The following is a 57,671-nucleotide window of genomic DNA, read 5'->3' as shown; positions in this document are numbered from 1 at the left end:
TATCGACATGCCTGCAACACCGCTGCGGATCTGGGAAGCGATCCAGGCCGCAAAGAGCTGAGCACGTCTTTCATCGTTTGCAGCATTCCATTCTCACCCGGTGTACTCCACCGGGTGAGACCATGACGGGACGACTTGTGGCCGTGGTATTTGCCGTGTGAAAGCCGGTGTCCGGATCCGGTCGTGATCGGTGGGGCGCGTCCCTTGTGTTTTAACGATTCCGGCCTATTGTTGCCCATGTAACTATTTTGTGCCGCTTCCCGCCTGCCTGATTTTGTCTTGCCGCTCCTGTGATGAGACCGCTGAACGGCACATCCCGTGGGCAGGTTTTCGGCCTTTCCAAATGCGAGAGCGGCCTGTCCGGGCCCGACGTTCCGCTCTGCCTTTCCATTCAACGCCGGCCCTGTAGGACGTGATTCATGGCGCTCCCCGGCGCTTCCGCCAAATCGCCGGTACAGACGGCTCCTTCCGGACTGACCCGCGCCGCTCCGGTGCTCGGAATATCCCTGAAACTCGCCTCGACACTGGTGTTCACCATCATGATGGCGATGCTGAAGATCGCCGCGGAAACCGTGCCGGTCGGCGAGATCGTCTTTGCCCGCAATTTCTTCGGCATGTTTCCGGTGCTGATCATGGTCGCCTTTCGCGGCGAGCTCGCCATCGCGCTCAAGACGTCCCGTCCGCTCAGCCACCTCGGGCGTTCCTCGGTTGGTATCTCCGCCATGATCCTGTCGTTCACCGGCTTCTCCCTGCTACCGCTGCCCGATGCCACGGCGATCGGCTTCGCCACGCCGCTGTTCGTGGTGGTGCTCGCCTGGCTGGTGCTGCACGAGACGGTCAGGCTTTACCGCTGGAGCGCAGTTGTCATCGGATTTTTCGGAATTCTGATCATCCTGTCCCCGCACATGGGGCAAGGCGACGTCGGCAGCGGCCAGATGATCGGGGCGGTCTGCGCTGCCCTGGCCGCGGTCTTTGCGGCTCTTGCGATGATCTTCGTGCGCCGGCTATGCGAAACCGAGCGAACGACGACCATCGTGACCTGGTTTTCAGGTTCGGCGACGCTGCTTGCGCTGCTGACCATCCCGCTGGGGTTCATCTTTCCGGACCAGGCCTGGGTCATGCCGGACGGGGACACGGCCTTTATCCTGATGATGGTCGGGCTTGCCGGTGGTGTCGGCCAGATCCTGCTCACCCAGAGCTATCGCTTTGCCGATGCCTCCACGATCGCACCGTTCGACTACGCCAACATGATCTGGGCGGTGATCCTGGGATATTTCCTGTTTGCGGAAGTGCCGGTGTGGCAGGTTCTAGTCGGCGCGGCGATCGTCATCGCCGCGGGGATCTTCGTGATCTACCGGGAACACCGGCTGGGCATCGACCGGACGAAGGCCCGCCGGGCATCGACGCCGTCGAAGTCGTGATCGGCCTTCAGAAAGCCTTGAACGTAATAATCGTCTTCGTGTCCTGGATGCCGTCGACCGGGTGGACCTTTTCATTGACGAAATGGCCGATGTCCGTCTCATCTTCGACATAGAACTTGACGAGGAGATCGTAGTCGCCGCTGGTGGAGTAGATTTCGCTGGCGATTTCCGCATCCGCAATGGCATTGGCGACCTTGTAGGTCTCGCCGAGCTTGCATTTGATCATCACGAAAAACGGAATCATGGAACCCTCCAGGAGTTGGCCCGAAATCTCTCTGGCCTTGGACATGGCCCATCTGACCGGCGCAGTCAATCGTGCGGCTCATTTCCGGCGCTTGCAATTCATGTTCTGAGTTGTTAGCTCTCGAGACATCTCATGGGGGTGCCCGGCGTGTCGGACCGGGCTGAGAGGCGAACGGCCAACTCCTTGAACCTGATCCGGTTTGGACCGGCGGAGGGATTTGAGATGACTGTCCTGCAGGCTTCGGCCACCCTGTCATCACCGCACGATCTTTTGATATCCGGTCCGTTTTTTACGGAGGATGCCTCATGACTGTTTTGCATCCGGACTTCGATGCGGGCATTGCAGCGGATCTGCTTGGGCGGATGCGTCGGAAAGCCCCCAGGGTCCACTGCATCACCAACGCGGTCGCCCAGCATTTCACCGCCAATGTTCTTCTGGCCCTTGGCGCCATTCCCTCCATGACGATCGCACCGGAGGAAGTCGCGACCTTTGCCGCCGGCGCCGATGCGCTGCTGGTCAATCTGGGAACGCTTGACGATACCCGCCGGGCGGCGATCCCGAAGGCCATCGAGGCGGCAAAGGGGGCCGGTAAGCCGTTCGTTCTGGATCCGGTCTTCGTCAACCGCTCTCCCGTGCGCTGTTCCTACGCGCAGGAGCTTCTGGCTTCGTCTCCGACCGTGCTTCGGGCGAACCGGGACGAACTGGCTGCTCTCTTTCCCGGACAGGATCCTTTGGAAGCGCTCGCCGGACCGTCCGCGACGCTGGCCGTGACCGGCGCGGAGGATCTGATTTCCGGACCGGGTGGAACCATCCGTCTTGCCAACGGTCACCCGTTGCTTGCCAGGGTGACGGCGACCGGCTGTGCGGGAGGGGCGGTCATCGCAGCCTTTCTTGCCGTATCCGACGATCCGGTTCAGGCTGCGGCCAGTGCGCTCACCGTTTTCAATATCGCCGGAGAGGCGGCGGCGGCGCGGGCAAGGGGGCCGGGAACCCTGGTGCCGGAGCTGCTGGACGCGCTCTATCTGATCGACGAAACCCGGATCGCCGAGAGGCTGAAACGGGTCTGACAGACTGACAAAACACGGGAGAAAACCATGACCGCGATCGCGGTGACCATTGCAGGCTCCGACTCCGGGGGCGGGGCCGGTATCCAGGCCGATCTGAAAAGCTTTTCCGCAAACGGCGTCTATGGAGCGAGCGTGTTGACCGCTCTGACGGCGCAGAACACGCTTGGCGTGACGGCGATCCACGATGTGCCGCCGGATTTCATTCGCGCCCAGATGGATGCGGTCTATTCGGACCTGAAGGTCAATGCGACCAAGATCGGCATGCTGTCGCAGCAGGCGGTCATCCATGCCGTCGCCGAAGGGCTTGAGGCCCATGACACGGGACCGGTGGTGTTCGATCCGGTGATGGTCGCGGCTTCAGGCGATCCGCTTGTCGCCGACGAGGCTGTCGCCGTTTTGATCGATGTGCTTGTTCCCAAAGCGGACCTGATCACGCCCAACCTTCATGAGGCCGCCCGGATGCTGGATGGTACCGTTGCCGACGGCGAGGCGGAGATGAGCCGGCAGGCGGAACGGCTGAAGGCGCTCGGTGCGAAAGCCGTGCTGTTGAAAGGCGGCCATGGCAGCGGCGCGGAAAGCGTTGACCTGTTGCTGACCGATGACGGCGAAACCTGGCTGCGGGCGCCGCGCCACGAGACCCGCAACACCCACGGCACCGGCTGCACCCTGTCGTCGGCAATTGCCGCGGGGTTGGCGAAGGGCGCCCCCCTGGTGGAGGCGGTCAGGCTGGCAAAAATCTATATCACCGATGCGATTGCCGCCGCCGACAGCCTTCAAATCGGCGCCGGTCATGGTCCGGTCCACCACTTCTTCGAGTTCTGGGAGACGTAAGATGACGACACAGGCAAACACCAAGGCCCTGTCGCGCCGGTCCGCGCTGGGTTTGGCAGGCGCCGCTGCAGGCACCGTTCTGGCCGCTCCGGCCCTTGCCGCAGAAGACAAGGCGACCATCGAATGGAAGATGGTCACCTCCTGGCCGAAGAACCTGCCGGGGCCGGGTGTCACGGCCCAGAGGATCTGCGACCGGATCACGCTGATGTCGGGCGGGCGCTTGCACGTCCGGCTTTATGCGGCCGGAGAACTGGTGCCCGCCCTCGAGGTGTTCGACGCGGTATCGTCCAATACGGCCCACATGGGCCATACGGCCTCGTTCTTCTGGCAGGGTAAGCTGCCCGCCGCAGTGTTCTTCACCGCCATTCCCTTCGGGCTTCTGCCCCTGGAGCATATCACCTGGATCGAGCAGGGCGGCGGCCAGGCGCTTTGGGACGAGCTTTATGCGCCGTTCAACATCAAGCCGGTCATGGCCGGCAACACGGGCGTCCAGATGGGCGGCTGGTTCAAGCGCGACATCAATTCATTGGAAGACCTGAAGGGCCTGAAGATCCGCATGCCCGGGCTCGGCGGCGAGGTCATGCGCCGGCTCGGCGCCACGCCGGTCAGCCTGCCGCCGGGCGAACTGTTCCAGGCGTTGCAGAGCGGCGTCATCGATGCGACCGAATTCCTGGGTCCCTGGAGCGACCGGGCCATGGGCTTTCAAAAGGTGACGAAGAACTATTACGCGCCCGGTTTCCACGAGCCGAACGGCACCGGCGAGGCGCTTTTGAGCAAGACCGCGTTCGACGGCCTGCCGGAGGACCTGCAGGCGATCGTGCTGGAAGCCTGCAAGGCGGAAAACGGCCGCGCGCTGGCCGAGAGCGAATGGAAAAATGCCGCCAACCTGATCGCGCTGCAGGAAGTGGACGGCGTGACGGTCAAGTTCTATCCGGACGACGTCCTCGATGCACTGCGGACCACATCGGCGGAGGTGTTGGACGAATTTGCCGCGAAGGATGCGCTTAGCGGGAAGATCTACGAAAGCTTCAAGGCGGCAAGGGCGCAGCTTGCGCCCTGGTCAAATGTGGCAACCCGCCGTTTCCTGAGTGCCCGGGACGGCAAGGAAGCCTGACGAAGGGCCTGACGAAGGGCATGACGCCGGGCAGTCTGGCGTGCCCGGCGTCATCTTGTTCATCTGCCTATTCGGCGACGACCTTCTGGGTCTGCTCGCCGATGCCGGCGATGCCGAGGCGGACCTCGTCACCCGGATGCAGGAACTGTTGCGGCTTCATGCCCATGCCGACGCCGGGAGGCGTGCCTGTGGTGATCACATCGCCGGGCTCCAGCATCATGATCGTCGAGAGATAGGAAACCAGTGTCTTTACGGGGAAGATCATTGTCGAGGTGTTGCCGGTCTGGCGGCGTTCGCCGTTGACATCCAGGAACATGTCCAGGTTCTGCGGGTCGGCAATCTCGTCGCTGGTGACCAGCACAGGACCGAGCGGGCCGAAGGTCGGCGCGCTCTTGCCCTTGATCCACTGGCCGGTGCCGTCGATCTGCCAGGCGCGTTCGGACACGTCATTGCAGACCGTGTAGCCGGCGACATAGTCAAGCGCGTCATCTTCCGACACTTGCCAGGCCTTCTTCGAGATGATGAAGGCAAGCTCGACTTCCCAGTCGAGTTTTGATGCGCCACGCGGATAGATGATGTCGTCGTTCGGACCGCTCTGGCTGCTCGGCGCCTTGGAGAAGACGACCGGTTCCGCCGGGATCGGCAGCCCGGATTCCTTGGCATGATCCGCGTAGTTCAGGCCGATGGCGATGAAGTGGCCGGTTCTGGAAATCGGCGCGCCAAGGCGCGGCGATCCTTCGACGGCGGGAAGGCTTGCCGGGTCGATCTGCTTCAGCCGCTCCAGGTTCCCGCTTTCATAGGCGGCGGCATCCAGGTCGGCAATATGGGCGGACAAGTCGCGCAACTGGCCGGAACCGTCGATCAGGCCAGGCTTTTCCGAGCCGGCTTCTCCGTAGCGAACGAGTTTCATGTCTGTCTCTCAATCAGGCGTTGGAATTCGGGAGATGCTGCTAATTTTTCGATTCGAGAGCAAGGGAAGTTTCGGCTCTGGCGGTACGATTGCAGCCTGGAGCAGCCGGATTTTTCATTTGGGGCCGTTGTCAGCGGTCCGGCTTCCGTTATGGAAACTGTGACCTTTGGGCAACTTTCCACCTGTAAATGAGGGTTCGTATTTTCCCGGAGTTGATTGCCTAAAAAATGTGCAAATCGCTTGTTGTGTGACGGCGGGGTGACATTTTGATGCCGGATTCCCATCGAAGAGCACCCGTTCCTTAGCGTCATGACCTCCCGATGTTTCCGAAATCGATGTTGAAAGCAAAATGGGAACGGCGAAAGCTCTGTCATTGGGTGTCGGAATTCTGTTGAACTTCCAAAAATTTTCCCTGATCCTGTTTTTATAAAAAATTGACTATCCACATCGGGAGGAGTGGGAGAGAAAAATGGGGCGCTCTCTTTGTAAGAGCAGTCTAATATTGTCATCTGCAATATTAATGCTGCCGATTCTATCAAAAACTGTGTCTGCGGGCGGTTTTGCTCTTCACGAGCAGAGTTCCTATTATCAGGGATTGTCATTTGCGGGTAATGCAACGAGTGGTACGTCGATCTCGTCCGTTTTCTGGAATCCGGCGACGATCACAAGCGCCAAGGACGGGCTGACGGCCGAACTCCACAACACGTTTATCATTCCCCGGTCGTACATCGATGTGAGCCCGTCATCGACGCTTGCCGCCTATGGCGACAGTGGCGATATCGCATCCGATGCCTGGGTCGGATCCACGTATCTTTCCTACAAGGTCAATGACCGGATTTACGTCGGGCTGGGCGTCAATTCACCGTTCGGTCTGTCGACGAAGCCGAATTTCACCTGGGCCGGCCAGGTCTACAACCGGTCTTCAAAGGTGTTTTCGATCAATGCCAATCCGATGATCGGCTACAAGATCAACGATGTGCTTTCCATCGCGCTCGGAGCGCAGATCGAGTACATGTCGGTCAGGCTGAAGAGCGCCTCGGGCGTTGCGGTCGGCGCTGCGTCCTCGGTGCTGGAAGGCGATGATGTCGGCTTCGGCGTGACCGCGGGCGTGACGATCAAACCGATGAAAGGCACGGAGATTGGTCTCGGCTATCGCTCGGGCGTCAGCCACACCCTTTCTGGCTCCCTGTACACGCCGGTTGCGGTCGGGGTCCTGCCGCCGGGAACCTATAACATCACCTCGAACCTGATCACGCCGGATATGGTGACCCTGTCGGCGAAACAGTCGATCAACGACAAGCTTCGCCTTCTCGGGTCGGTCGAATGGGCGAACTGGAGCCGCCTCAAGCAGCCGGCCGTCAAGCTGGACCCGAGTGGCACGCAGGTGACCAGCCTGAGGTTCAATTACAACGACGGCTACTTCGCCTCGCTGGGCGGTGAATATGATTACAACGATCATCTGACCTTCCGTGCCGGTGCGGCTTATGAATGGTCCCCGATCGACACGGCGATCCGCTCGGCGCGCCTGCCCGACAACAACCGTATCTGGCTGAGCGGCGGTGCCACCTACAACGTCAACGACAAGCTGTCGCTCGACTTCGGCTATTCCCATATCTTCGGAACGGACACGAAGCTGCGCGTTGTTCCGGGGCATCAGGACTTCAACGGCGTATCGCTGATTGCGGATGTGGATTCGTCCGTCGATATTCTCAGCGCGTCTCTTCGCTACACGTTCTGAGAGAGCCGCAGATAAACAAAAGAAAAGGCCGGCGCCTTCCCGGGCGCCGGCCTTTTCGTGTCTTTCGGACGATGGCAGTCTCAGAAGGCTGCCGGGTAGAGGCCGCCGTCCAGAAGGATGTTCTGACCGGTGATATAGCCGGCGTGGACCGAACACAGGAAGGCGCAGGTCTGGCCGAATTCCTCAGGATTGCCGAAGCGGCCCATGGGGATTTCGGCGGCTTGGGCCTTGCGGACATCCTCGATGCTCTTGCCGCTCATCTGTGCCGCTCTTTCGAAGCCGCCGCGCAGGCGGTCGGTGTCCATCTTGCCGGGCAGGATGTTGTTGATCGTCACGCCCGATCCGGCGATCTGGCGGCAGACGCCTGCCAGGAAGGCCGTCAGGCCGGCGCGGGCGCCGCTCGACAGGTCCAGCCCCTCGATCGGCATGCGCACCGACATGGAGGTGATGTTGACCACCCGGCCGAAACCGCGGGCCTGCATGCCCGGTACCAGCGCCTGGATCAGCTCGATCGGCGTGACCATGTTCTGCACCACGCCGTCCAGCATCGCCTCGCGGGTCAGCTCGGTATAGTCCTTGCGCGGCGGGCCGCCGTTGTTGTTGACCAGGATATCGGCGTCGGGGCAGGCGTCCAGAAGCGCCTTCTGGCCGTCGCTGGTGGAAACGTCCGCCGCAATGCTGATCACGCCGACGTTGAAACGCGCCTTCAGGTCTGCAGCGGTTTTTGCCAGGGTTTCCTCGTTCCGTCCGTTCAGGACGACATCGCAGCCGGCTTCTGCCAGCGCGAAGGCGCATCCGCGTCCCAGTCCGCGGCTGGATGCGCACACAATTGCCTTGCGGCCGGCAATTCCAAGATCCATCTCTGATCCCCTTAGCGTCTTTCAAATTCATTCCGGAAATTCCGGATCGGCACAGTGTCTTTTGGCGAGGCGGATTGCAAGGGGCAGTCGGCCCGCATCGGTTCCGTTGCCGGATGACTTAGGGTTAGAAGGGAGGGGCGAAGTCTGCGAACTGCGCGCGGCAGATTAAATGCGAGCTCTCAGGGTGTGGCTTAACGCTAATTCGCTCAAACCGCGAAGTGTCATAATAGTGATACCTGAATCAAGTCTAAGGCGCTCCAAAGAATGAATTGGAGTGGAAGTTATGTCAGCGCCAGACAAGTCGCGACATTACCGGGCACTGTTTATTTCGGACGTCCATCTGGGAACCCGGGGGTGCCAGGCGGATCTGCTTCTCGACTTCCTGAAGCTGAATGATGCCGAAACGGTCTATCTCGTCGGCGACATCGTGGACGGATGGCGACTGAAACGGTCGTGGTACTGGCCCCAGCCCCATAATGACGTTGTCCAGAAGATCCTGCGCAAGGGCCGCAAGGGGGCCCGCATCGTCTATATTCCGGGCAATCACGACGAGTTCCTGCGCGATTTCCTCGGAACCCATTTCGGCGGCGTGGAGGTGACCGACAGCATCATTCACGAAACCGCGGACGGGCGCAGCTATCTGGTGATCCATGGCGACCAGTTCGACGTGGTGATCCGGCATGCCAAATGGCTCGCCTTCTTCGGCGACAAGGCCTATGTGACCGCGCTTGGCCTGAATACCTGGGTCAATTTCGTGCGCCGGCGCATCGGCCTGACCTACTGGTCGCTGTCCGCCTGGGCGAAGCTCAAGGTCAAGAACGCGGTGAATTTCATCGGCCGGTTCGAAGAGGCCTTGTCCGACGAGGCCCGCCGTCAGGGTGTCCACGGCGTGATCTGCGGGCATATCCACCATGCCGCAGACCGCGACTTTAACGGCATCCACTATATCAATACCGGTGACTGGGTCGAAAGCTGCACCGCTGTGGCCGAGCACCATGATGGAACCTTTGAGGTGATCCGATGGGTCAAGCCGGCGCAGGCCGACGCGGTTCCGGCACCGGCCAAGGAGCGCCCGGTCGCCGCATGACATCCATACTGATTGTTACGGATGCCTGGCACCCGCAAATCAACGGCGTGGTGCGCTCGCTGGAGCGTACCGCCGCAGAACTGGTCGACATGGGGATCCGGGTCGAGTTTCTGACCCCGCAGGCCTTCCGCACCCTGCCATGTCCGACCTATCCCGAAATCCGTTTGTCGCTGACCCATACCGGCACCGTGCGGCGGATGATCGCCGGCTATGACTGCGACCATCTGCACATCGCAACGGAGGGGCCTCTCGGGCTCATGGCGGCATCGGCAGCCCGCAAGGACAATCGCCCGTTCACGACCAGTTATCACACCCGGTTCCCCGAATACGTCTCGGCGCGGCTGCCGATCCCGCTGTCCTGGTCCTATAGCTGGCTCAGGCGGTTTCACAATGCCGGCGTCGGCTGCATGGTCGCAACCCGGTCGCTCGAGGACGATCTGCGCGCCCGCGGTTTCAACAACCTGATGCGCTGGTCGCGCGGGGTGGACGAGACAATCTTCAAACCCTGCAGCCAATCCGTTCTTCCCGCGGACCTGCCGAGGCCGATCTTCATGAATGTCGGACGGGTTTCGGTGGAAAAGAACATCAAGGCTTTCCTGGATCTGGAGCTGCCGGGCACCAAGGTCGTGGTGGGCGGCGGACCGCAGCTGGAAAGCCTGAAGCGCGATTATCCGGATGTTCATTTCACCGGCCCGAAGGTCGGCGAGGACCTTGCCCGCCACTACGCTTCCGCCGATGTGTTCGTGTTTCCGTCCCTGACGGATACGTTCGGCAACGTGCTTCTGGAGGCGCTTGCCTGCGGTGTGCCCGTCGCGGCCTATCCGGTCATGGGGCCGCTGGACGTGATCGGGGATACCGGGGCAGGGGTGCTGTCCGACAACCTTCAGGAAGCAGCCCTTGCCGCGCTCGACGTCCCCAGGGACCATTGCCGGAAAATGGCTTTGAACTATACCTGGGCTGCGAGCGCCCAGCAGTTTCTCGACAATGCCCGGCAGGCCCGCGATCGGGAGGCCGTCGCCGTTGCAGCCTGAGCAGGTCTGTTTTCCATTCGGCCGAATGATGCTAGGTCTTGGTGCAACCGGTTGTTCTGGCCGGTAACTCCATTAGCTTGTTCAGGAAAAACGACCATGACCGATTGCGTGTCGCGCGCCGATATCGAGGCCGCCCGGAAGCGCCTGGAATCCTATGCCGTCAAGACGCCGCTGCTCAGGTTCCCGGTCCTGGACGAAGCCGTCGGCGGGACCGTCCTGGTCAAGCCGGAAAGCCTGCAGAGAACGGGATCCTTCAAGTTTCGCGGAGCCTTCAACCGGCTCAGCCAGATTCCGGAAGCGGACCGGTCCAAAGGCGTCGTGGCGTGTTCGTCGGGCAATCATGCGCAAGGGGTGGCTGCGAGCGCCAGGATCCTCGGCATTCCGGCGACCATTGTCATGCCGGAGGATGCACCGGCGATCAAGCTGCAGCGGACCCGGGATTACGGGGCGACCATTGTTACCTATGATCGCTCGACCGAAGACCGGGATGCCATCGCGGGCGAGATCTGTGCGCGGACGGGCGCTATTCTCGTGCACCCTTATAATGATCCGCAGATCATTGCCGGGCAGGGAACGGTCGGTGCCGAAATCGCCGAACAGGCCAAGGCCCTGAACCTTCTGCCCGACGCGGTGCTGGCCTGTACCGGCGGCGGGGGCCTGTCGAGCGGAATTGCACTGGCGCTTGAAAGCGATCTGCCGGATGCGGTGTTTCATACCGTGGAGCCGGAAGGGTTTGACGACTACGCGCGTTCCCTTGCCTGCGGAAAGCGGGTTGCCAATGACCGCTTGTCCGGTTCCGTCTGCGATGCGCTGATGTCGCCCGAGCCGGGCGAGAACGGCTTTGCGATATTGAGTCGCCTTGGCGTTCGGGGGCTGGCGGTTTCCGATGCCGAGGTACTCGCGGCTGTGGCTTTTGCCTTCACGGAGCTGAAGCTGGTCGTCGAACCGGGGGGAGCCGCCGCATTGGCCGCTGTGCTATCGGGGAAGATATCCGCTGCCGGAAAGGTTCTCGGCGTGGTTTTGACGGGCGGAAATATAGACCCCGCGATGATGCAGAAGGCCCTTGATAGTAAGGGATACCTATAAACTACATTATGAAGTATTTTTGTTGTGCGCAGCTGATGGTATGGTGTTCATATATATATTTTCATCACGTTGCGTAATTTTCAATTGTGACTATGTATTATACTAAGAAAAAGATCGTATTATTTTGATATTAGTTTGCATGTTTCTGTTTTTTAATTCGGATTATACACAACTAACGCACTGAAATTAACCAAAATATAAATTATGACGCGCTAAATCGCTATGACAACGTTCGGTGAGGCTGTCGGGTTCTTTGTAATTATTTGCCCGATCGATGCCTGGCCGGCGCCCCCGGATATCCGTAACCGGCCAGGAAAGCCCACCGTCCCGGCCTCGTTGCACGAGTTTTATGAGGAAATAATGTCGGACCAAGGCATTCATGATCGTGTGAAATTTTTTTTAAACTTTCCAGTGAGGACTATGAAATCGCCCGTTCGGTCTGGCCGTTCGTGAAGAGCAATCTGCGGTCGGTCCTGGAGGGCTTTTATGCTCATATCGAGACGGTTCCTCATCTGGCGGGTCTCGTCGGCGAACAGAAATCGCGCCTGATGTCGGCCCAGGAGCGGCACTGGGAAAACCTGTTCACCTCCGGCGTCAGCGCCGACTATGTGGAAAGCGCTCAGCGGATCGGACTTGCCCATGTGCGGATCGGACTGGATCCCACCTGGTATATCGGCGGCTATTCCTACTTCCTGAGCAGTCTGATCGGCCTGTTTCAGCGCAAGTACCGGTTTTCGTCAGGCAAGTCGTCCAGGGTCCTGCAGTCGATGTCCAAACTGATCATGCTGGATATGGATGTCGCCATTTCGACCTACCACGACAAGATGATCGCGGACGCAGAAGCCCGCGAGGAGGGGATCCGGCAGGCGATCCAGGAGTTCGACGGCGTCATGGGGGCTGCGATGACCTCCTTCGGATCCGCCTCAAGCGATATGGCGCAGACCTCCGAACATCTTCTGTCGGCAGCGACCGACATCAACCAGCGCATGTCCAGGATGGAGCATTCCTCCGGGGAGACGGCAAACGGTGTTCAGTCGGGTGCTGCCGCTACGGAGGAAATGACCAGCTCGATCGAGGAAATCGGACGCCAGGCGGCCATGTCCAGCAGCGTCGCCCGGAAAGCGGTCGACGGTGCCCAGAAAACCAATCAGTCGGTCCAGGAACTGGCAGAGGTTGCCGAAAAGGTCGGCTCCGTGATCGGGTTGATCTCGGAAATCGCGGAACAGACCAACCTGCTCGCCCTGAACGCCACCATCGAAGCGGCCCGGGCCGGCGAGATGGGCAAAGGCTTTGCCGTCGTCGCTTCCGAAGTGAAGGAGCTGGCCGGGCAGACAACCAAGGCGACCGAAGAGATTACCGATCAGATCGCCGCCATCCAGCGCGCGACGAGGCAATCGGTGCAAGACATCGAGGAAATCACGGAAACCATCAACCAGGTATCGGAGATTGCGACCAATATCGCTTCCGCCGTGGAAGAGCAGACGGTTGCCGCCTCCGAAATCTCGCAGAGTGTCCAGATCGCGGCGTCCGGCGCCCGCGATTTTTCCCAGGAGATCATGGTCGTCCGGACCTCTTTGGGCGATTCGGAACGCTCCGCCGGCAAGGTGTCTGAAATGTCCTGCCAGCTGAAAAACCATGCGGACCGGCTGGAGCAGGAAGCCAGAACCTTCTTCAGCAAGGTCCAGGCACGATAACCCGTCCGGGCGGGACCGGCCCGGCCCCGTGAAGCAACAAAAAAGGCGCCGCGGATACGGCGCCTTTTTTAGTGTCCGGATGATATCAGGTCAGTTGAACAGCGCCTGGCGTTCAGCCTCCGACAGATCTTCCAGCGGATCCTTGGCTTCGGCCGCGTTGCTTTCGTCCTCGGCCTGTTCCCATTCTTCATCGGCGGCGGCTTCCGTCGCCTCCGCGTCGAACAGCCTGTCGATTGCGGCCTCGTCGAGAACCTCGGCATCGAAATCGGAGGCGTCGAGTTCCGCATCCGCTGCGCCTGCCTCGACGGGGGGGATGTCGTCGTCGGCTGCCGCGTCCGCCAGTGAAACGTCTTCGTCGTCATCACTTGCGTTCGGACCGAACATGTCGTCGATCGCGGCTGCATCCATGATGTCGCCGGCGCCGTCGTCCGCAGCCATGAGGGCTTCAATGTCGGCTTCGCTGGCGACCTGATCTCCCGCACTTTCGGCAGCCGGCTGGATGTCGGCTTCGGCCGGTGCTGCATGGGCCTTGCGCGTTTCCTCAAGGGCGGCGTCAAACACATCCCCGGAAACGGCCATCAGTTCATCGACGTTGTTCTGGCTGACGCCCTTGCCTTCCCTCTGCGGTCCGTTCAGCAGATGGGCATCGGGCCGTGTGTCTTCTGGGCCAGCGCTTTCATCCGCCTCGTGGTCCTCGATGCCCCAGATGCTGATCATCAGGTTGATGCGGCTTTCCAGGTAACGCAGAACCTGCACCACCTTCGTGGTCCGCTGACCGGTCAGGTCCTGGAACGAGCAGGCCATGAAGATCTCGGTCGCCTTGGCATCGATATCGTCGCAGATGCTGTCTTCGGCGCCCTGTTCGCGCAGGGTCCAGGCTTTTTCCTGAATCTGCTCGGCGGCTTCCAGGATCGACTGGGTCGCGCCTTCGGTTTGCGTCACGATCGCGTCGAGCTCGTGCGAGGCGTCGGTAAAGCGGTTGGTGTGCTCGCCTTCCTGCTTGATGTTCGCGATCTCGAGCTTGGTGCGCTCGATCGCATCATGCATTTCGGCAATATCCAGCCGGATCCGGTCCAGGTCCGGGACCTTGCGCTGCCGCGTCATGGTCTTCTCGAGGCGATGAATGGCCGCGAGAATTTCCTGTGTTTCCGGCGTCTGGTTACGCTTTACAAACTCGGCGAGGAACCGTCGTCCCCTGTCGGATTCCATCAATGTCTGTTCGAGAGTCCGGTATTCGAGCTCTCCGATTGAATCCGGCTCCGTCTGTGCTTCCATTGTCTGCATCTGAACCGTTTCTCAGCTTGCCTTTGGGTCGCAAATAGCCGTAACTCGGACGACTTCCCGACCAGCCTAGCGGCGCAATCGTTAATATTGCTTTAGGCGCTTTTTCGGATTGAAGAATTATGTCAGATTCCAGAACTGGCCTTCAGGGGCGGGTCGGCGCTTTATTTGCCAGTCATTTTCTCGGATTCGGCCTTTTTCTGCCGTTTTTTCCTCTCGTCTTGGAAGCGCGAGGTTTAACTGTCGACGAAATAGGTTTTGTCCTTGGTATCAGTACTGTTGTTCGCATTGCGGCCAATCCGGTCCTGACCAACCTGTCGGACCGAAGCGGCCGGCGCAGGATTTCCATTTTCGCTTATTCGCTCCTGAGCGGTTTGTTCCTCGGCGGATTTGCCGCGACCAGCGGCATTACCAGCGCCTGGGTAACCGTTGCAGGCCTGATGGCCTTCTGGTCGCCCATCGTGCCGCTGTGTGACGCCTATGCACTGGATGTCGTCCGCAACACCGGCGCGGATTATGCGCGCATGCGGCTTTGGGGATCCGTCGGCTTCGTCGTCGCCAACCTGTTCGGCGGCTGGCTGGTTTCGGTGGGAAGCCCGCTGCTGCTCGTTGCCGGCCTTGCGTTAAGCGTCCTGTCGACCGGTCTCGTCGCCATCTGCCTGCCGGGACAGACCAAGCAGGAGGAAACGGCTGCGACCGGATCGGACCAACCGGCCTCCGTTTTCAGATCGCCCTGGTTCATTGCCGTGCTATGGATCGGCGGATTGCTGCAGGCGACCCATGCGGCCTATTACGGCTTCGGCACGCTTTACTGGGTGAATGCCGGCATCGACAAGCTTTTCATCGGCACCTTGTGGGCGATCGGGGTTGTTGCCGAAATCGCCCTGTTTTACGGGGCCAAGCGCCTGAATGCGCGCTTCGGGCCGCTCCATTTCATGATGATCGCGGCCGGCGGCTCCATCGTCCGCTGGACCCTGTTTCCCTTCGCCGAAGATCTCGCGGCAATCGCGGCACTCCAGGTCCTGCACGGCATATCCTTCGGGGCCGCGCATCTCGGCTCGGTCAGTCTTCTGTCGAAAGTGGTTCCCCAGAAATGGGCCGCGACCGGGCAGGGGCTCCTGTCCACGTCTAGCGGGCTGCAGCTTGCGCTCGGCCTGGCCGTCTGCGGGCCGCTCTACAAGCTCAATCCGGGATATCCGTTCTGGGCGATGGCTGGTGCGGCCGGGGTGGCTCTCATCTCCCTCCTGCTCCTGCGGCCGCTCCTGACGGCAAAGCTGCAGGCTGAAGGGGAAAGGCTGGCCGGCTGACGCCGGGCCGGCCCGACAGGCTCAGCCCCAAAGAGCCGGCTCGGGCGGGTAAAGCAGGCTGCCCTCGAACCTCAATCCCGGTTCGCGGTCCTTCGACAACAGCAAGGGGCCGTCCAGGTCCACGTAGTCGGCAGTCTGGGCCAGCAGCATGGCGGGGGCCATGGCAAGGGACGTGCCGAGCATGCAGCCGATCATGGTCTTGAACCCATGCGACCGGGCGTCCTCCAGAAGCAGGAGCGCCTCGGTCAGGCCTCCGGCCTTGTCGAGCTTGATATTGACCGCATCATAGCGTTTGCGCAGGGCGCCAAGGTCCTTGCGGGTATGCAGGCTTTCATCCGCACACACGGTGACCGGGCGGGCCAGGCTCTCCAGGGCGCCGTCATCGGCGGCAGGCAGGGGCTGTTCGATGAGTTCGACGCCTGTCTCAAGGCAGGCGGCCATGTTTTCCGCAAAACAGCTTTCGTCCCAGGCCTCGTTGGCGTCGATGATCAGGCGCGCATCGGGCGCATTGGCGCGCACCGCGCGGAGGCGCTCCGGATCACCCGGGCCGGCGAGCTTGACCTTCAAAAGCGGCCGTGAGGCCGCCTTGCGGGCCGCCTCTGCCATGGTCTCAGGCGTGCCGACGCTGATGGTATAGGCGGTCGTGACCGCCTTCAGCGGGCTCAGGCCGGCAAGCTCGGCCGCCGTTTTCCCGGATCGCTTTGCTTCCAGATCCCAGAAGGCGCAATCGACCGCATTGCGGGCGGCACCTGCCGGCATGGCGTCCTGCAGCTCCGCCCGGCTCATCCCGGCTTCGATGGCCGGGGTGACGGCCCTGATCTGTTCGGCAACGCTGTCGAGGCTTTCGCCATAGCGGGCGTAAGGCACGCATTCGCCGTGACCACGGGCGGAGCCGTCGGTCAGGGTGACGACAAGGACTTCGGCATGGGTGCGGCTGCCGCGGGAGATGGCGAAGCCGCCGGCAATCTCGAACCGTTCGGTATCCAGGCTGACGGAGAGGCTCATGGGGCGCCGAATTCCGACACGACCTGATCGACAATGGCCTCCATGCCGAAGCGGACCGGATCGGTCGCCGGCAGGCCGTGCTCCTCGCCGATCTTGGCCAGATATCCCCAGGCTTCGGATTCGCCCATGGCGGCGGTGTTCACCGCAATCCCGACGCAGCGGATGTCCGGATTTGTCAGCTTGCCGCACTGGATGGTCAGGTCGATGACCTGCTGAATGGTCGGCAGAGGCGTCTGCACGCCGCGCATGGTGGTCCGGGTGGGTTCATGGCAGACGATGAAGGCATCCGGCTGGGACCCGTGCAGCAGCCCCAGCGTCACGCCGGCAAAGGAGGGGTGGAACAGGGACCCTTGTCCCTCGATGATCTGCCAGTGGTCGTCGTCGGTCGCGGGCGAGATCCATTCGGCCGCCCCGGAAATGAAATCGGCAACCACCGCATCCAGCGCCACGCCGCGGCCGGAGATGAAGACGCCTGTCTGGCCGGTGGCGCAGAAGCTGCTTTTGTAGCCGCGCTCGACCATCGCCTTGTCCATGGCGAGAGCGGTGTATTTCTTGCCGACCGAGCAGTCGGTTCCAACCGCCAGGATCCGCTTGCCGCTGCGCTTCGTGCCCTTGCCGGTGGCAAAGGTCTCGTTGGAGTGGCGCACGTCGTGGAGTTTCCGGCCGGTCCGTTCCGCGGCGTCCCGGATGGCGTCGACGCTGCCTAAGCGGACATGCAGGCCGCTGGCGACGTCCATGCCGGCCTCCAGCGCCTCGACGATCGATTCGACCCAGTGTTCCGGCAGGCGTCCGCCCGCATTCACGGCGCCGACGATCATCGTCTTTGCGCCTTTGGCCGCCGCATCGGCGATGGTCATGTCGGGCAGGCCGGTGTCGGCCACGCAACCTTCCAGGCGGTTCTGCCCAAGGCACCAGTCCCTTCTCCAGTCGACGATGCCGGTGGCCGTCTTGGCCGCCAAAGCGTCGGGAACGTCTCCGAGAAACAAAAGATAGGGATGATTGATTTCCATGGCGCAATTTTCCGGTTTCGGGGCGGATCCGTCCGGCAATCGGGTATTTTGATCACGCTCGCGCGCCAATGTCCGATTGCCGGCCGGTTCGGAGGTCCCATGTCTGGACGATGAACTCTGCTCTCAGGTATAGGAGGGAGTGCATCCGAGCGACAAGGGGGGCATGCAGCCTCAATGGCATTCCTGGATAAAATTATCCCTCCGGCGTTCAGCCTCGATGGCTCGGTTCCCGGCCGCAAGACCCTGACGCTGACCGGCGACTGGACGGTCAATTCCGCCGAAAGCGCGGAGAGACTGCTCGGGTCCATCGACCTTGCTCCGGACCAGGTCGTTTGTATCGACATTTCCAGGATCGAGAGTCTCGACACCAGCGGTGCGTGGCTGGTGCATCGTTTTCGCGGCGGGCTGGAATTCGGCGGCAAGCGCACCGAACTGATCGGCCTGGATGAAAAGCGCAAGGTCCTGTTCCGCGAACTGGAAAAGCACCATCCGCCGGCCTGGAAACCGGAACGCCAGCGGTTCTCGATCGTCGGTTTTCTCGAAGCAACCGGCCGGGTCGGGGTCGATGCCGTCAAAGACGGGCTGGCGATGCTGAATATCCTCGGCACGCTCGGGGCTGTTCTCGCAACCGTTCTGCCGCATCCGAAACGGTTGCGGAGCATATCGGTCGCGGTGCAGTTCGACCGGTCCTGCATCGGGGGCGTTCCCATCGTGGCCCTCATGAGCTTCCTGATCGGGGCAATTATCTCGCAGCAGGGCGGCTTCTATCTGAAACAGTTCGGCGTGGAAGTTTATGTGGTGGATCTGGCCGGCATCCTGATCCTGCGGGAGATGGGGGTGATCCTGACGGCGATCATGGTGGCGGGCCGCTCCGGGTCGGCATTCACCGCGGAACTGGGGTCCATGCGCATGCAGGAGGAGGTCGACGCGCTGCATGTGATCGGCATGAGCGTGACGGAGGTTCTGGTCCTGCCGCGGATTCTCGCATTGATGATCGCCCTGCCGATCCTGACCTTCATTTCCGATATCTCGGCCCTTTTCGGCGCCGGCCTGGTGACGTGGAGCTACCTGGACATTCCACCGCAGGCCTTTCTCGTTCAGCTTCAGGCGGCGATTTCGACAAAAACCCTGATGGTCGGGCTGGTCAAAGCGCCGTTCATGGCGCTGATCGTCGGCCTGATTGCCTGCGTGGAAGGCCTGAAAGTCGAAGGGTCGTCGGAATCCCTCGGCCGGCACACGACCATGTCGGTTGTGAAAGCCATTTTTCTGGTTATCGTGGTGGACGGAGTTTTCGCCATCTTTTTCGCAGCCATTGGTGTCTAAGTCTTTGATCGCAGGAAAGCAGTTTCATGTCGCTGGCCGAACCATCCATTGACGACGTTGTCGTGCGGGAAAGTGCGGCTGACGATGACATTATTCTGTCAGCCAAGGGGGTTACCGTCGGCTTCGGCACCAAGATCATCCTGAAGGATCTCGATCTCGATGTCCGGCGCGGCGAGATCCTGGGGTTCGTCGGCGGTTCAGGAACGGGAAAATCGGTTCTGATGCGCGCGATTCTCGGCCTGACGCCGAAGCAGGCAGGTACCATCAGTGTTTTCGGTCATAATCTGACTGGTGTGTCCCCGGTTATCCGCAAGTCCATCGAGCGGCGCTGGGGAGTGCTGTTTCAGCAGGGCGCCCTGTTCTCGTCGCTCAGCGTGAAGCAGAACATCCAGGTCCCCATGCGCGAGCATCTCAGCCTCTCGCCGCAATTGATGGACGAACTGGCGCTGTTGAAGCTCGAACTGGTCGGTTTGCCGCAGGATGCGGCCGACAAGTTGCCGTCGGAGCTTTCGGGCGGCATGATCAAAAGGGCCAGCCTGGCCCGTGCGCTTGCACTTGATCCGGATTTGGTGTTTCTGGACGAGCCGACCTCGGGTCTTGACCCGATCGGTGCCGCTGCGTTTGATGAGTTGATTAAAAACCTCAGTGAAACGCTCGGACTGACGGTCTACATGGTAACGCACGATCTGGACAGCCTGCATTCCATCTGCGACCGGATAGCCGTACTGGCAGACAAGAAGGTTTTGGCGATCGGTACCCTGGACGACATGATGAAAAACGACCACCCCTGGATCAAATCCTATTTCCGGGGGCCGCGCGCTTTGCGCCGGATGTGAGAGCCGTATCATGGAAACCCGGGCGAACTATATCCTGATCGGCAGCTTCATGATGGCGGTGCTCCTGGGCTCCTTCCTGTTCGTGTACTGGCTCGCCGTCACCGCGGAATCCCGGGAAAATGTCTTCGTGAGAATCATTTTTCCGGCTCCCGTCACCGGCCTGCCGATCGGCGGGCAGGTGCTTTTCAACGGTATTCCGATCGGGAATGTCAGCGCACTGGATTTCGACCCGAAAAACCCGAAGGTCGTCGTCGCGACGGTTCGGGTCAAACCGAACACGCCGCTCAGGACGGACACGACGGCGTCCCTGAATTTCACCGGTCTGACGGGTGTCGCCTATGTGGACCTGAACGGCGGCAGCCTCGATGCGCCGTTGCTGATCAAGAAGGATTCCGAAGAAGTCCCGGTCATGTATGCCGAGCGCTCGCTGTTCGACGATATCGTCAGCGGTGCGCGGGATGTGCTGAAGAAAGCCGATTCGGCTCTCAGCAGCGTCGACGGCTTCCTGAAGGAAAACAGCCCGACTGTGACGAAGACGCTGAAGAATGTGGAAGAATTCTCCTCCGCACTCGCCGCCAACTCCGAAGGCGTGTCGGACTTCATGGCAAACCTGTCATCGGTCTCCAAGGCGCTGACCAGCCTGTCCGGACGCATGGAGAAGCTGGTGGATCAGGGTGAACGGATCCTGGCTGCCGTTCCCTCCGATGATGTCACCAAGATCGTTCAGAACCTCTCGGAATTTTCCGACGGGCTGGCCAATGCCCGCAAGAGCATCGACAAGGTCATGGCCGATGCCGAGGTCGCGGCAAAGGACCTGCAGACCTTTACCGGCGGCCTGAACAGCAGCCTCGAAGACGTGCAGAAAATCGTCAAGGCGGTCGATCCGGAAGACGTCAGGAAGACGGTTGCCGGAGCGGCGGCGATCGGCGAATTGCTCGAAAAACGGTCTCCGGAAATCGACAACCTGATAACGTCGACGTCTTCGACCATGGACAATCTCAATGAAATTTCGGCCACGATCCGGGATCGGAGGAAAGCGATCTCCGAGGTTATCGAGAGCACCAGCACGGTCTTGAACAAGGTCGACACGTTGGTCACCCGCGGCAACGAGCTTGCCGCCGCTGTCGATCCGGACCGGGTGTCGAACATCGTGGCCAATGTGGACACGTTCAGCACGGGGCTGAACAGCACGCTTGGAAACGTCGATGAGATCGTCGCGAATATCGACCCGAAAAAGGTCGGCGAGGCGGTCGACGGAGCCGCAGAGGTGGTGTCCAACATCAACGCGCAGAAAGACCAGATCAACGAGATCATCGCATCGACGAAATCCACGATCCAGAATTTCGAGGCGTTTTCGGCAACCGTCCGGGGTGAGGACGATCGTATCGTGGCTCTTGTGGACGATGTGCGCGCTGCCGCCAATGCCTTCACGCAGACGCTCGCGGACGCCGACGGCATCCTGAAAGCCGTGGATCCGGATCAGGTGTCGAATATTGTCGGCTCGGTCGCCAATGTGACGGGCGGCCTGTCGGAGAACAAGGAAAGCATCGACGCCATGATCGCCTCGGCGCGCAATGCCGCGGCCAATGTGGAAAAGATGACCAACGACCTGTCGCAGCGCACGCCGGACGTGGACCAGATCATCACCGATGCAAAGGAAATGACGGCGACGCTGAATGCCACCTCTGTCCGGATTCAGGGGATCGTGGATCAGGTGGGGACCATGGTTGAAGGTGACGGCGAAGGCCTGATCGTCGAGGCGACAAAGGCGGCAACGGCCATTCGCAAGGTGGCGGAAGCCTTCGAATCCCGTGCGGATTCGATTGCCGGCGGCCTGTCGAAGTTCGCCACCCAGGGATCGGCCGACTTCACGGCCGCGATGTCGCAGATCAACCGGACACTTGTATCGATCCAGCGCGCGGTGGAAAGTTTCGACCGGAACCCGAATCGGATCATTTTCGGGGGCGAGGCGGTGCCGACCTATACGGGCGGACACAGGCGATAGATATTAACCGGCTGACCGGAAACACATACGGGGCTGCTGAATGGCGTATTGGGGGCGATTGAGGGCATGAGTAGCGGGTCGGCACATATCAGCCGAAGGCGGTTCCTTGGCGTTTGCGGGGCCGGTCTGACGCTTGCCGGTTGTGCCAGCTCGGGCCCTACGGCGCTTTACGGCATCGAAGCCGCCAACGTCCCGGCAAGCGGGCAGCGGCAGAAGAGCAAGCAGGTACTGGTGCCGCGGCCGCGCGCGCTCAAGGCGCTGGATACCGAGTATATCGCCGTGGTCGACAAGAGGCCGGTCTACAGCTACTTCCCGAAAGTCGCCTGGGCAGACTCCCTGCCCAGCGTGGTTCAGTCCAAGATCGTCCAGACCCTGGAAAACACCAATCGCCTGCGCGGCGTCGGCTTCCCGGGCGAGGGGCTGCTGATCGACTATCAGCTGCAGACCGATCTCCGGGCCTTCGAGTTCCATATCGACGGAACCGACCGGGGGGTGGTCGTGATCGCCGCCAAGCTGGTCAATGACCGCAATGGCCGCACCATCGCCAACAGGGTCTTTCGCGCCGAAGTCGCCTCCGGCGGGACGTCCGTCGATCAGGCGGTTGCCGCAATGAACAGCGCCGCCGACCGGGTTTTCTCCGAAATGGCTCAGTGGATCCTCGCACGGGTCTGAGCGGAATGCCGAAGGCGAAACGGACCTAAGGGCAGATTTTTGCCCAAAGACCGGCAATCCATGCATTCTTTTGTTGCCTAAAAGATTTCCTCAAGCGACACTTAGTTCCAAATGCAACTAACAGGCGCCCGCCAGGCGCAAAGACCTGCGCTTTCGCGGATCCGGCCGGCGGCAAGACCTGGAGCAGGAGGGAGTGCATCCATTGGGGCAAAGGCGGACATGAACGGACAGGTATCGGTTTCAGACGAGGTCCGGTTCGATCTTCAGGCGTTTCTGCCGTATCGGATTCGTGTGTTCTACACCGACGTAACGAGTACGCTGTCGGAAATCTACATCCGCGACCATCGGCTGACGCCGTCGGAATGGCGGTCCATGGCGATCCTCGGCGCCACCGGCAGAATGCCGGCGACGGAAATTGTCGAACGCTCCAGCATGGACAAGGTGTCCGTCAGCCGGGCGGTAAAGAAAATGTACGAACGCGGTCTTCTGGAAAAGACCAACAACACCGAAGACGGTCGCAGTTCCCTGCTGAGCCTGTCGGAGAAGGGCCGGTCCATCTATTTCGACCTGGTGCCCAAGATGCTGGCCGCGGAGGCGCGCATGTTCGACGGCGTGAGCGAGGAGGAAATTTCCGCCTTCGTCGCGACCATGGCCAAGGTGCGGCAGAACCTGCAGAAGCCTTAGCGGCTCCAGACGGTCAGTCGACGCTCTCCACGCGGTCAGGGAGGTTATATTCCTTCCATTTTCTCTGCGGTATTTTGCGTCCGACCGCAAATTCGAACGCAACGACCGAGGCCAGGTCCGGGCTGGTCTCGCACCTGAAGCGGATTTCATACCAGCTGTCGCGGTCATGAAAGGCGCCGCCATCGGCCTCGATCGTCTGGCGGCCGGTCAGTTGCACGTCCGATCTGGCGTAGGCAATCAGGAAATTCGGCGTGAGGCTCGATTTCCAGCGGTGGACCTGCTCCAGGGCTTCCAGATTACACAGCTGAATGATCCGGTCCTCGCTCACCAGCTGGCGCAGGCGCGCCTTCGCTTTCCGGCTTTTCGGATTGTTCAGGATCGCGGCGGAATAAAGCTGCGTGGCACGGATCATCCTGTCCGGAGCTTCGAGGTGAGCGGTTTGAGTATCTGGCGGTTCCGGTGCTTGTGAAGGTTGCGGAACGGGGGCCGCGGTATCTGTGCGCACCGGCGGCGCTGCTTCTTCGGGAGCGGGTTGGATATCGGAGGGCGAAGCGACAGGCGCAGACGTGACGATCTCGACGGCGATCCCCTTGATGGCCTGAGGCCGGGGGAGTGGTTTCAGCGGATTCAGGCCGAGGACTGTTCCAAGAAGAAGATGAAGGAACAGGGCGAGGCCGGCCCAGAGCCAGATCGTCCTGTCTTCATCGAAGAGCGCCGGAGTCCACATGCCTGGAGCGACCTGTCCTCACGCACGAATAAATTCGGGATGTCGGGAGACAGGCTGCGCGCGTTTCCCTGAAAATGATTGAAGTGCCCGGACAACAGAATGAGCGGGCGATCCGGGCATAAAAAAGGCGGCCAGACGGCCGCCTTTTCAGGATCGGGGAATTTTCCCGCCTCAGTCGAGGCGTCCGCTGGCATGGGCCAGCATGGTGTAGACCTTGCCGGTATCCGACGTCAGATAGGTCTGGCCCAGCATGTTGTCCCGGTCGTTGCGCGAAACCTGGGCGAGCAGCTGCTCGAAATCGGCCACATAACGTTCCACGGCGGTACGGAATTCCGGATCGCGGGAATATTTCTGGCTGATTTCGTCGAAGGTCTGCTGACCCTGCAAGGTATAGAGACGGCGGGTAAAGACATGCCGCTCGCCCCGCTTGTAGCGGTCCCACAGGTCGACGAAGGTTTCGTGATCGATGGCCCGGGCGATGTCGACGGACAGCGAATTCAGGCTTTCCACCGTGTTCAGGGATGCCCGTTCCTGGTCAGGGGCCGCATTCTCTTCATCGCGCGAGGCACGACGCAGCAGGTCGGAGACCCAGCCCTTGCCGGCGCTTTGCGGTTCGCTGGCCGGTGACGGCCGGCGCGGCGCCTCGCTCGGGCGAGAAGGCGCGGATGCCCGCGGAGCCGGCTGGCTCGGTGCCTGTGCCCGACCGGGGGCCGGGAAGGCGGGAGCCGGTGCCTGCGGTGCAGGCGTTGCGGCTGAGGCTGTCGCTACCCGTTCCTGCGGCCGCGAGATGTCGAGCGCATTGGACTGTCTTGCGACGATATCGGACAGTTCCGTCAGCGCCCGGATCTGCTCATTGACGACCTTGCGCAATGCGGCGGTGGATTCTTCCGCTTCGTCCGGCAGGTTCAGGACGCCCTGCTTGAGCTCGTTGCGTGTGGCTTCGAGTTCGCGGTGGACGTCGCGGGCCGTGTCGCGCATGCGCATCGCGGCCTCGTTGAAGCGTTCGGACGCATCGGACACCGTGCGCGACATTTCCGACATGATGTCATCCTGTGCGGAGCGGATCGCGTCGCGGGCCTTCTGGCCTTCCATCCCGGCCGTGAGGCGCATGGATTCGAACTGCTCGGTGACCTGCTTGGTGGCGGCTTCTGCAGCCGCGCCGAGCATGCCGGCCGCTTCACGGGCCTTGTCGTCCGCCGTTTCCAGCGTCTGCGACAGGGTCTCGGTGAAGGAGCGCATGAGCTTGTCGACGGCTTCCGTCTTGGCCAGCAGCGTATCGGCGACCTCCTCGATGGCGGTCTTGCGTTCGGAGACACGGCCCTCGACGGAGCGGTTGGTGTCTTCCAGATAGCGGGCCGCGGAGGTCAGTTCTTCCGTCTGGCTGCCGAACTTGTCGGTCAGGTTGCGGATGTCGGCGAGCGTGGTCATGACCACATCGCGCAGCGCATCCACCTGTTCGCCGATCAGGCCGGTCGTGCTGGTGGTGTCGGTCACGGCCCGATCCACGGCGACCCGGAACTCGTTCACACGCCGGCCGAGGCTGACCTCGACGTCGTTGAGGTTGGTTCCGGCAGAGGTGATGACCGTCTGGAGGTTGGTGTTGGTGTCCTCCAGCTTGGAGAGGATTTCCGTCACATCGGCTTCAAGCTGCTGCTTGGTGTCGAGCAGGGACTTGGTCGCCTGACTGCTCTTTTCGTCGATGCTGGCGACGATCCGCTCGCCCGCATCCACGAGGGAGCGGGTGGCGTTCAGGCCGTTCTGGGCGAAGGTGTCGGCCACTTCGCGGCCCTTGACGTTGATTGCGTCCAGGATCGCGCTGTGGATCTCGCCGATGCGGCCGGTCAGGTCGGTCGCCCGGGCCTCGATTGCCGAGATGAGGGCGTTGCCGTCGGTACCGATCAGCTTGGAGAACTCGCCGGACCGCTCACCGAAGGCCTGGTTGAGGGTCGAGGCCTTTTCGAGCATTTCGGCGGCAACCGCATTGCCGCGCTGGACCAGAAGCTCGGCCGCTTCGTTGACCGCGGTGTGGACCCGGGCGCGAACCGTGTCGGCCTCCCCGGTCATGCGGCCGCGGATGTCTTCCAGGGTCTTGTTCAGGGTGAGACGCGCCTGCTCGCTTTCCGCCGCCAGGTTGCCGGAGATTTCGGCAATGGTGCGGGACAGATCGCCGCGGACCTTCTCGCTTTCGCCGGTGAGCGAACCGGTGAATTCCGCAATCGTGCCTGCATAAAGTGCGCGGGCCTTTTCGCTTTCGGCAGTCAGTGTGCGCGCGGCGTCGCCGACGGCCGACAGCAGCAGGCCGCGGACCTTTTCGCCTTCGCCGGACATCTTCTCCGAAGCGCCGTTGACGGCTTCCTCGATGATGTCGTGCATCCGGGTGCTTTCGGAAGACAGCGTGCTGCCGGCCTCCGAAATGACCTTGGTCAGCAGGTCGCGTGCTTTCTCGGTTTCCGTGCTCAGGGCGCCGGAAATGCTTTCAAGGCGCTCGTTGAGCACCGTTTCGAGCTGGCCGGCACGGGTGTCCAGGGTCTCGGCGACCTCGAACACCTTGGCGCCGAGGGAGACATTGATTTCGGCAATGCGCTCGGACAGGGACTCGGTCAGTTCTTCGCTCTGGCGGGCAAGCACGGATCCGGCTTCGGCAAGGCGATTGTCGAGCGCGCTCGTCATTTCGTCCTGGCCGTCGACGAAGGCCTTGGCGATTTCCTTGGTCCGGCTGATCAGGGTTTCGCTGATCTGGCGGGCCCGGTTGTCGAGGGTTTCGTCGATCCGTTCCGTGCCGGAGGTCATGGTGACGGCAAGATGTTCCGCCTTTTCGGAAATCGCGCCGGTTGCCACGTCGACATGTTCGGTCAGAATGCGACCGATTTCCTCTGCCCGTTCGGCCAGGGTATTGCCGGCGGCTTCAACCCGCTGACCAAGCTGAAGCGTGATCGCATCGGAGCGGTCGGCAAGGACGTCGGTGATGTTGCGGGTCTTGTCTTCCAGCGTGTCGCTGATGCTGGCCGTGCGCTGATCGATTGCATCGGATAGAAGCGCGGTCCGCGTTTCCAGGGCGGCCTCGAAGGAGGCCGTGCGCTGATCGAGGGTCAGGTCGATCGTGTTGATGCGGCTGTCGAGAGAAGCGTCCAGGCTGCCGATACGCGTATCGAGGGCCGCTTCGAAGGAACTGGTCCGCTGGTCGAGCGTCAGATCGATCGTGTTGATGCGGCTGTCGAGAGACGCATCCAGGCTCGTCAGGCGGGTTTCGAGCGCTTCGGTCAGGACCTGGGTCTTGGCGTCGAAAGCATCGACCAGCTGTCCGCCGCGTTCGGTGACCAGGCTTTCCAGTTCGTTCAGGCGGCCCGACAGGCCTTCCTGCAGCTGAAGGCCCTGCACCTCGATGGTCTGGGTGATGTTGTTGCCCACTTCGGCAAACTCAGCGGTGACACGCTCGCCGCGGCTTGCGACGAGTTCCGCAAGCTGAGTACCCGTGTCGGCCAGCTTCTGGGTGATGGCGGAGGTTTCGTAACCGAGGGAGGCGGAGATTTCGGTGGTGACCGAGTTCATCGCTTCGCGGAACAGAACGCTCTGCTGTTCCATGGTCGCCGCGATTTCCCGGCCGCGCTCCGACAGACGTTCGTCCAGTTCGACGCCGTTGACGGAAATTGCGGTGTAGATGCGGTCGGAAATGCCGTCGAGCTTTTCCGCCAGTTCGCCGCCGCGTACGGTGATCGTCTCGGTGAGCGAGCCTGCGGTCTCGTCGAGCTTGGCTGCGATTTCGCCGCCGCGCAGGGACAGGTCGACAACGATCGATTCGCCTGTGCCGCGCAGGATCTCGGCAACCTCGGTGCTGCGGTCGGACAGGGTGTCGACGATTTCCGCGCCCTTGACGGAAATCGTGTTGGTGACTTCCTGACCGCGTTCGGAAATGCTTTCCACGACGCGGTCGCCGGTTTCGGCAAGCGACGTATCCAGGCTGGTAACCCGGGAATCGACGGTGTTGATCAGCTCTTCGGTGCGCGACGTGATCGTGTCGATCAGGCGGCCGCTCGTGAGAGAGAGGTTGGCGTTGATTTCCTCGCCGCGCAGCGTGATCGCCTCGCCGACGGTCGCGCCGGTGCTTTCCATCGACGTGCGGAATTCTTCCGCCTTCTCGCTCAACGTCTGGACAACCAGGTTGCTGGAGGTCGCCAGGGTGTCGTTGATGTCGGTGCCCTTCGCGGTGAGGGTTTCCACGAAGTTCGCTGCGGTTTCGGCGAATTGCTGGTTGATGTCGGTGCCGCGCGTGGTCAGCGTCTCCCACAGCTGGGTACCGGTCGCCGACAGGTTTTCGACGAGATCGTTCCCGGTGGAGCTGAGCTGGGTGACATAATCTTCGGCACGGGTCGACAGTGTTTCGACCATGTCATTGCCCGTCGCGCTCAGTTGCGTGACATAGTCATCTGCACGAAGGGACAGGGCCTCGACCATGCGCTCGGTCGCTGAATCGACGGTGGTGCCGAACTGTTCGGACGTGGAAGAGAGCTGGGCGGCGAAGCTTTCGTGCGCACCGGAAATGGTTTCGCGGACACGCTCGGCATTGATCGCAATGGATTCACGCTGGCTGACCAGCTCCTCGATCAGCGAGCGGATCTTCAGTTCGTTCTCGTTATAGGAGCGTTCCAGCGAGGAGACCTCGTTATGGACGAGAACCTCCAGCTCGCTGGCTCGGGCGATGGCGCGCTCGATCCCGTCGCCCATGGCCGAAACCTCGCGGCGGATCGCCTGGCCCACGCTCAGAATGGATTCCTTGGCCATGCTTTCCGGCTCGGCAAGGCGCAGGGCGACTTCGGTCATGCCGCGGGCGACGATGCGCATTTCCTGAGCGCGCCAGATCATCATGGCCATGACGAAGAAGAAGATGACCGGTACGACGATGCCGATGCCGGCAAGAATCAGTGCGGGCGAATTCGCAAGGGAGCCGAAGTCGGTGACGGCGGAAAGCTGGTCGCCGAAGGACGAGGCAAACAGGCTGCTGCCGACGCCGATCCACAGGAGGCTGAGCGCCAGCGCACCCCAGAACGGTGTCGAGGAGGGGCGGCGCTGAAGCGCGAAAATCAGGTTGCCGATGTTGCGGCGGTCATCGTTGGCTGCGGGCGGGCGATTGCCGCGGCCGCCGCGCCTGCGCGACGCACGCGCCTCTTCGCGGGAACTCTTGGCATCCTGTCCCTCGGGAGCTTCGGGTCCGGAGCGGGCTGATGCGTCATCGCTTACCGATGCGCTGGCCGACTCGGCCGTCGCCTCGTCAGAAAATTCCGGTCCGCCAAAATCGAGCTTAAGGGCCTCTTCGACGGCAGACAGAGCTGCTTCCGCCGGGTCTTTAACCTTCGGGGGATTTGCCATATTTGGATCGCCTCACGTCCGTACTCAGTACATTTCGGTAATCTCGGCCGGCCGAGTGGTCTACCGAACGCTTTAACCCCGGAAACGAAAGGGGAAGCGACAGGCGCTTTCCTCGATCGATGCTCCCGTGGCCTGGCTCGTTGGGGGGCCGCCGCAGACCGTCTGGCAACAATTTATGCTGCGCAGACTTTTCCCCACCTTGCCGCATCGCTTTACCTAATGGCACACTCTCTCCTAATGAACAAGAAACAGCAATGCTGTTAATGACCTAGGAACGGCTGAGAATGTCGATTAAGAGCTCTGGAGAACGTCCTGCGAAAGCTGAAAAAGGGGCTGCGGAAGCGCGTTCGAAAACGGTTGCGCCGACTTCCGCGCAAAAGCGCTGGTTGTCGAAGGGGCTGAATCAGCCGGGCGGAAAGCTGCCTCTTTTCGATGATGCCGGACGCGAGGTTCCGGCGCGGACAATTCGCGCCTGTATTGCTGCAGGGTGGGCAGAGCCTTGGTTTTCCAACCCAATCAAGCCTGACTGGCTTGTCTGCAAGCTGACCGAGAGAGGTGCTGCGGCGCTCGGTGCAACCGGAAAATCGAAAAAGAGTTAACGCCGCAGCGCGACCGCAAATGCCGCTTCGGAAGGTAAAAGCCGCACCGGCGCAGGACTTTTGACGGCAGAGCGCCAAACGCCGTCTAAATATGCGTTAACCATTTTTTCAGTTTTTTGGGGATGTCGCCACAAGGCCACCCATTCGCCACCGTCTTAACGAGTTGTTCGGCCATCAGAGGTCATCATGATTCCGTAAGAACCGGTCGTCCCTGGGAGGAGGGCAGCTGGAACGAACGCTTTATGCGAGGGCAACTCAATGGCCATGACTTCCTCATCCCGGCTGCAAAGCCGGCTTCACTTCCAGGCTCCGATCGATCTCGTCCGTCTTGCCGCCAATACCCTGGGAAACCGGGACCTGGAAATCCAGGTTCTCCGCCTTTTCGTGACGCAAAGCTCCGCGGCGTTGAAGCGGCTTTCGCAGGAAGAGGACGCCGGTGTCCTGCATGATCTGGTGCACACGCTGAAAGGGTCCGCCCGTGCCGTGGGAGCCGATGCCGTTGCGAACCGGTGCGAAGAACTTGAGCACCGTCCGGATGCGGACGGGACCCGGGATTTTTCGGCGCTGTTCCAGGCGGTGGACGAGGCAAACGCCTATATCACCGACCTTCTGAGAGACTAGGGTCCTGACCCTAAGACGGGAAGCCGGTTTGCCGGATGCAGGCTGCGAAGGCGTCGTTTTAGGCGGCCTGAGGCCGGTATTTGTGCGGTTTCGGCGATCAGAAACCTTGACGTTTGCCTGAGACCGTTTATGTCGGGTCTGAGTTATCTTCTAACCCCTCCCGTAATTACCCGATCAGACGCGGATCATGCCGAAAATCACTTATATTACCGCCGATGGCGCACAGACCGAGGTTGATGCTGCCGAAGGCTCGACCGTCATGGAAAACGCCATCAAGAACATGGTGCAGGGTATCGAGGCCGAATGCGGCGGCGCCTGCGCCTGCGCAACCTGTCATGTCTATGTGGACGATGCCTGGACGGACAAGGTCGGTAAGCCGGAACCCATGGAAGAAGACATGCTGGACTTTGCCTATGACGTGAAGCCGAGTTCGCGTCTGTCCTGCCAGATCAAGGTGACAGCCGACTTGGACGGCCTGGTCGTTCATGTTCCGGAGCGTCAGGCCTGAACCGAATGCGCCCGAGACGCTGAAACAAAAAAAGCCCGCCGAACTTCGGCGGGCTTTTTTGTGTCCGGTGATTGCATTTATGGCGACTGCTTCTATTCGGCGGCCTGGGGTGCAGGCTGGCGGAACCAGAAGGTGACCTCGTTCCCCGCTGACGGGTTATTCGGGATGATGCTGGCAAGGATCAGGCTGGCTCCGGCCATGGCGGCCCCCGCCACGAACACGGCGGCAGGCGAATAGAGCCAGATGAAACCGAAGACGACCGGAATGAACACCGCGGCGATATGGTTGATGGTGAAGGCCACGCCCGAGGTCGGGGCGATGTCACCGGGATCGGCGATCTTCTGGAAATAGGTCTTGATCGCGATCGCAATGGCAAAGAAGGCATGGTCGACCACGTAGAGGCCGGCGGCGACATTTTCATTGGTGACAAAGGCATAGCCCAGGAACACGGCGATCAGGCCGATGTATTCCAGCATCAACGCCTTGCGTTCGCCGAAGCGGACGATCAGGTGCCCGATCTTGGGCGCCAGCGCCATGTTGAACAGGCCGTTGAGCAGGAACAGGCCGGCGACCTCATGAACGTCATAGCCGAAACGTTCGACCATGAGGAAGCCGGCAAAGACGGTGAAGATCTGCCGGCGGGCGCCGGCCATGAAGGTCAGCGCATAAAACAGCCAGTACCGCTTGCGCAGGACGAGTTTCTTGCGCTGGGGCACGCCTTCCCTGAATTTCGGATAGGCGGCAAGCAGGAAAACGAGGACGGCAAGCGTCAGGCAACCCGACACCAGAAAGACCGTGGTGAACGACAGGTCGAACATTTTCCATCCGATGAAGATCAACCCGTAGGCCACAAGCTGGGCAAAGGCGCCGACCGCGATGATCTTGCCCATGCTGGCCGCCGCGGTCGCCTTGGGCAGCCATTGCAGGGACAGGGACTGGGCCATCGTCTCGTAGTAATGGAAGCCGAGCGACATGATCAGCGTGGTCGCATAGAACCCGATCTCGGTCGGAAAATAGCCGGTGGCCGCGACGCCGATGCCCAGCAATGCCAGCGAGATATAGGCGAGCGTCTGCTCGCGCATGATGATGAGAAGGAAGATCGCGGCGAAGCTCAGGAAGCCGGGAATTTCCCGGATCGACTGCTGGATGCCGATTTCCCGGCCGGTGAAGGCGAGTTCCTGAACCGCGAAATTGTTCATCAGGTTCCACCAGCCGGCAAAGGACAGCTGCATGGCGCCGGCCATGATCATCAAAAGAACGGCCGGGGAGCGCCACCCGGTGAGGGAGGAGGGGGCGGCGCTGCGGGTGAAATAACTCATCTTGTCGGACTCAAGGATATTACGTCAGGTCTGCTGCCGTTTTACGGAAGTCCGCTCTTGCGTGTTAGCGCTGTTTTGTCATCATATGTCGCTAACTCGCCAAATATCAGATTGTTGAGGTCGTCGTGCCGATCCATCCAGACCTTTCCCAGTTTCCGACGGAACGGATCCCTGCAAAGATCATCGGGCTGGCATCCTCCCAGCCGCGCGGTTCGGTGACCGAATGGCATTCCCACGAAACCGCGCAGCTGTTTCATGTGGTCAAGGGATCGCTGGCGATCCGGACCGACTGCGGCACCTTTTTCGCTCCGCCGGAACGGGCCGTCTGGCTGCCGTCGAGGCTGCCCCATGAAACCCATTATCTGTCCGACACCGAGATCCGTTATCTCTACATCCAGGATAACGTGGCACGGGATCTGCCGCAGGAGCCGCAGGTTCTGCAGGTCACCAGATTGCTCAGGGAACTGATCCTTGAGTTCATGTCCTATCCGCGCCAGGAAACGGCGGACGGGCCCGCAGCCCGGATCGGCGAGGTGATCCTGGATCAGCTCCAGATGCTGCCGGCGTCTCCGCTGCAGCTGCCCATGCCACAGGACCCAAAACTGCGCGCCCTGTGCGAGCGGATCGTGCGCTGTCCGGCCGATGTTCCCGCCCTTCCGGCGGCCGCTGCGGCCTGTGCCATGTCGGTGCGGTCCTTCGAGCGCAGGATCCGGGACGAAACGAATATGAATTACCGGACCTGGTGCCGTCAGGTGAAACTGTTCCGCGCGCTGGAGCTTTTATCGGCGGGACGGCCGGTTTCCGATGTTTCCCACAAGCTGGGTTACGAGGGACCGAGCGCCTTCGTTTCGACCTTCAGAAAAGCCTTCGGGGTCACGCCGGGACGTTATTTTTCCGGCAAGCTGCAAGATTGATCTGGCTCATGGCGCGACCATGGGCAAAAATCCGAAGATCAGCGCATTCAGAAACTTGGGGTGGAATATGTTCAAGAAAATACTCCTGCCGATCGATCCGGCCGAAACCGGATTTGCCGATGACGCATTGGCCAAGGCGCAACAGTTCGCCAAGGACTACGGCGCCAAGATCCATCTGCTCGCCGTTTGTCCGGAAGTGCAGAGCTTCGTGGCAAGCCAGTTGCCGGAAGACTTTCAGGCGAAGGAAGTTGCCGAGACTCAGGCGATTCTTGACGGCGTCGTCCAGAAGCTGGGCGTATCGAAAGATGTCGTCACCTCGGAGATCCGGGTCGGCACGGTTTACCACGAGGTGATCGAGGCGGCGGCCGACAGCGGCTGCGACCTTGTGCTGCTGCATTCGCACAAGCCGGGCTTTGCGACCTACTTCATCGGCTCCAATGCCGCACATATCGTGCGCCATGCTCCGTGCTCGGTGATGGTGCTGCGGGATTGAGGCGCTGAGGCTTTAAGCTGGCGCGCTTCTAACGCGCCAGTTCCTTCATGGCCTCGGTCAGGCCTTCCACGGTCAGCGGATACATCCGGCCTTCCATCAGTTCGTGCAGCATCTTGATGGAATGGGTGTAGCCCCAGTGCTCCTCGCGCACGGGATTGAGCCAGACAGCGCTCTTGTAAAGATCGGTGACCCGCTTGATCCACTCGCTGCCCGGTTCCTCGTTCCAGTGCTCCACCGAGCCGCCGGCATAGGCGATCTCGTAGGGGCTCATGGACGCATCGCCGACGAAGATCACCTTGTAGTCCGACGGGTACTTGTGGAGCACATCCATGGTGTCGATGCGCTCGGCATGGCGCCGCTTGTTCTCCTTCCACACATATTCGTAAAGGCAGTTGTGGAAGTAGAAATGCTCCATGACCTTGAATTCGGTCCGGGCGGCGGAGAACAGTTCCTCGCAGACCCGGATGTGATCGTCCATCGATCCGCCGATGTCGAAGAACAGGAGCACCTTGACCGCGTTGCGCCGTTCGGGGCGCATCTTCACGTCCAGGAGGCCCTTGTGGGCGGTGGAGCGGATGGTGTTGTCGAGATCCAGCTCCTCGGCCGCACCGGTGCGGGCGAAATTGCGCAGGCGCTTGAGCGCGACCTGAATGTTGCGGGTGCCGAGCGCCAGCGTGTCGTCCAGATCCTTGAACTCGCGCTTGTCCCAGACCTTGACCGCGCGCCGGTGGCGGCTTTCCTTCTGGCCGATGCGCACGCCTTCCGGATTGTAGCCATAGGCGCCGAAGGGGGACGTGCCGGCGGTGCCTATCCACTTGCTGCCGCCCTGGTGGCGCTTTTCCTGCTCCTTCAGCCGCTCGCGCAGGGTTTCCATCAGCTTTTCAAAGCCGCCGAGCGCCTCGATCTGGGCTTTTTCCTCTTCCGTGAGATGTTTCTCGGCAAGTTTTCGCAGCCACTCTTCCGGAATATCGCCTGCCGGGGCGTCGCTTAAAAGATCGAGCCCCTTGAAGACATGGCCGAAGACCCGGTCGAAGCGGTCCAGATTGCTTTCGTCCTTCACCAGGGCCGTGCGGGCGAGATAGTAGAAATCCTCGACCTTGCGTTCCGCCAGGTCCAGTTCCAGCGCTTCCATCAGCGAAAGATATTCGCGCAAGGAAACCGGAACGCCGGCGGATTTCAGCTCTGTGAAGAAGGTTATGAACATGAACGGGAAGGTAGCCGGACGGAGACGGAGTGTCGAGTGGCAACACTCCGTCCCGGAAGCGCGTTTCCCGTCCGCTCGTCAGCCGTTGCCGTTTCGGCCGCCCTTGATGTCCGGATGCAGGGTTTTGCCAAGGATATGCGTGTCCCGATCGATCACATGCTGGCTGGAGCCGACGATCAGGGGATCGGCTGCATTGACCACCCGGCGGTCCTTGTCCGGATAGGGCAGGCAGCTCAGGAAATGCTCCATGCAGTTGAGGCGTGCACGCTTCTTGTCGTCCGACTTCACGATGGTCCAGGGGGCATCGGCCGTGTCGGTGTAGAAGAACATGGCTTCCTTGGCTTCGGTGTAGTCGTCCCATTTGTCGAGCGAGGCAACATCGATCGGCGACAGCTTCCATTGCTTCAGGGGATCGGTCTTGCGCTGCCCGAAACGGCGCCGCTGCTCCTCCCGGGTGACCGAAAACCAGTACTTGAACAGCATCACGCCGTCGCGCACCAGCATGCGCTCGATTTCCGGGCACTGGCGCATGAATTCCAGGTAGTCGTTGGGTTTGCAAAACCCCATCACGCGTTCGACGCCCGCCCGGTTGTACCAGGAGCGGTCGAACAGCACCATTTCTCCGGCCGATGGCAGATGCTCGATATAGCGCTGGAAATACCACTGGTATTGCTCGCGCTCGGTCGGTTTCTGGAGTGCGACGACACTGGCGCCACGCGGGTTGAGGTGTTCCATGAACCGCTTGATGGTTCCGCCCTTGCCGGCCGCGTCCCGGCCCTCGAACAGGATCACGACCCTCTGGCCGGTCTCCTGAATCCACTTCTGCGCCTTCAGGAGTTCCGCCTGGAGTTTCGCCTTCTGCTTCTCGTAGGCAGAGCGGCGCATCTTGGTGGCATAGGGATATTCGCCGGTTTCGAAAACATGGCGAATGGCCGCCGGATCATGGCGCATTTCCGCCAGATGGTGCCGAGCCGTTCCTCCGCTCTCAGGGGCGGCCGCAGGCGTACCCGTTTCGGAGGCAAGCTCCGCAATCGGGGCAGCTTTCACCGGCTTGCCTCCGGCTTTGGCGACCATGGTTGCTGTCGCGGTTTCCTTTGCGGTATTCGCCTCAAGTTGCTGTGATGCCATGTAGGTGCCTCCCGAAATTGATCGGGAAAGGCTTTATCAAAAGAACGAAACCAATTCATTTACATGGATCAATATTGATGACGACTGACAAAAATATTTCAGTCGCGAATAAATCTACGTGTCTTCTTTCTCGGTAGTTTTGACAATTTCGCTCAAAAATTCGGATACCGTCGGCCCTTTGGTGTCGATGAACGGCGCCGGGCGGCAGACGGCGATGGCCGCAATGCCGATGCGCGACGTCAAAAGGCCGTTGATGACGCCTTCGCCGAGCCGGGCCGACAGGCGGGCCGCCAGCCCGTGGCCGAGAACCTGTGAGGCAAGGCTGTCGCCCGCTGCCATGCCGCCGGTCAGGGCCAGGTGCGTGGCGATATGCCTGGCCAGCCTGAGGAAACCGAGCGTGCCGGGCCGGCCGCCGTAAAGCGCTGCCACCCGGCGGATGGTGCGCATGTTCTCGATGAGGACGGCCAGCAGATCGACCAGGGCGCGCGGGCTGACGGCCGTGACCAGCGAGACCCGCTTGGCGCTGTTCATGACGATACGCCTGGCTTCCAGATCGAGCGGGCTCAGGAGATCGCGCTCGGCGAGCACGACCAGGTCCCGGCCATCTATGATCTCGCGCATGTGGCCGGCCAGTTCTTTCCGCCCGCGGGCCGTCTCCGGCCGGTCCTCGTAGAGGGCGATCAGGTCTTTCAGGTGCCGTCCGGCTGCCCGGGCATCATCCTCCTCCGCTGCCTTTGCGAGGGCCTCGCGCAGATGATCGATCTTGCCCAGGCGCAACAGGCCCAGAAGCTCGCGCAGGATGAAGCCGAGAAGCCCGAGTGCTGCAACGGCGGCGAGCGCGATGCCGACCCAGCCGAGCCACTCGGTCTTTGAAAATAGGTCGCGGATCAGCGCATCGACCGCAAGGCCGACAGCCAGGCTGACCAGGCCGCTGAACCCGATTGCGATCCACTTGCCGAAGCTGAAGGCCGATTTCGGCGAACTGGCGGCTGCCGGCAGGCGCGGGGTTTCCGCCTCCTCCTCGAGTGCCGCGATCAGCGCTTCATCGTTGTCCGGCACGGCTGTGGGGTCCTCGGTCAGCCGGACTTTCCTGTCGTCCAGGCGAAAGGCGGTGGGCTTGCGCCCTGCGCGCGCGGAAGCGGAGGATGTCGAGGAATTGTCGGTCACGCGAGACGGTCTCCGAGAAGGAATTCGAGGGCCCGGTCGAGGCGGATGTGCGGCAGCGACAAGGTCAGGCCCTCGGCCGTCCTGTCGAGCTTCGGTGGCCGGAAGCGCAAATACTGAAGGGCTGATTCAATATCTTCATGTTCTGAATCAGGGTGAAGCTTTCCTTGTGCTTCAGCGCCCTGAGAGCCTGATTCAGGTCCTGCAAAAACCGAGTCAGGATCTTCCGGCAAGTCCCCGGGAAACATGGCAATTTCCGTGTTGCCGTCATAGCTCTCGCCGCCCACGGTTTCGCCGGGCAGGGGGGTGCCCAGGATGGCAGGCAGTTCCTCGCCCGCGTGCTTGACCGTCGCTTCACGCGTTGCGCGAACCGCAGCCATGGCCAGAACCTCGACCTCCGCTCCCTTGAAGCGGGCGTGTTCGATGCCGCGTGCCACCAGCCGTTCCAGGATCGCCTCGAGCCGGTCGTGGTCTTCCCGGTGCAGGTGATCGGCCTTGGTGGCGGCAAACAGGATCCGGTCGATGCGCCGGCTCAAAATGGATGCCAGCCAGCTTCTGCGCCCGGGCCGGAAGGCCTTCAGGACTTCGCCAAGGGCGACCTCCAGATCGGTCATTGCCGACGGGCCGGCATTGAGCGCATGAAGAACATCGACCAGCACGATCTGCCGGTCGAGGCGTGCGAAGTGCTCCCGGAAGAAGGGGCGGACGACGTGGGATTTATAAGCCTCGTACCGCCGTTCCATCATGGCGCGGAAGGTGCCGTTGCGGGCTGGCGGCGCGTCGGCCGGGATGTCGAGGGGGGCAAAGGTCAGCGCCGGCGATCCGTCCAGGTCGCCGGGCATGAGAAACCGTCCGGGCGGCAGCATGGACAGGGCATGGGCATCGTTCCGGCAGGCGGCGAGATAGTGCTTGAAGGCCTCCGACAGTTTCTGCGCATCGGTTTCCTTTTCCGGTCCGTCCGGATCCGTTTCGCCAAGCATCGACAGCCACCCGGCGGCAATTGCCGATCTGCCCGGAGCGCGCGCCAGACGCAGGGCCTCGGCGGAGAACTCCGCATAGGACTTGGACAGCAGCGGCAGGTCGAGCAGCCATTCTCCGGGATAGTCGATCAGGTCGAGATGCAGCCTGCCCCGGCCGAACTTGCGCGAGAAGTAAGAGGCACTCTCGAATTCGAGCGTCAGGCGCAGCTCGGAGACCTGCCGCGTCGACTGCGGCCAGATCCGCTCGTTGACGAGGGCAGCGACGTGGCTTTCGTAGTCGAACCTTGGAACCGCATCGTCCGGCTGGGGTTGCAGGGTCGCCCGGGACAAGCGCCCTCCGGCGGCAGCCCGGAAGACGGGCAGCCGTCCGCCGTGAAGAAGATTGTGCACCAGCGCGGTAATGAAGACGGTCTTGCCGGAACGGGCCAGCCCGGTCACGCCCAGGCGCAGGCTCGGAACGGCCAGGTCGCCGGCCGTATCGGCGAGATTGGCCAGCGTCAGGCGGGCTTCTTCTGTGAGCGACTGAAGTCGTGTCAATGCAATATCTCCGCCGCAGATGTAGGCGTGCCCCTTCCGGTTCGCAATCGGGCGAACGCGGAAAATGCCCTTATTCGTCAGGAATTTCGAGATTGCGGGGTTTGACGAAGCGGTCGAGATGACCGCTTTCCGGTTTCAGTTTCGCCCAGGTGTCGGTCTGAAAATCAAGAACGGCGAGAGCGCCGGTCGGGAATTTCATGCCCAAATCCTCGATGGCGTCTTCCGGACCGGACCCGACCAGAGCCAGGGCGGTCTCTTCGATCGCCGGATTGTGCCCGATCAAAAGAAGCGTGCGGGCGGAACCGCCATTCGTCTGCAGGATGGGCACGTAGCTGTCTTCGTTCTGGTCGTATAGATCGGCCATGAGCCGGATGTCATATTCGCCGTCCAGAAAGGGAAGCAGGTGCGCCAGGGTCTCGCGCGTTCTCTGCGCGCTGGAACACAGGATGAGGTCCGGCAGGAGATCCTGGTCGGCGAAATAGGCGGCGATGGTTCGGGCCGCCGCCCGTCCGCGGGCATTCAGCGGTCTGTCGATGTCATCCTGGGAGGGATCTCCCCAATCCGACTTGGCATGTCTGAGCAGCAAGAGCCGAAGCATGTCAGTGTCCTCCCGTCCTGGGAGAGGAGAGTATGGGAAGCGCTTCGAAAGGGCCAGCGCGTGAAACCAAATTCAGTTCTGGCGGTTGAGTGTCTCGGTGAAGGCGGCTACCGCCGGGCCGACGATGGTTTCCTGGCCGGGCAGGGAATAGGTGAGCCACAAGGTGTAGTCGGCTTTCTTGCCCGCAAAATGCCAGAGCGTCTCGCACTGGGTGGCCTGGGTCCAGTCTCTGGTCACGAAGGAGATACCGCTTTGGGCCACGCCGGTCAGCGCGATTTCCCGGAAACCCGCGGCCTTGTAGTTCTTCATGTATTTCCGGGCTTCGGCGGTTCCCGTTCCCAAAAGATGCTGACGAAGGACCGCGGTCATGCCGTCCTCGCCGTAATAGATGCAGCCGGCCATTCGGTCGGAATCCGCGCCCAGGACCTTGGACCGGAGGAACCCGCCCACGACATCCGGACAGCGCATGCCGGAAAAATGTCTCAGGCCTTCAAAGTCGCTGACCCAGCCGTCCTCGTTGTCCTGGGCATATGCACCATCGGGAAGGGCGGCCAGAAGCATGCCCAGCGCCAGCAGGCCGGCGGCAGCTGAAAACCGTGCCCGGAAAAACGGTTTCCCAAACATGGTGGCCGCCTCTTTCGTCAGGTCCGTTCCCGTCGCGCCATGAAGGCCAGACGTTCGAACAGATGCACGTCCTGTTCGTTCTTCAAAAGCGCGCCGTGCAGCGGCGGGATGAGCTTGCCGGTGTCGCCCTGGCGTAGGGTTTCGGGATCCACGTCCTCATTGACCAGGAGCTTGATCCAGTCGATCAGTTCCGAAGTCGACGGCTTCTTTTTCAAACCCGGCACATCGCGTACGTCATAGAAGAGGGTCAGCGCTTCGCGCAGCAGGCGTTGCTTCAGCCCGGGGAAATGCACCTCGACGATTTCCGTCATGGTTTCCCGGTCCGGAAACTTGATGAAGTGGAAGAAGCAGCGGCGCAAGAAGGCGTCCGGCAGGTCCTTTTCGTTGTTGGACGTGATGATCACGATCGGGCGCTGGATGGCCCTGACGTTTTCCCCGGTCTCGTAGACGAAGAACTCCATGCGGTCGAGTTCCAGAAGCAGGTCGTTCGGAAACTCGATGTCGGCCTTGTCGATCTCGTCGATCAGGAGGACCGGTCGGACCGGGGCCGTGAACGCCTCCCAGAGCTTGCCCTTGCGGATGTAATTGTTGATGTCCTTGACGCGCTCGTCGCCGAGCTGGCTGTCGCGCAGACGGGAGACGGCGTCGTATTCATACAGGCCTTGCTGTGCCTTGGTGGTCGATTTCACATGCCACTCGATCAGCGGAGCGCCGAGCGCCTGGGCGACCTGCTGGGCGAGCACGGTCTTTCCCGTGCCCGGTTCGCCCTTCACAAGCAGGGGGCGTTCGAGCGCGACGGCCGCATTCACGGCAACGCGCAAGTCTTCGGTGGCTATGTAGCTGTCGGTACCTTCAAAACGCATCAGCATGTCCATCATTGATTTGGTGGGGGAACAGTATGCGCCGGATGAAACCCGCGCAAGCGCGCCGTTTCAACAGGCCGGGAAGGTTCGTTACAGGGCCGGATTTGCCGTGTGCGCCGGGAAGAAATTGCCGATTTTGCCATTTGTGCCGGGCCGGGCGTATTCCGCGAAAATCGAATGCCATCAAGTAAGTATTTGAATTATAATTAAAAATCTCATCGGAAGGCATTGTGGCACGCTGTTTGCGGATGAAGTGCCGAACAACTGGGCGCATGCCCTAAAGCTTGATGAGGAAGTAAAATGGGTATCTACGGGGCTATCAATTCGGCGGTGTCCGGCCTCACGGCACAGGCGCAGGCCTTGGAAAACATCTCCGGTAACGTCTCGAACTCGCAGACGACAGGTTACAAGCGCCTGGATACGAGTTTTGCAGATCTCGTGTCGGGCGGCGGTGCGAAACAGGCGACGCAGGTCTCCGGCACTACTTTTGCGACCTCGCGTGCTACGAACACGGTGCAGGGTGATATTTCTGCTTCCGACGTCAGCACCTACATGGCGATCAGCGGCGAGGGTTACTTCAACGTGACCCAGCGCGGTACCGTTGTGGACGGCCAGCAGACGTTCCAGGATGCCACTTACTACACACGCGCGGGTGACTTTGAACTCGATGAGAACAACTATCTGGTCAATGCGTCAGGCTATTACCTGAAGGGTTTTGGTTTGGACGCGACGACCGGCAACGTTGTTGGCGATACACCGTCTGTGATCCAAATCAGCGATCAGCCGCTCAAAGCCAAGGCGACCGTTGATATCCCCTATCAGGCAAACCTGCCGCGTGTTCCGCATACGACCAACTACGATGGGTCCACGGAATCGACGGCGCTGCTCTCCGCGGGTCTGCAGAACGCCAACATTGCCTCGGCGAATGCAGCCACGTTCTTGAATGAATCGATTTCTGGTGGATCGACCACGATCTACAACCAGAACGGTACAGCCATGAACGTGGAAGTCCGCTGGGCGAAAACAGCCAATGCGGCGGGCGCCGTCAACGACAAGTGGAGCATGTATCTCAGCAGTGGCGGTAATGATCCCGCGTGGCTGGAAGTCGGTCGGGCTGAGTTCGACAGCGCCGGCAAGATGGGGACGTTGACTGCCGGTACCATCGGTACGGTCAACGGTACGGGCAACGGGTTCGATGTTGCCAACCTAACCGTTGGCTCTGTGGCCACAACCGGTCTGAAGTTCTCATTCGCGAACGGTTCCTTGACCCAGTTTTCCGATCCGACCGGCGTGGCGACCTCGGTCGATATCACCCAGGACGGTTACGCGGCGGGCGTGCTGCAGGGCATCTCGATCGATGAATCGGGGCGTATCAACGCCTCCTATTCGAACAACCAGACACGCGGCCTCTTCAAGATCCCGCTTGCCACGTTTGATGCGGAACAGAACCTGAAGCGTATCGATGGTGCAGCCTTCGCGGCAACCCCCGACTCAGGCGAACCCCGTCTGTCGGGAGGAGGATCGATTACTGCGGAATCGCTGGAACTTTCGAACGCGGATATCGCGTCTGAATTCTCCAAGCTGATCGTGACGCAGCAGGCTTATTCGGCCAACTCCCGGATCGTCAACTCGGCGCAGCAGATGCTCTCCGACGCGCTGAATATGGTTCGGTAATGCAACGAGCGCCTCGGCGGGGTTCTAAGTAGATCCCGCCGGGCCTCTTGAAGAGTTGTTTGTACAGGAGGCGTAGCCATGGGTTTGACATCCGCTCTGAATACGTCGTTGTTCGGCATCGACTACAATCAGACGCAGATCGACGTGACGTCTGCGAACATCGCAAATGCGGGTACGTCGGGCTATTCGACGAAAACGGTCACCGTTGATGTGTTCTTCGACGGCCAGGGCAACGTCTCCGGTATTCAGTCGACCAATGTTTCACGTGTTATCGACGAAAAGGTCCAAAAGGCCTATTTCGGTTCGCTCGCCGAAACCAATTATGCCGCTCAAATCGCCGACTATACGGATCGGGTCGATCAAATCATCGGCACGATCAACGACAAATCGAGTGTGCCGTCCCTGGCAACGGAGCTTTCCAACAAGCTGTCCGCACTCGTCAATGATCCAGGCAGTTTTCCGGTGCAGCAGGATGTGGTCTCGACCGCCGACAGTTTCGCCCGGGAGCTGAATTCCGCCTATACGCAAATCAACGATATGCGGCTTCAGGCGGACCAGGATATGTACTCCGAGGCGAAGAGCCTCAATTCGACCCTGAAAAATATCCAGGACGTCGACCAGGCCATCGCGGATGCCAGGTCCGCGGGGCTGTCCACCGCAGATCTGCTCGATCAGCGGGACCGGTTTCTTGAGAAGCTGTCGGGTCAGCTGGATATTACCGTGACCGACCAGGGCGGTGGTGTCCTCTTGATCCGTACGGGCAAAGGCCAGCAGCTTTATGCCGATAAGAAGGCCTCGACCGTTTCCTTCAATCGGAGCCCGGCATTGGAGCCGGGAAAGTCCGGTAACAACATCACGGTGACGACGCCGGGAGGCACGACCTTCGACTTGATTGGCGGGTCCAACTCCGGCTCTGTTTCGGCCTTGGCCGAACTGCGTGACAAGGTTCTGGTGCAGGCGCAGACGCAGCTCGATACGATTGCAGCGAATGCCTCGCTCGCATTTTCCAATGTGACCGTCCCCAGCACGCCGACAACGGTGGGTATCGAAAACGGTTACACTCTTGATCTGTCCGCTTTGCAGCCAGGCAATAAGGTGTCCCTGTCCTACGTGGATACTGGCGGCAACACCAAGCAAGTGACCTTTGTCGGCGTCACCGACCCGACATTGCTGCCCCTGCAGGACACGGTAACACCAAGAGCGGATGACAAGGTCTATGGCGTCGATATCTCAAGCGGCGTGACCGCGAACTATATCACGCAAATGATCGCGGACCTGGGTGCCTACGATCCGAATTTGGCCGTCAGCAACGATGGTACCGGCAAGTTGCAGATCCTTGGTGATACGGCGACGAACACTGTCGTGAAAAGCTTGACGGGCGATGTCACCGTGACCGGCTCCACCGACCAGGGACTCGGTTTGTCTATCTTCGTCGACAAGACGCAAGGCACGGACATTTTCACGGACGCCCTTGAAGCCGGTGGGCAGCGGGTTGGATTTGCACGCGGTATCGCGGTCAATCCGGATCTCGTGGCCGATAGCTCGAAGTTGGTGAACTACCAAACCACACCAACGCCGAATTCCAAGAATGATCCGTCCCGGGCCAAGTTCCTGCTGAACGCTTTCGCAAATGACCGGCGCACGTTCGACCCAGGGGCAGGGATCGGCAGCAAGACCAGTCCTTATGTAGGCAACATTCTTCAGTACACCAACCAGGTGACCGCCTTTCAGGGCAGTCAGGCGCAGGATGCCAAGACCTACAATGAAGCCCGGCAAACGATCACGACGAATTTTGCCGCGAAATATGAAGATACTTACTCGGTCGATATCAATGCGCAGCTTGCGATCCTGATTGAGCTGCAAAACGCCTATGCCGCCAGTGCCCGTGTCATGAAGACCGTCAACGATCTCTATGACACGTTGCTGCAGTCGATCTAGTAGAGGTGCGCCATGCCAGTTAACACAGTAACCACTTCGCGCTCTTATGCGATCGCCCGGTTGTCCAACCTCCACAATACGTTGACGCAAAAAACGGAGCAGCTTTCCTCCGGCAAGGTGTCGACGACATATGGCGGGATTGGCGATAACCGGCTGCTGGATCTGGAGCTGACCCAGAAGGTGAACCGGATCGACTCCTATAAGGAAACGATTACCCGGGCGAATCTTCAGCTCAATACGATGAACCTGACGCTGGACAGGTTGGAGAGCTTGCGCATCGATGCCAAGTCGGCTTTCGACGCCAATAATTTCGAGCTGCAGACGGACGGACAGACTCAGACGCAGGCTTCCGCCAACGTTCTGCTGCACGAAGCGACGAACCTGCTCAACACGGAAGTGGCCGGGCACTACATTTTCGGTGGCGCGGATGCGGATACCAATCCCGTGCAGAATGTCGACAAGATTCTCAACGGGGATGGCAACCTCGCCGGTCTGCGCACCTACATGGATGAGTATTCGCAGGCGAATTTGGGTGTCAACAACAACGGCCGCATGACCGTTTCCGGGCTGACGACCAATTTCGCCGGTGCGGTTCCTACGGACTCGACCTTTACCGTCGCCGAAGACGGTGCCCATGATTTCGGTTTCGATATTGCGTCGGTGACCAACAACCTGACCAACGCCACACTTACCGGACCTGGCGGCGGCGACCCGGATTCCTTCGATGTGAAATTGACCGGCCAGCCGAATATCGGTGACACGTTTTCGGTTGTCCTCACCTTGCCGCCGGCACACACGGAAAACTTGACCCTCAATTTCAAGGCTGCCGCCGACACGTCCCAAAAGGGCAATTTTCTGATCGGATCCGACCTCGCTCAGACAACGCAAAACCTGCATGATGCGATTTCATCCGCCCTTCAGGACGAGGCGAAGTCGACCTTGCGGGCAACATCCGACAAATGGGCTGCGGACGAATACTTCAACACTTACAACGGCGCCGTTCCGCAGCGGGTTGCTGGGCCGCCGTTCAACACGGCGACGACCCTTGTGTCGGGAGCTGGAACGACGTTGCCCTGGTATACGGGCGATAACGCGCCGACGACGGACCCGCGTACCGACAAGACCGCGGTTATCGACAGCAACTTGTCGGTTAATTACGGCGCGCGCGCCAATGAGGATGGTCTTGCGAGTGTGGTCAAATCGCTTGCGACATTCGTGGCTTCGAATTTTTCCGGCGGCACGCCGAGCGATGAGGAGTATTACAACAAGGCAGCGCAGAAGATGCGTGACGTGATCGAGCCTTCAGGCAGCACCCTTTCCGGCGTTTCTTCGATCGCGACGCAAATCGCGATTGCGCACAGGACAGTCGAGCAGACCGACGATCGCCATACGCAGATGAAAGCCAGCTATGAAACGGCAATTGGCGACATCGAGGGGGTCGACAACAATCTCGTGGCGACGGAAATCCTCAATTTGCAGACCAATATCCAAGCCTCCTACCGGGCCTCTTCGATCGTTCTGCAGCTCAGCCTGACGAACTATATCTAGAATATCGCAGCGGCCGTGGCGTAAGCTCTGGCCGTTCGTGCCTTCAGCTGAGATATAATCTTCCATGACAGATAATAAAAAGGCCGCCGCAGGGCTTCTGCGGCGGCCTTTTTCTTGGAATTTCTGCTGCGGTCATTCCGGGCGCGTACGCAAGCCTTCAGCAATGCTGCGGTTGATCGATATCAGAACGCTGAGCTTTTCCGGAGCCGGATCTGCCAGGAGAGTGACCGTATGTTTGAAGACGAAGACCGCCAAGGAGGCAAGGTTGTTCTTGATCTCCTGGGGGAGTTCACTTTCTTCGCTGGTCGCGGAAGTGACCAAAATCGTCCAAAGCTTGCGATTATAGGTCAGAGCTTCATCCGTTTCGGCGAAACTCGTTTCGTCCCATTCGTCTTTAATCAGTTGGAGCTTTGCGGCCGCCTTCATCAGAAGGTTCGCCTCCAGCTCCCTTGGTGACACCGTCACCTGGCTCGTTTTCAGATATGCCTGAGCTGCCTGCTTGTACATGGCCGATCAGCGTCCTCTCATACTCGATAAGCTTACGTGCTTCTTTCAATGCTTTATAGAAGGCGCCGGTTAGGATTGAATTACTAATCCTGGTCACATAAGGAATTGTACTCGGTGCGGCCTTCACCAGATCATTGACGAGCGTGAAGTAATTCTCCTGAATTTTCTCCACTGCGTTGGACAAATACATCAGCTGCACAGCCAGATAGATGCGCTTAGCTGGACTATTTGCGGTGGCCGGCGTGAGAATATCCTTTTCACGGAGGATTGGCGCCTGGCCTTCGATAAATAATCGGGTTCGCTGATTATCATTGGTGATAACAGATTCACCGATGATGATACGTTCGCCCGGTTTTAGCTCGACCTTGAGCGCCATTCCGTGACCTCCAAGAAGAAGTATGGCTTGGAAACGTTAACCAAACAGTTAATCGCCCCCTCCAAATTCTTAACGATTACATGCCTCATGACTAACCGAAGAGGCTCAGAACGCTTTGCTGGGCTTGGTTTGCGAGCGACAGCGCTGTCGAGGATAGCTGCTGACGGGTCTGCAAAGCCAGCATATTCGCGCCCTCCTCGTTCATGTCGGCAATCGTCAGGTTACCGGCCCCCACTTGCAGCGTATTGATCAAGTTTCCCGTAAAATCAGTTCGAATTTGAACTGTGGACAAGCTCGCGCCGAAAGAACTCGATGCAGATCTGAGTTCATCGAGCGCGGAATTGATGGCCTGGAGCGTTCGGTCAATATCCGTATCCGCCTTGAAGCCGGAATCCGTCGCGGTCAGCGATACTGTTCCATTTGTCATCGACAGATCGCTGATATTGAAGTCTTTGTTGTTGCTTTTGATTGAGAAGGAGACATCGCCGTTGAGACTGATGCTGCCTGCGGCGAAAGATGCGCTCAAACCTTTGACGTTGTTTAACAGGTCGACCAAGTCGCTGACCGTTGTATTGGAGTCGACCGCCAGCGAAGCTGCTTCGTAGCCGTTCCCGTCCATGATCATCAGCACATCGCCTGCCGAGTAGCCTCCGGAACTGACCAAGGTGGCTCCGGCCGTCATTGCTGATGTCGTCAGGGTCGTCGGCGCAGCTGTCGCGGTAAGACCGCCGTTCGTGGCGCTGCCGCCACCGCTGTTGTCCTTGGAAATGCTCAAGGTCAAGACGTTATTGAGGCCGGAGGTAATCTTCAGCTTGTCCGTGGTTTCGTCGAAGCTCGCTTTCAGACCGCCGAGATTGTTGATCGCGTTGACGTAATCCTGCACCGTCGTCAGCGATGCGCCAACGGTGTAGGTTTTGGTCGTGACACCGTCCGTGATGCTGATGATATCTCCGTTGGCCCATGTCGGAAGGCTGGCAAGGTCGGAAGACGCCTGCAAACCGGTCAGATCGAGCGATGCGGTTCCCGCGTTCGCCAAAAAGGAGGAGGTGGCACCAGCCCCTTCAGCCAAGTCCTTGAGATTTAACCCAGTTTCCAGTGTAGTGTCGGTGAAGTCAACCGGCTTGACGGTCAGGTTTGAGGTGCTGTCTTCATTGAAGATCACCTTCAATTCGTTGCCGATGCCAGCGAGCAGGTTCTTGCCCTTGTAGCCGGAATCTCGGGCCAGATCCTCAATCTGCGTCAGGATATCATTGTACTGCTTCGCATAGACCTTGCGTTGGTATTCGCTTTGGTTTTGCAGAGCCTGGTTGGCGATCGCCTTTGCAGATTCAACAAGCTTGGTAATGCCGCCAATGCCGTCTTCAGCAGCACGCATCGTCTGAACGGCCTGGCCCATATTGTCGAGAAGGTTGCCCAGGTCATTGGCGCGGTCATTCAGACCGGCTGCTGTGAAATAGGAATTCGGATTGTCGAGGGCGGAGTTGACCTTCAAGCCGGTTGCCAGACGGTTCTGCGTCGTGGATTGCAGCTTGGCCGTGCTTTTCAGTGACAGAAGGTTATCCCGGACAGCACTGGAAAGGATAATGTCGCTCATCAGAGATCACCGCATTCGTTCTAGACGCTTCATCATTACCTTCATGCGGAAGGTAGTTTGCGGTGAGTGTAAATGGAAAGTTAACGGACAATGCACCCATTAATGTTTTGTTAGGGGGGGTTACCAAAAGCTTTCTTTTAAATATTTGAATTAGCGAGGGAATTTTTTCGAGTAATTCCACGTATATGGATTTGAAATGAAAAACGGCGGGACTGGGCCCGCCGCTTCTGGTTGTCAGGTTGTGAGTCGTTTGACTGTTTGATTCTAGGCTTCTTACCGGAAGAGGGACAGCACTGTCTGATCCGCCTGCGACGCGAATGACAGCGATGTGGAGGCAAGCTGTTGGCGGGTTTGGAGCGCCAGGAGGTTTGCACCCTCCTCGTTGGTATCGGCCAAGGTCAGCTTGCCGGCACCTTCTTGAAGCGTGTTGATCATCTGTTTAGTGTAATCCTGCCGGATTTCCACCGTGGATAGGTTCGTACCGAATTCGGATGCCTGCGATCGCAAATTCGTCAAGGCGTTGTTTAATCTGTCAATCACCTTGTTGATTGCTGTGTCCGTTGCAAATCCGGAGTCCGACAGGGCGGAGATTGTCACCCCATTTGTGTCGGCGACGAAGTTACTGGCGTTGAAGTCGGCGTTGTTGCTGGTCAACGACAGGTCGGTTTCGCTAATCAGCGACATTTTGCCCGTTGCGGTGTTGAATTTCGCCGAAACGCCGTTGAAGTCTTCCAAGAACGTCTGCAAGTCTTGGACAGTGCTGGTACTGGAGACTTCATAAGAGCCGAGTTCATACCCATTGCCGTCGGTGAGCCGCAGGATATCGCCAGTCTTATACGAAGCAGAATTGACAAGTGTATCCGAGAGCGAGGTGAAGGCGGTCGCGTTGACGCTCGTCAGCTGCGTTGTGGCAGACGTGGCGCTATTGTGAATCCCGAAATCATTGTTCGAGATGATGGTGAGTTTACCGCTGGCTTCGTCGAATTGGGCGCGAACGCCGGCTGTCGCGTTGATCTTGTCGATCAGATTCTGCACGGTCGCACCGGCGGTCACGGCCAAAGTTGAACCGGAAATGACTGCCGTTGTGGACGCGCCGTTAAAGGTCAGCGTGTTGGTCGTTGAAAGGCCTTGAAGCGTCGATAGTTTCGAGCTGGAGTTCAGCGTCGGTCCGTTGGTGGATTCCTTCAAGGTAAAGACGGTTTGGCCGCCTTCCAGCTGGAAGGAAGTTGCTGCGCCCTGACCTTCGGCAAGGTCAGAAAGATTCAGGCCGGTGGAAAGAGCGGTATTGGTATAGTCGACCGCGTTGATTTTCAGTTTGGACGTAGAGTCTTCGTTAAAGATCGTGGTCAGGTCGTTGCCCATGCCGGCAAGCAGGTTCTTGCCCTTATAGGAAGAGTCCTTGGCGGTCGATTCGATCTGTTGCAGCAGATCGTTGTACTGCGCGGTATATTTCTTGCGCTCGTACTGGCTCTGGGTCTGCAGGGCCTGGTTGGCTTTAGCTTTGGCGGTTTCAACCAGATCGGTGATCGTCTTTATGCCGCCGTCAGCGGCCTTAAGGGTCTGAAGCGACTGGCCCATGTCGTCGAGTAGCGTTCCAAGATCGTTCGCGCGGCTGTTCAGCCCGGATGCGGTGAAGAACGAGTTCGGATTATCGAGGGCCGAATTCACTTTCAAGCCCGTCGCCAGCTTGTGCTGGACGCCAGACATCAGGTGGGCTGTAGATTGAAGTGTGAGGAGATTCTGCCTAACGGCAGCCGACAGAGTAATATTGCCAGCCATTAGTGTTTCCCTTTCCTGGGTCCCATGTTCTGCTGCTCGTCCTGAGCAGGTTGGTTAGGATCATGGTTTGTTAATCCTAATCAATGGTTAACTCCTTGCAATTTAGGGTTAATGCAGGGTTAACGCATTGAATTGGCGGGCGATCGCACAAAGGTGGTTATGCAGGGAAGGGAGGCCCGAAAGGCGCAATAAAGCGGCGGAAATTCGAAGGGGGAGGTAATAAAAAACGGCGGACCGTGGCCCGCCGTTTCAATGTGTGGATTGTTATTAGTTGGCTTAGAAGAGACGCAGAACGTTCTTATCGGCCTGTGCTGCGAGAGACAGCGAGGTCGAAGCCAGCGACTGCTGGGTCTGCAGGGCGAGAACGTTGGCACCTTCCTCGTTGGTGTCGGCGAGGGTCAGCTTGCCAGCACCTTCCTGCAGCGTGTTGATCAGGTTTTTGGTGAAGTCCTGACGGTTCTGCACGATGGACAGGTTGGTACCGAAGCTGGAGGCCTGCGCACGCAAGGTGTTTTGGGCCGTCTGCAGCTTTGTCAACTGCGCCTCGATCTTGGCGTCGGTGGAGAAGCCGTTGGTCGAGGAGTGGGTCGTCGAAACATCCGCCGGGGTCGTGCTGGAGGACGAGAGGGTGACCTCGTAGTCGGAGTGCAGGGTGAAGGTCGTGCCCGACAGCGAGCCGCTTGTGCCGGAGGTGCTATTCACGAAGTTCGTGAAGTCGGACACCTTGGTAGTAGCGGAGACGGTGAGGCTGCCCAGTTCGGTGCCGGTGCTGTCCGTCAGCTTCAGCACGTCGCCGACGGCGAACTGGCTGTCGGTGGTCAGGGCGTTGGTGGAGGACAGGGCAGTGGTGGTCGAAGCGCCATGGATTTGGAGCGTCGCCGTACCGGTCGTGCCCGATGCCAAGCTCGACAGGTTCAGGCCGACCGAGCTGCTCGTGTTGGTGTAATCGACCGCAGAGATCGTCAACGAGGAAGTGTTTTTCTCGTTGAAGGTCACCTTCAGGTCATTGCCGGTGCCGCCAAGAAGGTTCTTGCCCTTGTAGGAGGAGTCCTTGGCGATGTCCTGGATCTGGGTGAGGAGCTGGTTGTACTCGGTGGCAAACTGCTTGCGTTCCTTCTGCGAGGAGGACTGCAGGGCCTGGTTGGCCTTTGCCTTTGCGGAGTCGACCAGATCCGATATCGAGGTGATGCCTTTGTCGGCGGCTTTCAGCGTCTGCACGGCCTGGCCCTGATCATCAAGCAGGGCGGAGAGGTCGCTGGCGCGGTTTTCGAGACCTTTTGCCGTAAAGAAGGAGTTCGGGTTATCGAGAGCCGAATTGACCTTCTTGCCGGTGGAGAGCTTTTCCTGAACGGAGCTTAAAAGGTTGGAAGTTGCCTGAAGTGCGGAGAGATTCGAACGCACTGCGGCGGAGAGAGTAACATTACTCGACATATTTGATCCTTTCTAGGATTACGCAAAACAAAGACCCGTCCTGGGTCTCGGGCTCAATCAATGGTCTGTTCAGGAAAATAGTTCGTAAAAATATATGGTTAGCGGCGGTTAACCTTAACAAAGTGTTGCGGTCAAAAAAGCGGCGGACCGAGGCCCGCCGCTTCGCTGTTTGAGGTTCCTGAGACCTTCTTAGAAGAGACGCAGGACGTTCTTGTCGGCCTGGGCTGCTAGAGACAGCGAGGTCGATGCCAGAGACTGCTGGGTTTGCAGAGCCAGAACGTTCGCACCTTCTTCGTTGGTGTCGGCCAGGGTCAGCTTGCCCGCACCTTCCTGCAACGTGTTGATCAGGTTCTTGGTGAAATCCTGACGATTCTGCACGATGGACAGGTTGGTACCAAAGGTCGAAGCCTGTGCACGCAAGGTGTTTTGGGCCGTCTGAAGCTTCGACAACTGGGACTCGATCTTAGCGTCGGTCGAGAAGCCGTTGGTCGATGCGTGGGTCGTCGAAGTGGTGGTGAAACCACTGGTGGACGAGGACAGGGAGACCTCGTAGTCAGCCGTCAGGGTGAAGGTCGTACCCGTCAGCGAACCGCTGGTGCCTGAAGTGTTGTTCACGAAGTTCGTGAAATCGGACACCTTCGTGTTCGCATCAACGGTGAGGCTGCCCAGTTCGGTGCCGGTGCTGTCCGTCAGCTTGACGACATCGCCAACAGAGAACTGTTGTGCAGTGGTCAAGGTGTTGGTGGAGGACAGGGCTGTGGTGCTTGAAGCGCCATAGATCTGGAGCGTCGCCGTGCCGGCCACACCTGATGCCAGGTCGGACAGGTTCAGACCGACCGAGCTGGTCGTGTCCGTGTAATCGACCGAGGAGATCGACAACGAGGAGGTATTTTTCTCGTTGAAGGTCACCTTCAGGTCGTTGCCGGTACCGCCAAGCAGGTTCTTACCCTTGTAGGAGGAGTCCTTGGCAATGTCCTCGATCTGAGTGAGCAGCTGGTTGTACTCGGTAGCAAACTGCTTGCGTTCCTTCTGAGAGGACGACTGCAGCGCCTGGTTGGCCTTTGCCTTTGCGGCGTCGACCAGATCCGAGATAGAGGTGATGCCCTTGTCGGCTGCTTTCAGCGTCTGTACGGCCTGGCCCTGGTCATCGAGCAGGGAGGAAAGGTCGTTGGCGCGGTTTTCGAGACCTTTTGCCGTGAAGAAGGAGTTCGGGTTGTCGAGCGCCGAATTGACCTTCTTACCGGTGGAGAGCTTTTCCTGGACGGAGCTCAAAAGGTTGGAAGTAGCCTGAAGTGCATTGAGGTTTGACCGCACAGCGGCGGACAGAGTGACGTTACTCGCCATGGTAATTATCCTTTCTAGGATTACGTAGAACGAACACCTTCCTGGGTTCGCGAAAGGAAGACTGCATGGCTAAAAGTAAACAAACGTAAATGTATATGGTTACTAAGTTTATAACCTTAATGCAAATTGAATTTAAATAAATAAATGGCGGGGTATTCCCCGCCATCTACTTGTTTTATTTGGTTTTCCTTAGAAGAGACGCAGAACGTTCTTGTCGGCCTGAGCTGCCAGAGACAGCGAGGTCGAAGCCAGCGACTGCTGGGTCTGCAGGGCGAGCAGGTTCGCGCCTTCCTCGTTGGTGTCGGCGAGGGTCAGCTTGCCAGCACCTTCCTGCAGCGTGTTGATCAGGCTCTTGGTGAAGTCCTGACGGTTCTGCACGATGGACAGGTTGGTACCGAAGCTGGAGGCCTGCGCACGCAATGTGTTTTGGGCCGTTTGCAGTTTCGATAGCTGCGCCTCGATCTTGGCATCCGTTGAGAAGCCGTTGGTCGAAGCGTGCGTTGTCGACACCGTTGTAAAGCCGGTATTGGACGAGGATAAGGAGACCTCGAAATCGGCGTTCAGAGTGAAGGTCGTACCGGTGAGCGAGCCGCTGGTGCCCGAGGTGCCGTTCACAAAGGCCGTGAAGTCGGAAACCTTGGTCGTGGCGGATACGGTGAGGCTGCCCAGTTCGGTACCGGTGCTGTCCGTCAGCTTCAGGACGTCACCAGCAGCGAATTTGCCGGAGGTTGTCAGGGTGTCGCCGGCGGTCAGAGCCGTAGTGGTCGAAGCGCCAGAGATCTGGAGCGTCGCCGAACCCGACACACCTGCTGCCAGGTCGGACAGGTTCAGGCCGACCGAGCTGGTCGTGTCCGTATAGTCAACCGACGAAACCGACAGGCTGGAAGAGCCCGTCTCGTTGAAGGTCACCTTGAGGTCGTTGCCGGTTCCGCCGAGCAGGTTCTTGCCCTTGTAGGAGGAGTCCTTGGCAATGTCCTCAATCTGGGTGAGCAGCTGGTTGTACTCGGAGGCATACTGCTTGCGTTCCTTCTGAGAGGACGACTGCAGGGCCTGGTTGGCTTTTGCCTTTGCGGCGTCGACCAGATCCGAGATGGACGTGATGCCCTTGTCGGCTGCCTTCAGAGTCTGCACGGCCTGGCCCTGATCATCGAGCAGGGAAGCCAGGTCATTTGCACGGTTGTCCAGACCCTTTGCCGTGAAGAAGGAGTTCGGATTGTCTAGAGCCGAATTGACCTTCTTGCCGGTGGAGAGCTTTTCCTGAACGGAGCTCAAAAGGTTGGAAGTTGCCTGAAGTGAAGTGAGGTTCGACCGCACTGCAGCGGACAGAGTGATATTACTCATTACAGAGTTCCTTCTGTTACAAAGTCATTCTTCCTGAATGACGAGTGAACTCTGTCGTTTAAATTTGTATCTAATCCTAATTATCTTGGTTACTGCGTTTTAACTTTAAATAAATGTGAAATTATATGATTAATAGTTATAGTTAATACATTTGATATCAAACATTAAACTATTAACCAAATTTATTTTACTTTTATTAGCTATGAGGGGGGCGAGGGCCGTGAAGCGGCAAAAGGCCCGCTTCATGGCGATGAAGCGGGCCTCGTGGAAAGCCGGAATGTCGATATTGAACTAGACTGTGCGCTCGACGCCTTTACGGGGCGTATTGCCATTTGCCTGGTCGGTGATCGTTTTGGCGTAGGCGCGTAGCTTTCGCAGCACTTCGCTAGGGATCTGACGAACGACTTCACCTGAGAGGCTGTCGGTCGATTGGTAGATGATGCTGTTGCTTTCCTGATCGACGATGATCTTGTGTTCCAGCTTGCGCCCAGTGTTGCTCAGTTCGCGCGGATCAGGATATTGCTGGCTGCCGCCGTTTCTATCGTTTGATGCGCGCGCGGACCCGCCGCCTTGCGCTGCAGGCGTCACCGTGTTGGATGCTGGTAAATCTGTTTTCGCTGCGGGCTCGTTTCGCTCCGGAGCGCGTGTTGCCGGCGTGATCGCCGTGTATGACGGCAATGGCGGCCGGGCAAGTCCCGTTTCCATCGTCCTATCCTCCGGGTTGCATACTATTATGACCCGTAATCTGACGCATGATAACGTAGGGGAATGAATCCCCTGTTAACGGAAAGCTTACATTTTTAGCTATTCACATCGCCGCTGCGTTTGGTGCTGATTCGCTCACGCCTTGATCCGACTAGCGATTTTTCTGGGATTCTTAATGCGAATCGCTTCGAGGGTCTGTCTACTTCTAATAGTATTTTCTCGCTTAAATATAGAAAAACGCGAATATATTGCAAATTTTTACAGTGCGGACCCCCCCCCTTAACCTAACGGTACTATATAGAACTGTCCTGCATTTAATTTCCTATAAACTAAATGCAAATATTAGATTGTGAAATAAATGTAGAAATTTCCCCGTTTTAAGGTGTGAAACTAATGAAAACGATCCGTGCACGATTGAGCCTGGTTATGTTTGGCCTGGCTCTCCTAGGCTCGATAGCGGCAGTTGTCATCTCCCAATGGGTTTCTTCGGATCTAACCGAAATCGCGCTTCAAAGAGAAGTTGCCAACGCCAAGGAGCAGTTGCACGCTCGGATTGAAGGCGATAGCAGGCAAGCGCTTCTGCTGGCCGCCTTGGTTGCCGGTGAAACCAGCGTGCAGCAAAAGTTTGCCGCCAAGGATAGGGACGGTCTGGCGGCCGAGTTCGTGCCCGAGTTTAAAAAACTGAGCAACGATTACGGAATCCGCCAGTTCCAATTTCATCTGCCGCCGGCGGAGAGTTTCCTGCGCGTCCACAATGCGGAAAAATTCGGCGACGACCTTTCCAGTTTCCGCAAGACGGTGGTTCAAACCAATACAGATCTAAAGCCAATTCATGGTCTTGAAAAAGGCGTTGCCGGCATCGGAATTCGCGGTGTGGTTCCGGTGTTAAATAAAGGCAAGCATGTCGGTTCCGTCGAGTTCGGTCTTGGCTTCCATAAGCTCTTTGTCGAGGAATTCACCAAGCAGACTGGCTATCCCCTTGCAATCTTGCGTGAGGGTGAGAAGGGGCCGGAAATCATCGGTAACCAGCTTCCCGAAAACATGGACCCCATGGCGCTTCTCACGCAGACTGCCAAGGGCGGAATTTCGGATAGCTCCGACAAATATTTTGTCGAACAGGTGCCGGTTCTTGACTATTCTGGTGACCCGATTGCCACGGCTATTATCGCGGTGGACCAGAGCGCCTATCTTGCCGTTGCAAGTTCCGCGCGCATGACCGGTATCGGTCTTGGTCTGGTTCTGTTGCTGATTGCCGGCGGTTCACTCTTTTATTCGACGCGGTCGATTTTCCTGCCGTTGCGCACCGTGACCTCCCAGATGATGGTTTTGGCAGAGGGCAACCCGAACCAGGATGTCCAGGGCGTCGCGCGTCCGGACGAAGTGGGCGATATTGCCCGTGCTCTTTCCGTCTGCTGCGACAACCGCAAGGAACAGATCCGTCTTGAAGAGTTTCAGGTGGAAGAGCAAGAGCAGCGTCATAAACGTGCCGAACGCGTAACGTTGCTGGTGGAAGGCTTCCGCTCGACATCGGCCGATCTGTTGTCGGCGCTTAGCGATGCCAACAGGAGCCTGCAGGATACGGCGGGCGTATTGGACAGTGTTGCCTCCTCGAGCGCGGAACAAGCCCGGGGTGCTGCCTCCTCTTCGAAAGAGGTTTCTGAAAACGTCCAGTCCGTTGCAAGCGCGACGGAGGAACTGGCGTCCTCGACCCAGGAAATTTCCGAACAGGTCAACCGCACGACGGCGATCGTGACGGATGCGACGGCTGGAGTTCAGACCACCAACCAGAAGGTCGCGGGCCTGGCGTCGGCTGCTTCGAAGATAGGTGAGGTCGTCACGCTGATCCAGGCGATCGCGGAACAGACCAACCTCCTGGCGCTGAATGCCACAATCGAGGCGGCGCGTGCCGGAGAAGCCGGTAAGGGCTTTGCCGTGGTGGCTGCCGAGGTCAAGGAACTGGCGAACCAGACCTCCAAGGCGACGGAGGAAATTTCCAGTCAGATTGCGGAGATCCAGGCATCGACGGATGAGGCTGTCACCGCGATCGGCAGGATTGCGGGGACGATGGAGGAAGTGAACGAATATACCGGTGCGATCGCGACCGCCGTCGTGCAGCAGGGGGCTGCGACATCGGAGATCAGCGCCAATATTCAAAGCACGGCAAGCCGGACCCGCTCCGTTGTGGAAAATATCAGCCAGCTGGATGCGGCTGTGGTGGAGACCAACCGTTCCGCGGAAGAGCTGTTCAGCAAGACCAATGAAGCCTTTGGAAATGCCGAGCGGTTTCAGGAGGAAATCCGGAAATTCCTGGAAGACGTCGCCGCGGCCTGATCGGACGGGCCGGACCGAACTCAAGATCGAATGACGAAAAGGCGCCCAGGGGCGCCTCAGACTGCTGACAAACCCGTCGTTTTCGGCGGGTTTGTTTTTTTGGCTTTGGTTTTGTGGCGCTTGTCCGCGTTTTTGCGTTTGGTCCTTTACGCGCTGGTCTTTGTCACGCGGGAGCTTGTTTCGGAGCTTTGGTGAGTGCCATTGCGATCTTTTTGATGTTTTGGGCAGTGGCGGCGAGTAGGCACTGCACTTGT

Annotated in this window: 50 protein-coding genes and 1 riboswitch (1 of these 51 running past the window's edge); of the genes, 26 read left to right on the top strand and 24 right to left on the bottom strand. The window is 59.5% G+C overall.

All coding sequences use genetic code 11. The features are described from left to right. On the top strand, nt 1-61 hold the final stretch of the coding sequence (locus tag HK439_RS16480; RefSeq protein WP_190292629.1) for a xanthine dehydrogenase family protein molybdopterin-binding subunit. Its footprint begins 2,243 nt before the window's first position; the window shows 61 of its 2,304 coding nt (coding positions 2,244-2,304); the start codon falls outside the window, past its left edge; the stop codon is at nt 59-61. Nucleotides 62-419: 358 nt separating this feature from the next. Then, a complete protein-coding gene (locus tag HK439_RS16475) occupies nt 420-1,421 on the top strand; it encodes a DMT family transporter (protein WP_190292628.1) in 1,002 nt (333 codons plus the stop codon). Between the two features lie 7 nt (nt 1,422-1,428). On the opposite strand, the gene HK439_RS16470 is transcribed toward HK439_RS16475, so the two are convergent. After that, nucleotides 1,429-1,665 carry an Lrp/AsnC ligand binding domain-containing protein gene (locus HK439_RS16470; protein WP_190292627.1) on the bottom strand — a complete coding sequence of 79 codons (237 nt, stop codon included), beginning with the start codon at nt 1,663-1,665 and terminating at the stop codon, nt 1,429-1,431. Nucleotides 1,666-1,789: 124 nt separating this feature from the next. Then, nucleotides 1,790-1,899, top strand: a riboswitch (TPP riboswitch). 71 nt (nt 1,900-1,970) lie between these two features. Between HK439_RS16470 and HK439_RS16465 the strand changes: the two genes are divergently transcribed. The 3 genes from HK439_RS16465 to HK439_RS16455 are packed head-to-tail and all read left to right on the top strand — an operon-like array spanning nt 1,971 to nt 4,677. Continuing rightward, nucleotides 1,971-2,732: a hydroxyethylthiazole kinase gene (locus HK439_RS16465; RefSeq protein ID WP_190292626.1), complete on the top strand. Its 762-nt coding sequence runs from the start codon at nt 1,971-1,973 to the stop codon at nt 2,730-2,732. A gap of 27 nt (nt 2,733-2,759) precedes the next feature. Beyond that, a complete protein-coding gene (gene thiD / locus HK439_RS16460; RefSeq protein ID WP_190292625.1) occupies nt 2,760-3,563 on the top strand; it encodes a bifunctional hydroxymethylpyrimidine kinase/phosphomethylpyrimidine kinase in 804 nt (267 codons plus the stop codon). 1 nt (nt 3,564) lies between these two features. Further along, nucleotides 3,565-4,677, top strand: coding sequence for a TRAP transporter substrate-binding protein (locus HK439_RS16455; protein WP_190292624.1), 1,113 nt, complete (start codon nt 3,565-3,567; stop codon nt 4,675-4,677). Nucleotides 4,678-4,744: 67 nt separating this feature from the next. Here the strand turns inward: HK439_RS16455 and HK439_RS16450 are convergent, their stop codons facing one another. After that, a complete protein-coding gene (locus HK439_RS16450; protein ID WP_190292623.1) occupies nt 4,745-5,587 on the bottom strand; it encodes a fumarylacetoacetate hydrolase family protein in 843 nt (280 codons plus the stop codon). 469 nt (nt 5,588-6,056) lie between these two features. Between HK439_RS16450 and HK439_RS16445 the strand changes: the two genes are divergently transcribed. Beyond that, nucleotides 6,057-7,325, top strand: coding sequence for an OmpP1/FadL family transporter (locus tag HK439_RS16445; protein WP_190292622.1), 1,269 nt, complete (start codon nt 6,057-6,059; stop codon nt 7,323-7,325). Between the two features lie 80 nt (nt 7,326-7,405). Here HK439_RS16445 and HK439_RS16440 read toward each other — a convergent pair whose 3' ends face one another. Then, nucleotides 7,406-8,185, bottom strand: coding sequence for an SDR family oxidoreductase (locus tag HK439_RS16440; protein ID WP_190292621.1), 780 nt, complete (start codon nt 8,183-8,185; stop codon nt 7,406-7,408). Between the two features lie 283 nt (nt 8,186-8,468). Here HK439_RS16440 and HK439_RS16435 point away from each other — a divergent pair, with 283 nt between their 5' ends. The 4 genes from HK439_RS16435 (at nt 8,469) to HK439_RS27260 (ending at nt 13,083) form a co-directional block, all read left to right on the top strand. Continuing rightward, nucleotides 8,469-9,272, top strand: coding sequence for a UDP-2,3-diacylglucosamine diphosphatase (locus tag HK439_RS16435; protein ID WP_190292620.1), 804 nt, complete (start codon nt 8,469-8,471; stop codon nt 9,270-9,272). Beyond that, nucleotides 9,269-10,303, top strand: coding sequence for a glycosyltransferase family 4 protein (locus tag HK439_RS16430; RefSeq protein WP_190292619.1), 1,035 nt, complete (start codon nt 9,269-9,271; stop codon nt 10,301-10,303). The genes HK439_RS16435 and HK439_RS16430 overlap by 4 nt, the downstream gene beginning before the upstream one ends. A 96-nt stretch (nt 10,304-10,399) precedes the next feature. Further along, the gene (locus tag HK439_RS16425) at nt 10,400-11,389 is read left to right on the top strand and encodes a threonine ammonia-lyase (protein WP_190292618.1); all 990 of its coding nucleotides are present in this window, start codon (nt 10,400-10,402) and stop codon (nt 11,387-11,389) included. 392 nt (nt 11,390-11,781) lie between these two features. After that, nucleotides 11,782-13,083, top strand: a complete 1,302-nt coding sequence (locus tag HK439_RS27260) for a globin-coupled sensor protein (protein ID WP_190292707.1) — start codon at nt 11,782-11,784, stop codon at nt 13,081-13,083. Nucleotides 13,084-13,173: 90 nt separating this feature from the next. Here the strand turns inward: HK439_RS27260 and HK439_RS16415 are convergent, their stop codons facing one another. After that, the gene (locus HK439_RS16415) at nt 13,174-14,358 is read right to left on the bottom strand and encodes a protein phosphatase CheZ (RefSeq protein WP_209011883.1); all 1,185 of its coding nucleotides are present in this window, start codon (nt 14,356-14,358) and stop codon (nt 13,174-13,176) included. Between the two features lie 128 nt (nt 14,359-14,486). Here HK439_RS16415 and HK439_RS16410 point away from each other — a divergent pair, with 128 nt between their 5' ends. After that, complete coding sequence (locus tag HK439_RS16410; protein WP_190292616.1) at nt 14,487-15,671, top strand: MFS transporter; 1,185 nt, start codon at nt 14,487-14,489, stop codon at nt 15,669-15,671. 21 nt (nt 15,672-15,692) lie between these two features. Here HK439_RS16410 and dgcA read toward each other — a convergent pair whose 3' ends face one another. Together dgcA and dgcN are read right to left on the bottom strand one after the other, a co-directional pair. Then, nucleotides 15,693-16,676 (bottom strand): N-acetyl-D-Glu racemase DgcA, encoded by a 984-nt coding sequence (gene dgcA / locus HK439_RS16405; protein WP_190292615.1) that lies wholly within the window; start codon nt 16,674-16,676, stop codon nt 15,693-15,695. Further along, complete coding sequence (gene dgcN / locus HK439_RS16400; RefSeq protein WP_190292614.1) at nt 16,673-17,686, bottom strand: N-acetyltransferase DgcN; 1,014 nt, start codon at nt 17,684-17,686, stop codon at nt 16,673-16,675. Before dgcN ends, dgcA begins: the two co-directional genes overlap by 4 nt. A gap of 174 nt (nt 17,687-17,860) precedes the next feature. On the opposite strand from dgcN, the gene HK439_RS16395 reads away from it, so the two are divergent. From HK439_RS16395 to HK439_RS16375, 5 genes are all read left to right on the top strand, one after another. Beyond that, a complete protein-coding gene (locus HK439_RS16395) occupies nt 17,861-19,009 on the top strand; it encodes an ABC transporter permease (protein ID WP_190292613.1) in 1,149 nt (382 codons plus the stop codon). 26 nt (nt 19,010-19,035) lie between these two features. Next, on the top strand, nt 19,036-19,845 hold the full coding sequence (locus HK439_RS16390) for an ABC transporter ATP-binding protein (RefSeq protein WP_190292612.1): 810 nt from the start codon (nt 19,036-19,038) through the stop codon (nt 19,843-19,845). A gap of 10 nt (nt 19,846-19,855) precedes the next feature. Further along, a complete protein-coding gene (locus tag HK439_RS16385; RefSeq protein ID WP_190292611.1) occupies nt 19,856-21,850 on the top strand; it encodes an MlaD family protein in 1,995 nt (664 codons plus the stop codon). 66 nt (nt 21,851-21,916) lie between these two features. Then, the gene (locus tag HK439_RS16380) at nt 21,917-22,522 is read left to right on the top strand and encodes an ABC-type transport auxiliary lipoprotein family protein (protein ID WP_190292610.1); all 606 of its coding nucleotides are present in this window, start codon (nt 21,917-21,919) and stop codon (nt 22,520-22,522) included. Between the two features lie 219 nt (nt 22,523-22,741). After that, nucleotides 22,742-23,206 (top strand): MarR family winged helix-turn-helix transcriptional regulator, encoded by a 465-nt coding sequence (locus HK439_RS16375; protein WP_190292609.1) that lies wholly within the window; start codon nt 22,742-22,744, stop codon nt 23,204-23,206. Nucleotides 23,207-23,219: 13 nt separating this feature from the next. Here the strand turns inward: HK439_RS16375 and HK439_RS16370 are convergent, their stop codons facing one another. Both HK439_RS16370 and HK439_RS16365 read right to left on the bottom strand, forming a co-directional pair. Then, nucleotides 23,220-23,933: a DUF930 domain-containing protein gene (locus HK439_RS16370; RefSeq protein ID WP_190292608.1), complete on the bottom strand. Its 714-nt coding sequence runs from the start codon at nt 23,931-23,933 to the stop codon at nt 23,220-23,222. A gap of 171 nt (nt 23,934-24,104) precedes the next feature. Then, a complete protein-coding gene (locus tag HK439_RS16365; RefSeq protein ID WP_190292607.1) occupies nt 24,105-29,297 on the bottom strand; it encodes an antitoxin in 5,193 nt (1,730 codons plus the stop codon). A gap of 284 nt (nt 29,298-29,581) precedes the next feature. On the opposite strand from HK439_RS16365, the gene HK439_RS16360 reads away from it, so the two are divergent. From HK439_RS16360 to HK439_RS16350, 3 genes are all read left to right on the top strand, one after another. Beyond that, the gene (locus HK439_RS16360) at nt 29,582-29,896 is read left to right on the top strand and encodes a hypothetical protein (RefSeq protein ID WP_209011882.1); all 315 of its coding nucleotides are present in this window, start codon (nt 29,582-29,584) and stop codon (nt 29,894-29,896) included. 264 nt (nt 29,897-30,160) lie between these two features. Continuing rightward, a complete protein-coding gene (locus tag HK439_RS16355) occupies nt 30,161-30,517 on the top strand; it encodes an Hpt domain-containing protein (protein WP_190292606.1) in 357 nt (118 codons plus the stop codon). 187 nt (nt 30,518-30,704) lie between these two features. Next, nucleotides 30,705-31,025: a 2Fe-2S iron-sulfur cluster-binding protein gene (locus HK439_RS16350; RefSeq protein WP_190292605.1), complete on the top strand. Its 321-nt coding sequence runs from the start codon at nt 30,705-30,707 to the stop codon at nt 31,023-31,025. 92 nt (nt 31,026-31,117) lie between these two features. On the opposite strand, the gene HK439_RS16345 is transcribed toward HK439_RS16350, so the two are convergent. Next, the gene (locus HK439_RS16345; RefSeq protein WP_190292604.1) at nt 31,118-32,344 is read right to left on the bottom strand and encodes an MFS transporter; all 1,227 of its coding nucleotides are present in this window, start codon (nt 32,342-32,344) and stop codon (nt 31,118-31,120) included. Nucleotides 32,345-32,469: 125 nt separating this feature from the next. Between HK439_RS16345 and HK439_RS16340 the strand changes: the two genes are divergently transcribed. Continuing rightward, nucleotides 32,470-33,258 carry an AraC family transcriptional regulator gene (locus HK439_RS16340; protein WP_190292603.1) on the top strand — a complete coding sequence of 263 codons (789 nt, stop codon included), beginning with the start codon at nt 32,470-32,472 and terminating at the stop codon, nt 33,256-33,258. A 67-nt stretch (nt 33,259-33,325) separates the two neighbouring features. Then, nucleotides 33,326-33,751 carry a universal stress protein gene (locus HK439_RS16335; protein WP_190292602.1) on the top strand — a complete coding sequence of 142 codons (426 nt, stop codon included), beginning with the start codon at nt 33,326-33,328 and terminating at the stop codon, nt 33,749-33,751. Nucleotides 33,752-33,779: 28 nt separating this feature from the next. Here the strand turns inward: HK439_RS16335 and HK439_RS16330 are convergent, their stop codons facing one another. From HK439_RS16330 to HK439_RS16300, 7 genes are all read right to left on the bottom strand, one after another. Then, nucleotides 33,780-34,955, bottom strand: a complete 1,176-nt coding sequence (locus HK439_RS16330; protein ID WP_190292601.1) for a vWA domain-containing protein — start codon at nt 34,953-34,955, stop codon at nt 33,780-33,782. 78 nt (nt 34,956-35,033) lie between these two features. Next, nucleotides 35,034-36,083, bottom strand: a complete 1,050-nt coding sequence (gene ppk2 / locus HK439_RS16325) for a polyphosphate kinase 2 (protein ID WP_235987965.1) — start codon at nt 36,081-36,083, stop codon at nt 35,034-35,036. A 114-nt stretch (nt 36,084-36,197) separates the two neighbouring features. After that, nucleotides 36,198-37,250, bottom strand: a complete 1,053-nt coding sequence (locus HK439_RS16320) for a YcjF family protein (protein ID WP_190292600.1) — start codon at nt 37,248-37,250, stop codon at nt 36,198-36,200. Next, nucleotides 37,247-38,764: a YcjX family protein gene (locus HK439_RS16315; protein ID WP_190292599.1), complete on the bottom strand. Its 1,518-nt coding sequence runs from the start codon at nt 38,762-38,764 to the stop codon at nt 37,247-37,249. The genes HK439_RS16320 and HK439_RS16315 overlap by 4 nt, the downstream gene beginning before the upstream one ends. A 70-nt stretch (nt 38,765-38,834) precedes the next feature. Continuing rightward, complete coding sequence (locus HK439_RS16310; protein ID WP_190292598.1) at nt 38,835-39,362, bottom strand: SixA phosphatase family protein; 528 nt, start codon at nt 39,360-39,362, stop codon at nt 38,835-38,837. Nucleotides 39,363-39,434: 72 nt separating this feature from the next. Beyond that, a complete protein-coding gene (locus HK439_RS16305; RefSeq protein ID WP_209011881.1) occupies nt 39,435-39,986 on the bottom strand; it encodes a hypothetical protein in 552 nt (183 codons plus the stop codon). Between the two features lie 17 nt (nt 39,987-40,003). Next, nucleotides 40,004-40,849, bottom strand: a complete 846-nt coding sequence (locus HK439_RS16300) for an AAA family ATPase (protein ID WP_190292597.1) — start codon at nt 40,847-40,849, stop codon at nt 40,004-40,006. A 4-nt stretch (nt 40,850-40,853) separates the two neighbouring features. Here HK439_RS16300 and HK439_RS16295 point away from each other — a divergent pair, with 4 nt between their 5' ends. The 4 genes from HK439_RS16295 (at nt 40,854) to HK439_RS16280 (ending at nt 46,009) form a co-directional block, all read left to right on the top strand. Then, nucleotides 40,854-41,048 carry a hypothetical protein gene (locus HK439_RS16295; protein ID WP_190292596.1) on the top strand — a complete coding sequence of 65 codons (195 nt, stop codon included), beginning with the start codon at nt 40,854-40,856 and terminating at the stop codon, nt 41,046-41,048. A 101-nt stretch (nt 41,049-41,149) separates the two neighbouring features. Then, nucleotides 41,150-42,523, top strand: a complete 1,374-nt coding sequence (locus HK439_RS16290) for a flagellar hook protein FlgE (RefSeq protein WP_190292595.1) — start codon at nt 41,150-41,152, stop codon at nt 42,521-42,523. Between the two features lie 78 nt (nt 42,524-42,601). Continuing rightward, a complete protein-coding gene (gene flgK / locus HK439_RS16285) occupies nt 42,602-44,461 on the top strand; it encodes a flagellar hook-associated protein FlgK (RefSeq protein WP_190292594.1) in 1,860 nt (619 codons plus the stop codon). Between the two features lie 12 nt (nt 44,462-44,473). Further along, a complete protein-coding gene (locus HK439_RS16280; RefSeq protein ID WP_190292593.1) occupies nt 44,474-46,009 on the top strand; it encodes a flagellin in 1,536 nt (511 codons plus the stop codon). A 132-nt stretch (nt 46,010-46,141) separates the two neighbouring features. On the opposite strand, the gene flaF is transcribed toward HK439_RS16280, so the two are convergent. From flaF to HK439_RS16240, 8 genes are all read right to left on the bottom strand, one after another. Further along, the gene (gene flaF / locus HK439_RS16275; protein ID WP_190292592.1) at nt 46,142-46,516 is read right to left on the bottom strand and encodes a flagellar biosynthesis regulator FlaF; all 375 of its coding nucleotides are present in this window, start codon (nt 46,514-46,516) and stop codon (nt 46,142-46,144) included. Beyond that, complete coding sequence (flbT, locus tag HK439_RS16270; protein WP_190292591.1) at nt 46,404-46,892, bottom strand: flagellar biosynthesis repressor FlbT; 489 nt, start codon at nt 46,890-46,892, stop codon at nt 46,404-46,406. Before flbT ends, flaF begins: the two co-directional genes overlap by 113 nt. 91 nt (nt 46,893-46,983) lie before the next feature. Continuing rightward, nucleotides 46,984-48,486 (bottom strand): flagellin, encoded by a 1,503-nt coding sequence (locus HK439_RS16265; RefSeq protein ID WP_190292590.1) that lies wholly within the window; start codon nt 48,484-48,486, stop codon nt 46,984-46,986. Between the two features lie 273 nt (nt 48,487-48,759). Next, nucleotides 48,760-50,265, bottom strand: a complete 1,506-nt coding sequence (locus HK439_RS16260) for a flagellin (RefSeq protein WP_190292589.1) — start codon at nt 50,263-50,265, stop codon at nt 48,760-48,762. 276 nt (nt 50,266-50,541) lie between these two features. Further along, on the bottom strand, nt 50,542-51,696 hold the full coding sequence (locus HK439_RS16255) for a flagellin (RefSeq protein ID WP_190292588.1): 1,155 nt from the start codon (nt 51,694-51,696) through the stop codon (nt 50,542-50,544). A 189-nt stretch (nt 51,697-51,885) separates the two neighbouring features. Then, nucleotides 51,886-53,040, bottom strand: coding sequence for a flagellin (locus HK439_RS16250; RefSeq protein WP_190292587.1), 1,155 nt, complete (start codon nt 53,038-53,040; stop codon nt 51,886-51,888). 189 nt (nt 53,041-53,229) lie between these two features. Beyond that, a complete protein-coding gene (locus HK439_RS16245) occupies nt 53,230-54,381 on the bottom strand; it encodes a flagellin (RefSeq protein ID WP_190292586.1) in 1,152 nt (383 codons plus the stop codon). A gap of 291 nt (nt 54,382-54,672) precedes the next feature. Further along, a complete protein-coding gene (locus HK439_RS16240) occupies nt 54,673-55,086 on the bottom strand; it encodes a hypothetical protein (protein WP_190292585.1) in 414 nt (137 codons plus the stop codon). A gap of 393 nt (nt 55,087-55,479) precedes the next feature. Here HK439_RS16240 and HK439_RS16235 point away from each other — a divergent pair, with 393 nt between their 5' ends. Further along, on the top strand, nt 55,480-57,417 hold the full coding sequence (locus HK439_RS16235; protein ID WP_190292584.1) for a methyl-accepting chemotaxis protein: 1,938 nt from the start codon (nt 55,480-55,482) through the stop codon (nt 57,415-57,417). Nucleotides 57,418-57,671: the final 254 nt, after the last annotated feature.

This window comes from Roseibium aggregatum, assembly GCF_014692675.1.
Taxonomy (GTDB): domain Bacteria; phylum Pseudomonadota; class Alphaproteobacteria; order Rhizobiales; family Stappiaceae; genus Roseibium; species Roseibium aggregatum_C.
This window is presented reverse-complemented; position numbering and strand designations above follow the sequence as displayed.

Coding starts and splice junctions, on each gene's coding strand:
- HK439_RS16415 (WP_209011883.1), bottom strand. CDS start 14,358: ATGGAAGCACAGACGGAGCCGGATTCAATCGGAGAGCTCGAATACCGG.
- thiD (WP_190292625.1), top strand. CDS start 2,760: ATGACCGCGATCGCGGTGACCATTGCAGGCTCCGACTCCGGGGGCGGG.
- HK439_RS16295 (WP_190292596.1), top strand. CDS start 40,854: ATGTCCATCATTGATTTGGTGGGGGAACAGTATGCGCCGGATGAAACC.
- HK439_RS16375 (WP_190292609.1), top strand. CDS start 22,742: ATGAACGGACAGGTATCGGTTTCAGACGAGGTCCGGTTCGATCTTCAG.
- HK439_RS16380 (WP_190292610.1), top strand. CDS start 21,917: ATGAGTAGCGGGTCGGCACATATCAGCCGAAGGCGGTTCCTTGGCGTT.
- HK439_RS16445 (WP_190292622.1), top strand. CDS start 6,057: ATGGGGCGCTCTCTTTGTAAGAGCAGTCTAATATTGTCATCTGCAATA.
- HK439_RS16345 (WP_190292604.1), bottom strand. CDS start 32,344: ATGAGTTATTTCACCCGCAGCGCCGCCCCCTCCTCCCTCACCGGGTGG.
- ppk2 (WP_235987965.1), bottom strand. CDS start 36,083: ATGGCATCACAGCAACTTGAGGCGAATACCGCAAAGGAAACCGCGACA.
- HK439_RS16235 (WP_190292584.1), top strand. CDS start 55,480: ATGAAAACGATCCGTGCACGATTGAGCCTGGTTATGTTTGGCCTGGCT.
- HK439_RS16260 (WP_190292589.1), bottom strand. CDS start 50,265: ATGGCTGGCAATATTACTCTGTCGGCTGCCGTTAGGCAGAATCTCCTC.
- HK439_RS16440 (WP_190292621.1), bottom strand. CDS start 8,185: ATGGATCTTGGAATTGCCGGCCGCAAGGCAATTGTGTGCGCATCCAGC.
- dgcA (WP_190292615.1), bottom strand. CDS start 16,676: ATGAGCCTCTCCGTCAGCCTGGATACCGAACGGTTCGAGATTGCCGGC.
- HK439_RS16305 (WP_209011881.1), bottom strand. CDS start 39,986: ATGTTTGGGAAACCGTTTTTCCGGGCACGGTTTTCAGCTGCCGCCGGC.
- HK439_RS16470 (WP_190292627.1), bottom strand. CDS start 1,665: ATGATTCCGTTTTTCGTGATGATCAAATGCAAGCTCGGCGAGACCTAC.
- HK439_RS16245 (WP_190292586.1), bottom strand. CDS start 54,381: ATGAGTAATATCACTCTGTCCGCTGCAGTGCGGTCGAACCTCACTTCA.
- HK439_RS16435 (WP_190292620.1), top strand. CDS start 8,469: ATGTCAGCGCCAGACAAGTCGCGACATTACCGGGCACTGTTTATTTCG.
- HK439_RS16465 (WP_190292626.1), top strand. CDS start 1,971: ATGACTGTTTTGCATCCGGACTTCGATGCGGGCATTGCAGCGGATCTG.
- HK439_RS16370 (WP_190292608.1), bottom strand. CDS start 23,933: ATGTGGACTCCGGCGCTCTTCGATGAAGACAGGACGATCTGGCTCTGG.
- HK439_RS16265 (WP_190292590.1), bottom strand. CDS start 48,486: ATGAGCGACATTATCCTTTCCAGTGCTGTCCGGGATAACCTTCTGTCA.
- HK439_RS16360 (WP_209011882.1), top strand. CDS start 29,582: ATGTCGATTAAGAGCTCTGGAGAACGTCCTGCGAAAGCTGAAAAAGGG.
- HK439_RS16365 (WP_190292607.1), bottom strand. CDS start 29,297: ATGGCAAATCCCCCGAAGGTTAAAGACCCGGCGGAAGCAGCTCTGTCT.
- HK439_RS16395 (WP_190292613.1), top strand. CDS start 17,861: ATGGCATTCCTGGATAAAATTATCCCTCCGGCGTTCAGCCTCGATGGC.
- HK439_RS16425 (WP_190292618.1), top strand. CDS start 10,400: ATGACCGATTGCGTGTCGCGCGCCGATATCGAGGCCGCCCGGAAGCGC.
- flaF (WP_190292592.1), bottom strand. CDS start 46,516: ATGTACAAGCAGGCAGCTCAGGCATATCTGAAAACGAGCCAGGTGACG.
- HK439_RS16255 (WP_190292588.1), bottom strand. CDS start 51,696: ATGTCGAGTAATGTTACTCTCTCCGCCGCAGTGCGTTCGAATCTCTCC.
- HK439_RS16300 (WP_190292597.1), bottom strand. CDS start 40,849: ATGCGTTTTGAAGGTACCGACAGCTACATAGCCACCGAAGACTTGCGC.
- HK439_RS16430 (WP_190292619.1), top strand. CDS start 9,269: ATGACATCCATACTGATTGTTACGGATGCCTGGCACCCGCAAATCAAC.
- dgcN (WP_190292614.1), bottom strand. CDS start 17,686: ATGGAAATCAATCATCCCTATCTTTTGTTTCTCGGAGACGTTCCCGAC.
- HK439_RS16385 (WP_190292611.1), top strand. CDS start 19,856: ATGGAAACCCGGGCGAACTATATCCTGATCGGCAGCTTCATGATGGCG.
- HK439_RS16390 (WP_190292612.1), top strand. CDS start 19,036: ATGTCGCTGGCCGAACCATCCATTGACGACGTTGTCGTGCGGGAAAGT.
- HK439_RS16455 (WP_190292624.1), top strand. CDS start 3,565: ATGACGACACAGGCAAACACCAAGGCCCTGTCGCGCCGGTCCGCGCTG.
- HK439_RS16240 (WP_190292585.1), bottom strand. CDS start 55,086: ATGGAAACGGGACTTGCCCGGCCGCCATTGCCGTCATACACGGCGATC.
- HK439_RS16335 (WP_190292602.1), top strand. CDS start 33,326: ATGTTCAAGAAAATACTCCTGCCGATCGATCCGGCCGAAACCGGATTT.
- HK439_RS16350 (WP_190292605.1), top strand. CDS start 30,705: ATGCCGAAAATCACTTATATTACCGCCGATGGCGCACAGACCGAGGTT.
- HK439_RS16280 (WP_190292593.1), top strand. CDS start 44,474: ATGCCAGTTAACACAGTAACCACTTCGCGCTCTTATGCGATCGCCCGG.
- HK439_RS16410 (WP_190292616.1), top strand. CDS start 14,487: ATGTCAGATTCCAGAACTGGCCTTCAGGGGCGGGTCGGCGCTTTATTT.
- flgK (WP_190292594.1), top strand. CDS start 42,602: ATGGGTTTGACATCCGCTCTGAATACGTCGTTGTTCGGCATCGACTAC.
- HK439_RS16450 (WP_190292623.1), bottom strand. CDS start 5,587: ATGAAACTCGTTCGCTACGGAGAAGCCGGCTCGGAAAAGCCTGGCCTG.
- HK439_RS16290 (WP_190292595.1), top strand. CDS start 41,150: ATGGGTATCTACGGGGCTATCAATTCGGCGGTGTCCGGCCTCACGGCA.
- HK439_RS16250 (WP_190292587.1), bottom strand. CDS start 53,040: ATGGCGAGTAACGTCACTCTGTCCGCCGCTGTGCGGTCAAACCTCAAT.
- HK439_RS16310 (WP_190292598.1), bottom strand. CDS start 39,362: ATGCTTCGGCTCTTGCTGCTCAGACATGCCAAGTCGGATTGGGGAGAT.
- flbT (WP_190292591.1), bottom strand. CDS start 46,892: ATGGCGCTCAAGGTCGAGCTAAAACCGGGCGAACGTATCATCATCGGT.
- HK439_RS16330 (WP_190292601.1), bottom strand. CDS start 34,955: ATGTTCATAACCTTCTTCACAGAGCTGAAATCCGCCGGCGTTCCGGTT.
- HK439_RS16355 (WP_190292606.1), top strand. CDS start 30,161: ATGACTTCCTCATCCCGGCTGCAAAGCCGGCTTCACTTCCAGGCTCCG.
- HK439_RS16475 (WP_190292628.1), top strand. CDS start 420: ATGGCGCTCCCCGGCGCTTCCGCCAAATCGCCGGTACAGACGGCTCCT.